A 56970-nucleotide genomic window follows, 5' to 3' on the forward strand; every position below is an offset into this window, starting at 1 on the left:
GCGCCCCCGCGGTCACCGTGCAGAACGCGGGCGGCACCGCCGTACTGGAGCGGCCCGAGGTCGTCACCCGGGCCGTGGCCGGCGCGCGCGACGTACCGGACGGGCCCGGCGCGCACGGCGGCGACGAGCAGGGCGACCTCTACGGCCGGATCGCGGTCTCGCTCACCGCGCTCGCCTTCCTCATCGCGTTCGGCGGTGTGCTCGCCCGCGCCCTGTCGGTGCAGCGGGCGCCGTGGGGCAACATGTACGAGTTCAACATCACCTTCTCCACGGTCGCGGTCGGCGTGTACCTCTCGCTGCTCGCGATGAAGAAGAACGTCCGCTGGATGGGCCTCTTCCTGACGACGACGGTCCTGCTGGACCTCGGTCTGGCCGTCACGGTCCTCTACACCGCCAGCGACCAGCTGGTGCCCGCCCTGCACTCGTACTGGCTGTACATCCACGTCTCCACGGCGATCTTCTGCGGCGCGGTCTTCTACGTGGGCGCGGTCGGCACGATCCTGTACCTCTTCAAGGACTCGTACGAGAACAAGCTCGTGAGCGGCGGCAGGCCGGGCCGGTTCGCGACCTCGGTGCTGGAGCGGCTGCCCTCCTCGGCGTCGCTCGACAAGTTCTCGTACCGCGTGAACGCCGCCGTCTTCCCGCTGTGGACGTTCACGATCATCGCCGGTGCCATCTGGGCGGGCGACGCGTGGGGCCGCTACTGGGGCTGGGACCCGAAGGAGACCTGGTCGTTCATCACCTGGGTCGTCTACGCCGGCTACCTGCACGCCCGCGCCACGGCCGGCTGGAAGGGCCGCAAGGCCGCGTACATCGCGCTCATCGCCTTCGCCTGCTGGCTGTTCAACTACTACGGCGTGAACATCTTCGTCTCCGGCAAGCACTCGTACGCCGACGTCGGCTGACACCCCGGCGGGACCGATTCCCCCGCTCCCCGTCTAGCCGACGCGCAGGGGTCGGCCCGCCAGGGCGTCCCGCGGCCAGTTCCGGGAGGCCCGGCGCAGGGGCTCGGCGTCCGTGGGGCGGAGCCTCGACAGGTGCTCCAGCTCGGACCGCAGCCGCTCGGCGACGACCGGGTCGGGCAGCGCCAGCGGGTCGGTCACCTGCCAGACCCCGTACAGGAGCCGGCGCACCCGCAGGTGCAGCGCGGTGTCGGCGTCGTCCGGCGGACGCGGTCCGGTGCCGGCGCGGCCGAGGGCGACCGGGACCCGGTCGTCGGTCCCGGTCCCGGTTTCGCTTCCGGAGTGGTACGGGGCCGATGCGAGGAAGGCCAGCGCGGACAGCCACCGCACCGCGGCACGGTGGTGGAAGGCGTCGCGCAGGTACGTGACGGCAGGTTCGGCGGCCCCGAGGGCGAGTCCGTGGTGGAGGCGGCGCAGGGCACGCCGCTCCGCACCGTCCCCGCTGTCCTCCGGGGTCTCCGGGGTCTCCGGGGCCGCCGGGACCGTCGGGGTGTCCGTGTAGTACGCGAGGAGCGTGCGGTGGGCGGCCCTCCAGGTGGCGTGGTCCGGTTCCCTGCGGTGCAGGTCGAGCAGGAGCAGCGCGCGCAGCAGCGGGTCGCCGACGAAGTGCCCGGGGACCGTGGGCACGCCCTCCCCGGCGAGCCGGGCCTCCAGGGCGAGGACCTCCGCCGCGCCGAACCGGGCGGGGAGGCGGGCCGCCGCCAGCGCGCACGCCGACTCGTGGTCGTGGGCCACGGTGAGCAGCGCCAGCTCGTCCCGCCGCCTGCCGGGCGCCAGACGGTCGAGCAGCTCGCGGTAGGCGGGGCGTCCGCCGTGCTCACCCCCGCCGTGCTCCGGCTGCGGTACAAGGCGGGCGGTGAGCAGGTCGCCGGGCGTCACGGCGCCCCGGGGCAGGTTCTGCCGGGCGGACTCGGCGAGCAGCGCGGTGCCGAGCGGGCTGCCGCCGGTCAGCCGGTGGGCGGCGCACGGCAGCCGGGACGGTACGGCCAGCCCGCGGCAGGCCGCCTCGACGACCCGCGGGGTGTCGTCGGGGGACAGGGGCGGCAGCGGCACGAGCAGTGCCCGTGAGGAGGCCGTGGCGCCGGGCTCCCATCCACTGGTGCGGGCGAGGCCGGAGAGGGTGGCGCGGGTCGCGTTGCGCAGCGCGGGGTGGCCGTGGCCGCGCAGCCCGGCGAAGAACGCCACCCGGTCGGCGATGCCGTCGGCGCGGTCCCGCAGGACGGCTCCGATCAGACCGGCGCCCGGCCCGCTCTGCGCGTTGTCGACGAGGACCACCGGGCGTCCGGGCCGGTGCCCGCGCGGCAGCGGGCCGCCGTACGCGTCGTCGAGGTCGGCCAGCAGGGCCCGTACGAGATGTCCCTCGGCGTGGGTGCGGGGGGCGCCGCCCGCCCTGAAGTGCCCGGAGAGCAGCAGGAGTCCGAGCTTGGGGTTGCCGCCGGCGTTCGGGTGGTCGCGGTACCAGGTGGCGGCCTTGCGCAGCCTGCGGTACGTCGGCGAGACCCCTTCGGAGAAGGCTTCCAGGGCCGCCTCGACGACGGGCTCGACGACCGGCCCGGTACCGGGCGGTGATCCGGTCGGGGATCCGAGCGGTGATCCGGGTGGTGATCCGGGTGACGGTCCGCCGGCCGGCCCTCCGGCCACCGGTCCGGTCAGCGCGCCGGTGAGCCGGGCCGCCATCCGGCCGACCCGGCGACTCCCCGACCCGCCGGGCCCTCCGGGTCCTCCGGGCCCGCCGAGTCCGGCGACCCACGAGCCCGTGTCGTTCAGCAGCAGGATGCGCTCGGCCTCCCGGCGGATGCGGGGGAGGTCCCGGTCGTTCCAGCCGCCCGCCGCCACGGCCAGCAGGCCCACCGCGAGCCGCGGGAACGGTATCCGCCCCGCGTCGGCCACGGGTTCCGCGAGCTGCTCGGCGATCGTCACCAGTGCCTGGGACACGGGGGACCAGACCTCCCGCGGCCGGTGCGCGGGCGGCCCGCCGAACAGATCCGCCTCGCAGTCGACGAGCGCGACGGGCGTGTGCCCCTCGTACGCCGCCCGCATCTCCTCCAGCAGCGCGCTCTTGCCGAGTCCGCGGGCACCGGTGAACACCACGAGGGGGAGGTCCCTCGCATGCTCGTACGGACTCGTCGCGCCGTGCTGGAACGGGCGCAGGCCGACGAGCCGTGGCGCGAGGCCGGGCGGCTCCGTGTCGAACAACGCCCCTCGGCCGAGCAGCCCTCTGCGCACCGCATCTCCCCCTGGGGCCCGTGGGTCCGGTTCTCGTGTTGAGGTGAGGTGTATCAATCGAGGGCCGCGCGGGGGCCGTTGTTCCGGAGTGGACCGCATCGTGTCGATCGCCTTGCGCAAATGTCCCGCCCGCCACCGGAGTCCGACCGCGGAACAGCCGGCCGGGGGCGCTCGCGATCCCCTTCACGCCCGGCGCCCCGACCCACACGCCCCCGTGGTCCCGGCGCACCGGCCGGGGGTGCCTCGACCGGTCTCAGACCAGCCGCAGATCGATCCAGAGCTCGCTCTCGCCCGGAATCACGTAACGGTCGGCCTCGACGTACCCGTGCGTCCGCGCGAACCGCAGCCCCTCGGTGCCGGCGGCCAGTACGACCGTCCCGATCGTCCGGGCACCGAGTTCACGGGCGGTCGTCAGCGCCCGTGCGTGCAGGAGTCCGCCGTAACCCCGGCGGCGGTGGGCGGGGAGCACGCGGACGATGACGGTGGCGGTCGCCTGTTCGCCCCGCGGTGGCCGTACCGTCCTGCACCCCACCAGCACGCCGTCCAGGTACGCCACCTCCAGGTGGTACCGCCGGGCGCGGTCCCGCACCTCGTCGGGGGACAGGGCGGCGGGCGTCAACCGGGTACGTGTCGTTGCCCGGCTCCTCCGTGGCCGTGCCCCGTCCCCGCACTCCGGCGGACACCGGTGGGATGCGGGGACGGGGCACGATGAAAGGCTTCGCAGATCTCACCGGCCCCCGGATGAACGAGGCCGTGTGGCCGGACGCTCGACCCGGTGGCCCCCGGTTCCAAGGTGCCGTCCTGGCCGGATGGCGGCCGGTGGGTGCGGTCAGGCGTCGCTGGTGCCGGTCGGTGCCGCCCCGCCGAGCACGGCGAGGGTCAGCACGTTGCCGGAGATGCCCCAGCCGCCGTCGGCGACCTCCTCGACCAGCACCATGGTGTTGTCGCGGGCGCGCTCGCCGTAGAGCTCGACGTACAGCTCGGTGGTGCGGGTGACGATCTCCTCCTTCTGCTTCGGGGTGAGGGTCTTCTCGGGGACCTTGAAGTTCGCGAAAGGCATGGCTGGTCGTTCCTTCTCTCAATGGGGTGTTACATGGAATGGCCGCGGGCGGTTCAGACGATTCCGCCGTTGGCGCGGACTACCTGTCCGTTGATCCAGTGGCCGGCCGGTGCGGCCAGGAACGCCACGACCTCGGCGATGTCGGTCGGGGTACCGAGGCGCTCCAGCGGAGACCGGGCGGCCAGGCGGGCGATGGTCTCCTCGTCCTTGCCGTCCAGGAACAGGTCGGTGGCCGTGGGGCCGGGCGCGACGGTGTTGGCGGTGACGTCCCGGCCCCGCAGCTCCCGGGCCAGGATCAGCGTCAGCGCCTCGACCGCGCCCTTGCCGGCGGCGTACGCGCCGTAACCCGGGAAGGCAAGCCCCACCACGGACGTGGAGAACGTCACGATCGCGCCGCCGGGGCGCACCCGGCGGGCGGCTTGCCGGACGACGACGAACGTGCCGCGGATGTTGGTGCGGTGCAGGTCGTCCAGGACGGCCAGGTCCAGCTCGGCGATCGGTGCCAGGTGCATCCGCCCGGCCGCGTGCACGACGACGTCGACGCCGCCGAACTCTGCTTCGGCCGTGTCGAACAGGGCTGCGACCGCGTGTTCGTCGGCGACGTCGGCGCGTACCGGGATCGCCCGGCCACCAGCGGTGGCGGCCTCCTGCACGGCTGCCTCGGCCTCGTCCCGGTTGTCGGCGTAGCCGACCACGACGGCGTACCCGTCGGCGGCCAGCCGGCCGACGGTCCGGCGGCCGATGCCGCGCGAGCCGCCGGTGACGATCGCGACACGGGGTGAGGCGGAGCGCCGGGTCGGGGCAGCGGTCCCGTCGAGGGTGATGGGGACAGGCATGGCTGACTCCTGGGGTGGATGGGGGTGGGGCCGCGGTCCTGCCGTTGCCCTGCTGCGTCCTCCACGATCGGCCGGTCCTCCCTCCCCAGCCAGGGCTGTGTCCACCCAGGGGATGCCACCCCCTGGCTGCGCTCCGGCGCACGAGTGACCATGGAGGGGTGAACCTTCCAGAACTCGGTGCCTTCCTCAGGACACGCCGCGACCGCATCCGTCCCGCCGAGGTCGGTCTCCCCCAAGGCCCACGCCGGCGCGTCCCCGGGCTGCGCCGCGAGGAAGTCGCGCAGCTGGCAGGGCTGTCAGCCGACTACTACACCGAGCTGGAACGCGGCGGCACGAAAAACAGGGTGCAGCCGTCGGCCCAGACCCTGGCCGCCCTCGCCCGAGCCCTGCGCCTGAACGGCGACGAGCGCGACCACCTGTTCCACCTGGCCGAACGGCCGGTCCCGCCGTCCGTACACGGACCATCGGCGCACGTGCAGCCCGCGCTCCTCGGACTCCTGGACCGGCTGTCCGGCACTCCCGCGCGCGTCATCACCGACCTGCACGAAACCCTGGTGGAGAACGACCTGGCCCTGACCCTGCTCGGCAGGTCCCCGGCACACCGCGGCCCGGCGGCGAGCTTCGTGTACCGCTGGTTCACCGACCCCCGGGCGCGCGAGATCTACCCGCCCGAGGACCACCCGCAGCACTCCCGGGTGTTCGTGGCCGACCTCCAGGCAGCGGCCGCCCGGCGCGGCCGGGACACGGAGGTGACGAAGATGGTCGCCGTGCTACGCCGCCACAGCCAGGAGTTCGCAGCACTCTGGGACACCCACGACGTCGCGGTGCGCCGCATGGACCACAAGAGGATCATCCACCCCATGCTCGGCGTCATCGAACTCGACTGCTACAACCTCCTCAGCGAGGACGGACGGCAACGCCTGCTGTGGTTCACCGCTCCGCCCGGAAGCCCGGGAGCCGAGCAGCTGGAACTGCTGTCCGTCGTAGGGACCCAGGAACTGGGCGTCACGGAGGGCATGGCACCGGAGAGGCCGTCCGTGGCGGAGTCCGGATCGCAGCGCTGACCCGCGCCGCGGAGGGAGGGACGCCCTCCCGGCAAGGCGTGGCGACCCCCACCCGCACAGAGACACGTTCTCCGGCCGGGGACTCGTCGTCCACGGACACAAGCGGCTCGGCCGCGGCGTCGAACTCGCCGTGCCCGCCGCGGGACCGAAGGCGAGCGGTGCCGGGCCGGAGTTCCTCACCCGCCACCGTCATGCGGATGAGGCGCGAACACAGCGAGCAGACCGCCACGGCGACGAACGTATGATCACCCCGCTGCTCTGCGGCTGGCGTCCGGGCTGGGACACCGGGGCCTAATCGGCCGTCGCGGGCAGGCGCAGGTGTGCCCGGTAGCCGCCGTCCGGTGTGGGGCCCGCCTCGAAGGAGCCGGCGAGGTTCTCGGCCCGTTCGCCGAGGCCGATCAGTCCGAGCCGGGAGCCGGGCAGTTCGAGGACGGCACGGGTCGGCGCGGTGTTGGTGACCGTCACGCCCAGCCCGTCGCCCCCGTGCCACAGGCGCACCGTCGCGGTGGCGCCCGGCGCGTGCTTGCGGACGTTGGTGAGGGCCTCCTGCACGGTCCGGTAGACCGCCCGCTGGACCGGCGCCCCGATGCCGGGCGGCAGTTCGCCCTCCAGCGTCACCTCGATGCCGCTCGTGTCGATCAGCTGCCGCAGGTCGGCCAGCGTCGGCTGCGGTGTCAGCTCGCCCGTGCGGACCCCGGAGGCGCGCAACAGCGTGACCATGTGCCGCAGTTCGTCCAGCGTGGTCACGCTGAGCCGGCGGATCGTCCGGGCGGCCTCGCGCGTCCCGGCGTCCCGCGCGCCGACCTGGAGGGCCCCGGCCCGTACGGCGATGAGGCTCACCTGGTGGGAGACGACGTCGTGCATCTCCCGCGCCAGCTGGGCGCGTTCGCGGGCCAGCACGCTCTGGGCGTGCAGCCGGCGTTCGTGCTCGCGGGCCTCCTCGACCTCGGCCAGCCGGGCCGCGACATCGCGCCGGACCTGCACCAGCTGGCCCAGGAAGACCGGCGCGGCGGCCGTCGCCAGCAGGTAGACGAAGTCGACGAACGTCCAGAAGCGGTCGTCCGTCGCGTAGTCCGACAGCGGCCACGGCAGCGCGGAGGCCACCGCCGACGCGGTGGCGCACACCGTCAGCAGCCGCCGGTCCCGGCTGCGTTCGGCCAGGGTGTAGAGGGCGGCGAGAGGCACCACCACGACCGACGAGAACAGCGCGGCGGGCAGCGACAGCAGGAAGACCGGGAGGGGGAGGCGCCGCCGCACGGCCAGCGCCGCGCAGGCGGCGGCCGAGAGGGCCGCCTCCACCGTGCCCTGCCCGTGATGGAGCTGGAGCCAGACGTCCACGGACGCGAACGCGACGAGCAGCGCGTCGGCCGGTCTCGGTCTCCCGGCCCGGCGTGGTGGCTCGGGCGGCCCGGCCGCCCGTGGCGCCCCCGCTCCTCGCGGGCCGCGGAACCGGCAGTCGCCTGACGAGCCTCACCGCTCGGCGTCCCCGCGCCGCCCGCCGCCCTGCCCGCCCAGCAGCCCCGCCCGCTGGGCGAGCAGCGCCGCCCGGACCCGGCTCCCCACCCGCAGCTTGGTGAGGATCGCGCTGACGTGGTCCTTCACCGTGCCCGCGCTGAGGTGCAGCCGCGCTCCGATGTCGGTGTTGGAGAGTCCTTCGGCGACCAGCACGAGCACCTCGCGCTCCCGTCCGCTGAGCAGGGCGACCCGCCGTACGCCCGGATCGTCGTCGTGGGCCGCTCCGGGCCCGGGGTGGCCGTGCAGCATCGACCGCGAGGCCTTCGGCGACAGCACCACCCCGCCTGCGGCGAGCGCCCGCACGAGCTGGGCCAGCTGCTCCGGCTCGGTGTCCTTGAGGATGAACCCGGCCGCGCCCGACCGCAGGGCCGTCACGATGTACTCGTCGGAGTCGAAGGTGGTCAGCATCGCGACCACGGGCGCCTCCGGCAGCGTCCGGATCCCGCGCAGCACGGTCAGCCCGTCCACGTCCGGCATCCGGATGTCCAGCAGCACCACGTCGGGCCGCAGGCGCCGTACCGCGGCGACCGCGTCCGCGCCGACGCAGGTGGCGACGACCTCGATGTCGTCGGCCGCGTCGAGGATCAGCTCGAAGCCGGACCGGACCAGCGCCTCGTCGTCCACCACCTGAACCCGGATCACGCGCCCCGCCCCCGCCCGCCCCGTGCCCGCTCGTCCCGCCCGCCCGCCGGTGCCGAGTCAAGCGTAGGCACACCGGTGCACACCGCCCCGCCGGAGACCGCCGGATCCGCCACCCGGCGGGGGCGGTCCGGCCGCCCGGCGGGGGATCGCCGGATGCCCGGCGGATGGGCTGTGACCTGCGCTCTTCCCAGGGTGGAAGCATGACGCAGAACGTCCCGGAGCGCATCACCCCCGCCGCTTCTCCTACCCGGCCGTCGAACCCGCCGCCGACCCGGCCACCGACCTCGGACGCGCACTCGGACGCAGGTCCGGCCCCGCACTCGGACGCAGGTCCGGCCCCGCACTCGGACGCAGGTCCGGACCCTCACCCGAGCCCTCACTCGAACCCGAGTCCGGATCCGCACTCGAACCCAGGTCCGGATCCGTTCCCGAACAAGGATCCGGACTCGCGCTCGAACGCAGGCCCGACCCCGGCCGGTCGGCTCGTCGGTGTCGATCTCGCCCGCGGTCTCGCCGTCTTCGGCATGTACGCGGCCCACGTCGGCCCCGACCCCTCCACCACCGGCGGAGCCACCGGATTCGTGATGGAGCTGGCCCACGGCCGCGCCTCCGCCCTCTTCGCCTTCCTGGCGGGCTTCTCGATCGTCCTCATGACCGGCCGCCGTACGCCGAAGACGGGCCGCGAAGGACGCCGGGCCGTCGCCAAGGTGCTGATCCGGGCCGTCGTCCTGCTCGCCCTCGGCACCTGGCTGACCTCCACCGACACCCCGGTCGAGGTGATCCTGGCGTACTACGGCCTCCTCTTCGTCATGGTCCTGCCCTTCCGCCGGCTGCGTCCCGCCCCCCTGGCCGCCCTCGCCGCCGGCACGGCCCTGCTGCTGCCCCAGCTCCTCCACCCCGTCGCCCGGTCGGCCGAGAACGGCACATGGTCCGACACCGTCCTGCGGTACGACCCGCTGGCCCGTGCCGGCGGCACCGACGGGTTCGTCGAGCTGCTGTTCACCGGCGGCTACCCGGTGCCGGCCTGGATCCCGTTCGTCCTCGCGGGCATGGCGACGGCGAGGCTCGACCTCGCGGCCACCGCCGTACGCGTCCGGCTCGCCGCCACCGGCGCCGGGCTGGCCGTACTCGGGTACGGCGGTTCGTGGGTGGCCCTGCACCTGGTCCCCGGGGTCCGCGACGCCCTCACCGCCGACATCCGGGAGGAGGGGTACGGATCCGGGTCGGCCCTGTCCCTGTGGTGGTCGGACACGGCCGGCTACCCGAGCGGCGACACCGCGGCCTGGCTCTGGGCGGCCTCCCCGCACAGCGAGACCACGCTCTCCGTCGTCGGCAACACGGGCGTGGCCCTCGCCGTACTGGCCGGCTGCGTCGCCGCGGTCGAGTGCCTGCCCCGCTTCCGCCGGCTCGCCGCACCGGTCACCGCGGTCGGCGCGATGTCCCTCACGGCGTACGTCTTCCATGTCGTCGGCATCCAGCTCCTCGGCATCGACGAGCTGCCCGGTTCCCCGCTGCGGGTGCTGGCCGGTTTCAGCGCGGCCGTCACACTGCTCGCCGTCGTCTGGTCCCGCTTCTTCCGTCGCGGTCCGCTGGAACACGTGCTCGGCGCCGTCACCGAGGTCGCGCGCTTCGTCAGGTAAGCGGAGCCGTGCCTCGCACTCCACATCCCGCACTCCACATCCCGTACACCACCGGATCCGGTACACCACCGGCCACCGGTTCGGGGTTTTGCCATTCCTTTGCAACCCGTCCCGCCGCTGCCTCGTCTCTCCGCCCGATTCCCGACACACCGCCCGCCCGGCCCCGCGCGGGCGGACCGACGAAAGAGAGCCCTTCATGCGCCGAACCGTCCTCAGCGCCCTGGCAATCGCGTGCACCGCCGTGCTGGCGAGCACGGTGCCCGCGGTCGCCGACACGTCCCCCACCCCCGTCCCCGCCACCGAGGCACCGAGCACCGCGCCGACGCAGGCACCGAGCGACGCGCCGACCGAGGCGCCGACCGAGGGAACCGAGCCGACCGTCGCACCGAGCAAGGCGCCGGACGCGAGCGAGGTCTCCGTCGTGCCGAGCGGCGCGCCCGACACCGGTGTGGCGTCGACGGACTCCGACGGCGGGGGTGCCCTGATCGGCGGGGGCGCCGCCGCGGCGTTCGCGACGGCCGGCGCCGCGTTCTACGTCGTGCGCCGCCGGCGGGCGACCGGAGCATGACCCCGCCCTCCAGGCGCGCCTTCGTCACCGCGGCGACGGCCTCCCTGCTCGTGGGCTGCGGTGGCGGGAGCACGCCGCCGTCCCCGGAACCCTCGGGCAGCGCGCCGGGGGAGTCGGGGGAGTCGGGGAGGACGGTGCGCGCCCTCGGGCGTTCGGTGCCGGTCGGGCTGCGGATCCCGGCCATCCGGGTCGACACCCGGGTCATGCGGCTGGGGCTGGACCCGGACGGCGCCATGCAGGTACCGCCGGTCGAGGCCGACGACCGGGCGGGCTGGTACCGGCACTCGCCGACGCCCGGCCAGGTCGGCCCATCGGTGATCGTCGGCCACGTCACCGTCGGCGCGTACGGGGACGGTGTCTTCCGTCACCTCGCACGGCTGCGGCGCGGCGACGCGATCGTGGCACGCCTGGAGAACGGCACGTCGGCCCGGTTCGCCGTCAGCGGTGTACGGACGGTCGCCCAGGCGGACTTCCCGACGGAGGACGTCTACGGGGACGTGGGCCGCCCCGAGCTGCGGCTCATCACGTGCGGCGGCCCGCGCAGCGGCGACGGGTACCGCGACAGCGTGATCGTCTTCGCCGCGCTGAGCGCGGGCAGCCCCTGATGCCGCAGATCCCGCAGATCCCGCAGATGCCGTAGATCCCGCAAGAACTGCGGATCCCGGGCCGACGCAACCGTACGCAGACGGAACCGTACGCCGACGGTCCGGGATCCTCTTCCACGAGCACGAGTCCCACCGGTCCGCCGACCGGTCGGCGCCACGACCTGGAGAACGTTGAAACGGTCCCGTGAGGAGGCAGCGTCCGAGCTGTTCGCCGCCCTCTATCCGCGCCTCGCCGGCTGGTGCCGGCGCCTGGTCGACGACGACGGGACGGCCCACGAGATCGCCTCGGAGGCGTTCACCCGGCTCTGGGCCCGCTGGACCTCCGTGGCGGAGCCGCGCGGCTTCCTCTACGTCACCGCGGCCAACCTCGTCCGGGACCACTGGCGCAAACTGGAGCGGGAACGCAGGGCGGTGCGCCGGGCGACGGTCGAGGCGGCCGTCCGCCCCGGGACCGAGCAGGCCGATCCGTCGGTGCGCCTGCTCGTGCAGTCGCTGCCGGAACGGCTGCGCGTCCCGATCCTGCTGCACTACTACGCCGACATGCCGATCAGAGAGGTGTCCGTGCTGACCGGGCGCAAGGAAGGGACCGTCAAGGCCGACCTCCACGCGGCCCGCGAACTGCTCCGTGCCCAGCTGAGGAGAAGCGTTGATCACACACTCTGACGACGGCCCGGACTTCGACCCCGACGACCCCCTCGCCGTGATCCTGCGGCCCCCCTCGGACCTCCTCGGCCCTCCGGCGGGCCGGTACGAGGCGATCCGCCGCGGTGCGGTCCGCCGGAAGCTGCTCCGGGCCGCGGCCGGGGCCGGTCTGCTGGGCGCGGTCACCGCCGCCGTGGCGCTGCCGGTCCTGCTGGCCCCGCCCGAGCGGCCCGCCTCCCCGACGGTCCCGCTCGCCCCGCCGTCCGTCAGCGGTCCGCCGTCCGTCAGCGGCCCGCCGACTCCGTCCGGTCCGCCGCCGTCGCCGTCATCCGGCCCTGTGGAGTCCCGGCCCGCCGACACGGGTCCGAGTGAGAGTTCCGGCACACAGGGGAGTCCCCCCGAGGTCGCCCCGGGCAACCCGCCGACGCGGGCGGCCACCTCCGCCCCGACCTCGGTACCGACACCGGTACCGACACCCCTCCAGCCGTCGGAGGCCGGAAGGACGCCAGGCGCCACCCCCGGAAGCGGATGACGGACGCGCGGAGGCCGCGGGTCCCTCAGGGCTTCGGCGGGGCGGCGTCCCCGGGGCCCTCGCCGCCGGTGTCGTCCGGGCTCCCGTCCGGGCTCCCGTCCGTTTTCTCGTCCTTGCCGTCGCCCGTACCGCTGTCCTTGCCGTCCCTCTTGCCGTCCCCCTTGTTCCCCTTACTCCCCTTGTCCTTCTTGTCCTTGCTGTCGTCCCTGAGGGACTTCAGGAAGTCGGGATTGTCGTCGGGCGCGACCCAGCCGCCCCGGCGGGCCGATGACGCGCCGCGCGGGGTGCGGGCGCGGCCGACGATCAGCCAGGAGACGGAGCCGACGAGCGGGAAGAGCAGCACGAGGATGGCCCAGAGGGGCTTCGGAATGTAGCGGACGTCCTTCTCATCGGTGGTGATGCAGTCGATGAACGCGTAGATGCTGAGTGCCAGCGGCACCAGGATCATCAGCACCCGAAGCATGCGGTGGTCCCCCTGCTGTTGCTGTGGAGAGTGCGTGCGGTGATGCCCACGGGCATCAGGACCGGCTGGGCGGCCCCCGTCATGAAGCCAGCGTAGCGAGTAGCCGATACTGGAACGCATGGCTTACGACGATCTTCGCTCCCTGCTCCGGGCCCTGGAGCGCGAGGGCGACCTCCAGCGCATCAAGGCCGAGGTGGACCCGCACCTGGAGGTGGGGGAGATCGTCGACCGCGTGCAGAAGGCGGGCGGCCCCGCGCTGCTCTTCGAGAACGTGCGCGGCTCGGCGATGCCGCTCGCGATGAACGTCTTCGGGACGGACCGCCGCCTGCTCAAGGCGCTCGGCCTGAAGTCGTACGCCGACATCAGCGACAAGATCGGCGGACTGCTGAAGCCCGAGCTGCCGCAGGGCTTCGTCGGGGTGCGCGAGGCGTTCGGGAAGCTCGGCGCCATGACGCACGTACCGCCGAAGAAGGTGAAGGACGCGCCGGTCCAGGAGGTGGTGCTCCGCGGCGACGACGTCGACCTGGACGCCCTGCCCGCGCTGTTCACCTGGCCGCAGGACGGCGGGTCCTTCTTCAACCTCGGGCTCACCCACACCAAGGACCCCGAGTCCGGTATCCGCAACCTCGGGCTCTACCGGCTCCAGCGCCACGACAAGCGCACCATCGGCATGCACTGGCAGATCCACAAGGACAGCCGCAACCACTACGCGGTGGCCGCGCGCCGCGGCGAACGGCTGCCGGTCGCCATCGCCTTCGGCTGCCCGCCGGCGGTGACGTACGCCTCCACCGCGCCCCTGCCCGGTGACATCGACGAGTACCTCTTCGCCGGGTTCCTCCAGGGCAAGCGGATCGAGATGGTCGACTGCAAGACGGTGCCCCTCCAGGTGCCGGCGCAGGCCGAGGTCGTCATCGAGGGCTGGCTGGAGCCGGGGGAGATGCTCCCGGAGGGCCCCTTCGGCGACCACACCGGCTTCTACACGCCGCAGGAGCCCTTCCCGGCCCTGACGATCGACTGCGTGACGATGCGCAAGCGCCCGCTCCTCCAGTCGATCGTGGTCGGCCGCCCGCCGACGGAGGACGGTCCGCTGGGCCGCGCGACGGAGAGGTTCTTCCTCCCCCTCCTCAAGATCATCGTGCCGGACATCGTGGACTACCACCTCCCCGAGGCGGGCGGTTTCCACAACTGCGCGATCGTCGCGATCGACAAGAAGTACCCGAAGCACGCCCAGAAGGTCATGCACGCCGTCTGGGGCGCCCACATGATGTCCCTGACCAAGCTGATCGTGGTCGTCGACGCCGACTGCGACGTCCACGACCTGCACGAGGTCGCGTGGCGCGCGCTGGGCAACACGGACTACTCCCGCGACCTCACCGTCGTCGAGGGGCCGGTCGACCACCTCGACCACGCCTCCTACCAGCAGTTCTGGGGCGGCAAGGCGGGCATCGACGCCACGAGGAAGTGGCCCGAGGAGGGCTACACGCGGGACGGGGGCTGGCCCGAGATGGTCCTGTCGGACCCGGAGACGGCGGCGAAGGTCGACCGCCGCTGGAAGGAGTACGGACTCTCGTGAGCAGCGCATCGGCGGCGGTTCCGCAGCCCCAGCCCCAGCCGCAGCCGCAGCAGGGCCGGACCAAGGCGTTCCTGCGGCTGGTCATGATCGAGCACTCCGTGTTCGCGCTGCCCTTCGCGTACATCGCGGCGCTGACGGCGATGTTCGAGCTGGACGGGAACATCCACTGGGGCCGGCTGCTCCTCGTCACCGTCGCGATGGTCGGGCTGCGCACCTTCGCGATGGCCGCGAACCGGATCATCGACCGGGAGATCGACGCCCGCAATCCGCGTACGGCCCACCGCGAGCTGGTCACCGGCGCGATGTCGGTGAAGCACGCCTGGACGGGCGCGCTGGTCGCCCTGGTGGTCTTCCTGGCGGCGGCGGCGCTCCTGAACCCCCTGTGCCTGGCCCTCGCCCCCGTCGCGGTGGTCCCGATGGTGGTCTACCCGTACGGCAAGCGGTTCACGAACTTCCCGCAGGCCATCCTCGCTCTCGCCCAGGCCATGGGCCCGATCGGCGGCTGGCTGGCGATCACGGGCGAGTGGTCCTGGGACGCGGTGGTACTCGGTCTCGCGGTCGGCATCTGGATCGGCGGCTTCGACCTGATCTACGCCTGCCAGGACGTGGAGACGGACCGCGAGGTCGGCGTGAAGTCGGTCCCGGCGCGCTTCGGCATCCCGGCGGCGATCTGGGGCGCCCGCGGCTGCCACGCGGTCACGACGGCCCTCTTCGTCTGGTTCGCGCTGGCCACGGACGCGGGCGTCCTCTTCTGGCTCGGCCTGCTGATCGTGGCGGCCGCGTTCGTCTACGAGCACACGATCGTCCGCCCGACCGACCTGACCCGCCTGAACCGAGCGTTCTTCCAGGTCAACGGCTTCATCGGCATAGCGTTGTTCGTGTGCGCGCTGCTGGACCTGCTGGTACGGGGGCTGACGGTCTAGCCGGCGGCGCCCGGCGGGGCCGCGCACTGGGGTCCCTCCTGCCGAGTGCCGCCGTGTGCGGCCCCGACCCGGAGGAAGCCGAGCCCGATGTACCTGAGCCGGACCGGTGTGCGGAACGTCGAGTCGTCCCACGGCCCCCGCGAGGTCGATCTGGATCTGACGCGCCCGGACGGGGGGGGCGTACGCGGGGCGGTCGTGATGTCGTCCCGTACGCCACCGAGCTGGGCGTCGGCTCGTCGCTGGGCGCGCCGACGCTCGGCACCGGGCGGCTGCCCGAGGACCCGAAGGCGCGCCACCGGTCCTGAGCCGGTACCGCCGCGCCGGTAGGCTCGGGGTGTGAACGCAGGAGAAACTCAGCGCCGGCCTTGGATCGTGGGGGTCTCCGGTGCGTCCGGAACGCCGTACGCCGCCGCCGTGCTGCGCGCCCTCCTCGCAGCCGGTGAGAGCGTCGACCTGGTCGTCTCCCGGGCCTCGCGGCTCACCCTGCTGGACGAGACCGGGATCGGCTTCCGGGACGCCCACTGGCGGGACGACCTGCGGGAGTGGCTGGCCCGGGGCGCCGACGGCAGGACCGGCACCTTCTCCGGGGACATCGAGGGGCGTCTCGACGACGTACGCCACTGGAGCGCGGGGGACCTGGCGGCGGGGCCGTCCTCCGGCTCGTACCCCTGCAAGGGCATGCTGATCGTGCCCGCCTCCACCGCCTGCGTGGCGGGGGTCGCGCTCGGCCTCTCCAAGGACCTGTTGCAGCGGGCCGCGAGCGTCACCCTCAAGGAGGGACGCAAGCTGGTCGTCGCCGTCCGGGAGACCCCGCTGAACGGACAGACCCTGCGGCACCTCGTCACGCTCGACGACGCGGGTGTGACCGTGCTGCCGGCCTCCCCGGCGTTCTACGCGGGGGCCACGCACATCCAGGACCTCGTGGACTTCGTCGCCGGACGCGTGCTGGACGCGGCGGGCGTCGGGCACACGCTCTACCGCCGCTGGGAGGGCGAACTGGGCGGCGGCTCCCGCAGCACCACCTGAGCACGACGCACAGCACGTACATCACCTCAGGAACACTTCAGCGGAAGGCTATCGATCGCATGGACGCGGTGGACAGGCAGCTCATCCAGGCCCTCAGGGAGAACGGCCGGGCCTCCTACGCGGAACTGGGACGCCTCGTCGGACTGTCGGGGCCCAGTGTCACCGACCGCATCAACCGCCTGGAGGCCGCCGGTGTCATCACCGGTTACCGCGCGACGGTCGACGCGGCCTCGCTCGGCCTCGGCGTCACCGCCCTCATCGGCATCTCGCTCTCCGACGCCGCCGACCACGAGGACGTGGCACGCCGGATGAAGGACCTGAACGAGATCGAGGACTGCTGGTTCATCGCCGGTGACGACTCCTTCATGCTCAAGGTGCGGGCGTCCGACGTGGACGGCCTGGAGCGGACCATCCGGCGGCTGTCCGGCACCAAGGGCGTCTCCCGGACCCGTACCACCATCGTGCTCTCCACGAAGTGGGAGAACCGGGTGGGCGAGCTGCCCGAGGAGGAGTAGCACGGGCGCGGGAGTACGGTTGAGCGGTTGACGCGAATCGGCACAGGTCGCGCAGGTCACGCAGGTCGCACAGGTCGCACAGGTCACAGGGAGAGGTACACGCATGGACGTCGGGCTCAAGCGCGAGCTGGAGGACAAGGTCCGGGCCGGTGAGCGGCTGACCCGTGAGGACGGCATCGCGCTCTACGAGTCGGACGACCTGGCCTGGCTGGGCGGGCTCGCCCACGAGGTGCGCACCCGCAAGAACGGCGACGTCGTCCACTTCAACGTCAACCGCCACCTCAACATGACGAACGTGTGCACCGCGTCGTGCGCCTACTGCTCGTTCCAGCGCAAGCCGGGCGAGAAGGACGCGTACACGATGCGCATCGAGGAGGCGGTGAAGCTCGCCAAGGCGATGGAGGGCGAGAACCTCACCGAGCTGCACATCGTCAACGGCCTGCACCCGAACCTGCCGTGGCGGTACTACCCGCGCTCGCTCAGCGAGCTGAAGAAGGCCCTCCCGAACGTCTCCCTGAAGGCGTTCACCGCCACCGAGATCCACCACTTCGAGACGATCAGCGGGCTGTCCGCCTCCGAGATCCTCGACGAGCTGATCGACGCGGGCCTGGAGTCCCTCACCGGCGGCGGCGCGGAGATCTTCGACTGGGAGGTGCGGCAGCACATCGTCGACCACCGCACCCACTGGGAGGACTGGTCGCGCATCCACCGCCTCGCGCACGAGAAGGGCCTGAAGACCCCGTGCACGATGCTGTACGGCCACATCGAGGAGCCCCGCCACCGGGTCGACCACGTCCTGCGGCTGCGTGAGCTGCAGGACGAGACCGGCGGCTTCCAGGTCTTCATCCCGCTGCGCTACCAGCACGACTTCGTGGACATGAAGGACGGCAAGGTCCGCAACCGCCTCCAGGCGCGTACCCAGATGGCGACGGGCGCGGAGGCCCTGAAGACCTTCGCGGTCTCGCGGCTGCTCTTCGACAACGTGCCGCACGTCAAGGTCTTCTGGGTCATGCACGGCGTCCAGACGGCCCAGCTCGCGCTGCAGCACGGGGCCGACGACATGGACGGCTCGGTCGTCGAGTACAAGATCACGCACGATGCCGACAACTACGGCACCCCGAACAAGCTGACCCGCGAGGACCTGCTGGACCTGATCCGCGACGCCGGTTTCCGCCCGGTCGAGCGGAACACGCGGTACGAGATCATCCGCGAGTACGAGCCCGCCGCCGCGGACCGGCGGGACACGCCGCAGCCGATGCGGGTCTGAACGGTCCAGTCCGCGTCCCGGCCCCGGCCCCGGCCCCAGCCTTGGCCTCAGCCTTGGCCCGGCCCCGCCGACGCTCCTACGGAGCGGACGGCGGGGCCGTTCGCGTTCGCAGGATTCCCTCCACGCCCCGGAGGAAGGTGTCGGAGACCAGTTCCGGGTCGAAGAGGCAGCCGGCCGCCATCGCGCCGTCCCTGAGCATGACGAAGTGCCGGGCGTCCGCGTCGGCGGACTCCTCGCCGGGCTCCCCACCCGTCCGGGCCAGCAGATCCGTGACGGTGTTCAGGAACCACTCCCGGTGGGCCAGGACGGCCCGGTGGACCGGGTGGGCGGGGTCGTGGTACTCGGCCACCGCGTTGAGGAAGGCGCATCCGCGGAAACCGGGGGACCGGATGCCCTCGGTGATGGCCCTGGCGACGGCCCGGACCCGGTCGGCCGCCGACCCGTCGCCCGCCAGGGCGGCGGCGACCTGCCCCCGGATCCCTTGGTCGGCCTGGTCCAGGTACGCGAGGACGAGTTCTTCCTTGCCCGAGAAGTGCCGGTACAGCGTGGCCCGGGTCACCTTCGCCTCCGCGGTGATCCGGTCGACGCCGACGGAGTGGATCCCCTCCGCGTAGAAGATCCTCGTCGCCGTCGTGAGCAGCCGCGCCCGCGCCTCCGACGTGCTGCCGCCCTCCGGCCTTCGACTCATGGCGCCAGCGTAGCAAAGCAATGAGGGAGAACGTTCGGTATTGACAAGGGCTGTCGGCTGCCCCTTGACTGTGCGCAACGAGACCGAACGTTCTCCTTCATTCGCATCGGCGCTTCCGCCGAAACCGAAAGGCACTCCTGTGGACACCTCCGTGAACACCCCCGCCGGCGATCCCGTGGTCCTGCGCAAGCTGTACTTCGTGCGCTTCGCGTTCGCCGCGGTGTGGGCCGCCCTGCTGTTCGCGACCGCCGGTGACACGCTGGGACCGGTGAGCGGCACGCTGCTGGTGGTCTACCCGTTGTTCGACGTGGCCGCCGCGGTCGTCGACGCCCGGTCCGCCAGGGCGAACGGCGGTACGGCTCCGGCCCTGCTCGCGAACATCGTGATCAGCTCGCTGGCGGCCGTCGGTCTGGCCGTCGCCGCCACGTCCGGCGTTCCGGCGGCCCTGCGGGTCTGGGGAGCCTGGGCCGTCCTCTCGGGGGTCGCGCAGCTCGTGGCGGGTGCCGTCCGCCGGAAACTGGGTGGCCAGTGGGCGATGATCATCAGCGGTGCCATCTCCACCTTCGCCGGCGCGTCGTTCCTCGCCCAGGCCGGCGCCGACGATCCCATGCTGAAGGGCCTCGCCGGCTACGCCTTCCTCGGCGGCGTCTTCTTCCTCGTCTCCGCTCTCCGGCTGGGGCGCACCCGTACCCGCACCCGCACCGGTGTTCGCGCCGGGGTGTGACACCGCAGTCGCTTGAGTCCCGCCCGAGGTAATAAGTAATCTGCACGCATGGCCCTTACGTTCACACTCGACCCCTCCGTCGATCCCGCCCTCCACGACGGCATCGTCACCCTGTGGGCCGACGTGTCCAACGCGGGTGGCTCCGTCGGCTTCGTGCCCCCCGTCTCCCGTGAGGAGATACGGCCGGAGCTCGTGAAGCACCTCGCCGCGATGGCCGAGGGGCGCACCCGGCTCCTGGTCGGCCGCGACGAGGACGGCTCCGTCGCGGCGACCGCCTTCCTCACCCTCAACACCCACCGTCTGATGAAGCACTGGCTGTGGCTCTACACGGTGATGGTCCACCCCGGGCACCAGGGCAGGGGCTACGGCCGTGACCTGCTCGCGGCTGCCGCCGACGCCGCCCGCGGTATCGAGGGCATCGAGGCGATACGCCTCACCTGCCGCGGCGGCGAGGGTTTGGAGCACTTCTACGCCTCGTGCGGTTACAAGGAGGTCGGTCGCGTCCCGGACGCGATCAGGGTGGCCCCGGGCGAGGACCGGGACGACATCACGATGCTGCTGCCGCTGGGCCGCCTCGACTGAGACCCGACCGGGATCCGTCCGGGATCCGTCCGGGAGTCGATCGTGATTCGACCGGGAGTCGATCAGGACTCGACTGGGGGAGGCGCCGAGCACCCCCCTACAAGATCGCGCCCCGCCCGTGCTTCACTGGACGGTGCCCTTGGGGAACGTCCGGAACGGGAAGAGTGGATTGAGATGCTCCGCTACACACTGATGCGCCTAGGGATCTTCGCGGGCTGCCTCGTGGTCGTCTGGGGCCTCGTCTACTCCGGTGTCGCCCCGCGCGGCCTCGGCGACTCGAACGGCATGTGGATCGTCATGCTCGCCCTGCTGGTCTCGGCACCCATCAGCTTCGTCGTCCTGCGCAAGGAGCGCGACCGCGCCTCGGTGCAGATCGTCGAGCGCGTCGACCGCGTGAAGTCCAGCCTGGAGGCCAACCGCAACCAGGAGGACGAGGCGGTGGACGCGGTGGCGGACGGGACGCCGCGGACCCGGAGCCAGCCGAGCCAGACCTCCTGAAGAGGGTCCGGACCAGACCTCCCGCAGAGGTTCCGGAGGAGTCACCGGACCGGTCACGGGCCGCACCCGGCTCCGGCGCGGCCGCCCGCGGACCCGCAGAACATACCCTTTCCCGTATGGGTGCAGTGAAGAACAAGCGGATGCCCCGTGCCGTACGCGAGCAGCAGATGCTGGACGCCGCCGTGCGGACCTTCGGGCAGCGGGGTTACCGGGCCGCGTCGATGGACGAGATCGCCGACCTGGCGGGCGTGTCCAAGCCGTTGGTCTACCTGTACCTGAACTCCAAGGAAGACCTCTTCACCGCCTGCATCCGGCGTGAGGCGGCCGCCCTGACCGCGGCCGTACGCGCCGGGGTCCGCCCGGACCTGCCCGCCGACCGCCAACTCTGGGAAGGGCTGCGGGCGTTCTTCACCCACACCGCGCAGAACCCGGACGGCTGGGCGGTGCTGCACCTCCAGGCGCGTACGCACGGGGAGCCCTTCGCCGCGGAGATCACCTCGATGCGCGAGGAGATCGTGGAGTTCGTCACCCAGCTGATCGCGGTCGCGGCGCGGGAGGCCCACCGGGACCCGTCGCTGCCCGGGCGTGAGGTCGCGGGTCTCGCGGAAGCCCTCGTCGGCGCCGCCGAGTCCCTCGCCGCCTGGGCCAACGTCACCCCCGGCGTCTCGGCCCGGCAGGCCGCCGCGACCCTGATGAACTTCGCCTGGGCGGGCCTGGGCGACCTGATGGCGGGACGGCCCTGGGAGGAGGCCCCAGAGGCACCGCGGGCACCAGAGGCACCGCGGGCACCGGGGGCTCCGGGGGCTCCGGAGGCGGCTGCGCGGCCCTGATCAGAGCAGCGGCAGTACCTCGCCCGCCAGGTGCAGCCGGCCGTCCGTGCCGCGCATCTCGAAACGGCCGCCCCTCGCCCCGTACGACACCGTCCCCGGCAGCAGCACCGGCGCCCTGAACTCCGCCCGCACCGCGGCGGCCCGCGGCACCCCGTGCTCGGCGAGGCAGCGGGCCACGGTCCACATGCCGTGCGCGACGGCCCGGGGGAAGCCGAACGGCCGGGCGGTGAGAGGGTGCAGATGGATCGGGTTGCGGTCCCCGGACGCGGCCCCGTACCGCCGCCCGGCATCCCCCGCGAGCTGCCACTCGGCGAGGACGGGCAGGGGTCCGGGCACCTCGGCGGCGGTCCGCCCGCCGGAGCCGGGGTCACCCGACACCGTGGGCGCGGTGCGATGGCGTGCGAGGTACCTGCTGCGCGACTCCCACACCAGGTCCCCGCCCGCTCGCACCTCGGTCACGACGACGGCCTCGGTTCCGCGCCGGTGGGGCACCAAGTCGTCCACGTACACCGTGAGTTCGTACGTACCGGTCGCCGTGAGCGGTCCGTGCCGCGTGACGGCGACGGACGTGTGCATCAGGCCGAGCAGCGGCAGCGGGAACGCCCGCGCGCTCATCAGCCGCATGGCCGCCGGGAAGCCGAGCACGTGCGGATAGGTCACGGGCAGCTCGTCCGCCCCCGTCCCGAACCCGCAGACCCGCTCGTACGCGGCGAGCCGGCCCAGGTCGACCCGGACCCCGGGCAGGACCAGCCGGGTCCGGGGCGCGGCGGCCCCCGCCCCGGGCCGCTTGAACGGCGAGAGGAGAGCTCCCCGGGCGAGCGACGGCCACAGGGACGGCGTACTGCTGACGCTCTGGCTGTTCATGGCATCCGTAAGGTCGTCCGTCACTGACTTTCCGCACCGACTTTCCGGCCCGGCCCGTGCGGCGCTCCCCCTCGGGACGGCAGGGCCACGTCTTTCAGGGGCGCGGGGGACTGCGCGACCAGCCCTCACGAATCCGCATCCTCCCCGCGGCCGCAGGCCGATTACCGGCGCCCCGGGCGGAGCGCTCACGCGCCCAGCAGGCTCTGCCCGCAGACCCGTACGACCTGCCCGTTGACCGCGCCGGACCCCGGACTCGCGAGCCACGCCGTCGTCTCGGCGACGTCCACCGGCAGCCCGCCCTGCGCGAGCGAGTTCATCCGCCGCCCCGCCTCGCGGATGAGCAGCGGCACCGCGGCCGTCATCCGCGTCTCGATGAAGCCGGGCGCGACGGCGTTCACCGTCACCCCGTACTCCGCCAGCGCGCGGGGCCCCAGGGACCGTACGAGCCCCACGATCCCCGCCTTCGACGCGGCGTAGTTCGTCTGGCCGGCGTTCCCCGCGATTCCGGCGATGGACGCGGTCGCCACGATGCGCCCGCCCACCCGGAGCGTGCCCCCGGACAGCAGCGCGTCGGTCGTGCGCAGCACGCTCGCCAGGTTGACCTCCAGCACCGGACTCCAGCGTTCGGCGGGCATGTTGACCAGCCGCCGGTCCCGGGTGATCCCCGCGTTGTGGACGAGGACGTCCAGCCCGCCGGGCAGCGCCTCGGCGATCCGTGCCCCCGCGTCGTCCGCCGTGATGTCCAGCGGCAGGGCGACCCCGCCGAGCCGGCCGGCGACGGCGGTCAGGGCGGCCCCGGCGGCGGGCACGTCCAGGCACACCACCCGTGCCCCGTCCCGCGCCAGGGCCGCGGCGACGGCCTCGCCGATCCCGCGCGCCGCCCCGGTGACCAGGGCGGTCCGCCCGGCGAGCGGCTTCGCCCAGTCGTCGGGCGCGGTCGTCGCACGGGCGCCTTCACCGGCACCGGCACCGGTACCGGCACCGCCGCCGACCTCGATCACCTGTCCGCTGACGTACGCCGACCCGGGCGAGAGCAGGAAGCGCAGCGTCGACTCGGCCGGGCGCGCGTCCGTGAGCCGTACGAGGTTCACGGTCCTGCCCCGCCCGATCTCCTTGCCGAGCGACCGCACGAACCCTTCGAGGCCCTGCTGCACGGCGGCCCGGTGGTGGTCGGCGGGGTCCGGGACCGTGCCGAGCACCACGATCCGCCCGCCCTCGGCGACCGTCCGCACGACGGGGTGGAGCGCCGCGTGCACCTCGGCGAGCGTCTCGACGTCCCGCACCCCGGTGGCGTCGAGGACGACGGCGACGGGGTGGTCCGTGCCCAGGCCCAGGTTCCGGTCCAGACCCAGGTCCCGGTCGAGTCCCAGCCCGGGGTCCAGGCCCAGGTCCAGTCCCGACCGGGCCAGGACGGGGGCCAGGTCCAGGGCGGACCTGCCCGCGGTGAGATGCAGCAACTGCCCGCGCAGGGTGGGTGCTTCGGGGCTCCACCGGCGCAGCCGCGCCGGCTGGGGCAGACCGAGCCGGCGGGTCAGGAAGCGGCCGGGCGCGGTGCCGGTCAGGCTCAGATAGCGGTCGGCCACGGTCCAGCTCCCGGTTCGGTCGGTCGCCGGACTCGCGACCGGCTTACTCTGAAGTAAGGTTACCGGAGGTAAGGCTACGTCACGGTGAGGAGCAGGTCGAGATGAGTCCCGTCGAACCCCGTGTGCCCCCCGTGCCCCGATCCCTCCGCGCGCCGGAGCCCCGCCCCGTCGCGGTGGTCGGCGGCGCGCGCATCCCCTTCGCCCGCTCCGACGGCCCGTACGCCACCGCCTCGAACCAGGAGATGCTGACCGCGGCGGTCGACGGCCTCGTGGACCGCTTCGGGCTCGAAGGGCCGGGCGCGGTGGGGGAACTGGTCGCGGGCGCCGTCCTCAAGCACAGCCGCGACTTCAACCTCGCGCGCGAGACGGTGCTCGGCTCCCGGCTCGACGCCCGCACACCCGCGTACGACATCCAGCAGGCGTGCGGCACCGGTCTGCAGGCCGTGATCGCGGCGGCCAACAAGATCACCCTCGGCCAGACCGATGCGGCCGTCGCGGGCGGCGCGGACACGGCCAGCGACGCCCCGCTCGGCGTCAACGACGCACTGCGGCGCATCCTGCTGGAGGCCCGGCGCGCCAGATCGGCGGGCGCCCGGCTGAAGGCGCTGGCCCGGGTCCGCCCCGGCCACCTCGTCCCGGAGATCCCGCGCAACGCCGAACCGCGCACCGGGCTGTCGATGGGCGAGCACGCGGCGGTCACCGCCCGCGCGTGGGGCGTGACCCGCGAGGCGCAGGACGAACTGGCGGCCACGAGCCACCGGCGGCTGGCCGCCGCCTACGAACGCGGTTTCTTCGAGGACCTGGTCGTGCCCTTCCGGGGCCTGGCGCGGGACCAGAACCTCCGCCCCGGCTCGACGGTCGACGAACTGGCCGCCCTGAAGCCGGTGTTCGGTGTCGAGGATCCCGATCCCACCATGACCGCAGGGAACTCGACGCCCCTGACCGACGGCGCCGCGGTCGTGCTGCTCGCGAGCGAGGAGTGGGCGGCGGAGCGCGGGCACGCTCCGCTCGCGTATCTGACGGCGTACGGGACGGCGGCCGTCGACTTCGTGGCGGGGGACGTGGCGGACAACGCAGCCGGAGGCGGAACGGACGGCGGGGCCGGAGGCGGAACGGACGGCGGGGCGGGCGGCGGGGACGGCCTGCTCATGGCACCGGCGTACGCGGTGCCGCGCATGCTGGAGCGGGCCGGTCTCGGCTTCGGCGACTTCGACTTCGTGGAGGTGCACGAGGCGTTCGCGTCCCAGGTCCTGGCCACCCTGGCGGCCTGGGAGAAGCAGGGCCTCGGGCAGGTGGACCGCGCCCGGCTGAACGTGGCGGGCTCCTCGCTGGCGACCGGCCATCCCTTCGCGGCGACCGGCGCGAGGATCGTGGCGACCCTGGCGAAGCTGCTGGCCGAACGGGAGGGACCCGGCCGCGGTCTGATCTCGGTCTGCGCGGCGGGCGGCCAGGGCGTGACGGCGATCCTCGAACGCCCGTGAGGCACGAGGAACGCCACCGAGGCACGCCGCCCGCCCTGCACCCGCACCCCCACCTGAGCCCGCACCCCCACCCCACCTGCACCTGAGCCCGCACCCCCACCGACCTCTCACCCTTCCCGCACGAGCCCCCCGCTTTCCCGGGTGAACCCCCTCCCGCACGGGGCCGTAAGGGGAGGAGGACGAAAGCAAGGAGCCGCCCGTGTCCCGTGATCCCGCGTCCCGCCCGTCGCCCCGCCTGCCCGAACCCGAGGTCAGCCGGCTGGACGGGGTCGTACGGGAGGTCTCGGTCCCCCCGCTGATCCTCCCCGTGACCCACGGCTCGCTCGCGGACATCCCCTTCGACAACGCCGGCCAGGTCCCCGACGACGTGGTGCTCAGCCGCAAGGACCCGGACGGCCGCTGGAGGGACGTCACGGCGGCCGGGTTCGCCGACCAGGTGCTCGCCGTCGCCAAGGGGCTGGTCGCGGAGGGCCTGAGGCCGGGCGACCGGCTCGCGATCATGGCCCGTACGTCGTACGAGTGGACGCTGCTGGACTTCGCCGCCTGGGCCGCGGGCCTCGTCACCGTCCCCGTCTACCCGACCTCGTCCGTCTTCCAGACCCGCTGGATCCTCCAGGACTCGGGCGCGGTCGCGATCGCCGTCGAGCACGTGTCGCAGGCCGCCGCGCTGGGCCCGGAACGCGACCGGCTGCCCGACGTCCGCCACATGTGGGTCTTCGAGAAGGGCCACACGGAACGCCTCGCCGAACTGGGCCGTGACGTACCGGACCAGGAGGTCGCCGTACGCCGGGGCGTGCTCGGTCCCGACTCGCTCGCGACGATCATGTACACCTCCGGCACCACGGGGCGCCCCAAGGGCTGCGCGCTGACCCACGGCAACTTCTTCGCCGAGGTCGACAACGCCGTCGAACTGCTCCACCCCGTCTTCAGGTCCACCTTCAAGGAGCCGGCGTCCACGCTCCTCTACCTCCCCCTCTCACACGTCTTCGGCCGGATGGTCGCCGTCGCCTGCCTGCGTGCCCGGGTGCGCCTGGGCCACGCGCCGAGCATCCGTACGCAGGAGTTGCTGGCCGACCTCGCGGGCTTCGGCCCGACCTTCCTGCTGGCCGTCCCGTACGTGCTGGAGAAGGTCTACAACACCGGCCGTGCGACCGCCGAGAAGATGGGCCGCGCCGCCTCCTTCGACCGGGCCGCCCGGGTGGCCCGCCGCTACGGCGAGGCGCTGGAGGCCCAGCAGCACGGCACGGGTCCGGGCCCGGGCGCGAAGCTCAGGGCGGCCCGCGCCGTCTACGACCCCCTCGTCTACCGCCGCATCCGCGCGGCCCTCGGCGGCAGGGTCCGCCAGGTGATCTGCGGCGGCTCCCCGCTCGGCCGCCGCCTCGCCTCCTTCTACGCGGGCGCCGGCATCCAGGTCTACGAGGGCTACGGCCTCACCGAGTCGACGGCCGCGGCGACCCTCACCTACCCGCACCGGCCCCGCCTCGGCACGGTCGGCTGGCCGCTGCCCGGCACCCGTGTGCGGATCGCCCAGGACGGCGAGGTGCTGCTGAGCGGGGACCAGGTCTTCCGCGGCTACTGGGACCCGCAGGCGGGCGGGGTGGTCCCGGCCGGCCAGGACGGCTGGTTCGCCACCGGGGACATCGGCGAGCTGGACGACGACGGCTATCTGACGATCACCGGCCGCAAGAGGGACATCCTGATCACCACCAGTGGCAAGAACATCGCCCCCGCGCCGCTGGAGGACTGGCTGCGCGCCCATCCCCTCGTCAGCCAGTGCGTCGTCGTCGGGGACGACCGCCCGTACGCCACCGCGCTGGTCACGCTGGACGGCGAGGGCATGTCCCACTGGTGCCGCATGACCGGCAGGGACCAGGTGCCGGTCGCCACGCTGGTCACCGACCCCGGCCTGCTCGCCGTGCTCCAGCGGGCGGTCGACGACGCCAACCGCCTCGTCTCGCGCGCCGAGTCCATCCGCCGCTTCACCGTGCTGCCCCTCACCCTCACGGAGGCGGCCGGGCACCTCACCCCCACGATGAAGCTCCGCAGGGCGGTGGTGACCCGGGAGTTCGCCCGGGAGATCGAGGAGATGTACGCCGGGAAAGGCAGGAGCCCCTCCACCTGACGGTGTCGGGGCTCCTTGGGTCGTGCTCCTAGGTTCCGGATCAAAGTATCGGGCTCGGGGAGCCCGGACTCAGCCGAAGGATCAGACGGGGGTGACGTTCTCCGCCTGGGGGCCCTTCGGGCCCTGGGTCACGTCGAAGGTAACCGCCTGGTTCTCTTCGAGAGAGCGGAATCCGCTCGCGTTGATCGCGGAGTAGTGGACGAAGACGTCCGGGCCGCCGCCTTCCTGGGCGATGAAACCAAAGCCCTTTTCGGCGTTGAACCACTTCACGGTTCCGGTAGCCATAAGCCCTCCTTGGGCCCAAAGGGTTGCCCTGCTCCAGAACCTGCAAGGTGTAAACAAAAGCTTGTAAACAACTGCATTCTTCTGAAAAAGACGAGAGCCCGCGGTCACATGCTCCGCAGGCTCTGTACTGCAAGGGAAACCAAACTGCAACTTGCGGAAGAGACTACCGACGAGGGCAGCCGAACGCAATAGAGGGCAAGATCACGTCACCCGCAGGTTTGACGGTGTCCCTCGAAGGGCTGACGTAGCGGTATCACTTGACGTCACGGGGGTTGACAGAACGGAACGGGAGCTTCACGGACCACTCCGGGACCCTGGGTCCTGCACCGTACCGCATGGGGGCTAGCCTCGCGATGTGGACAATTCTCCCGAGTCTCCCGAGGGGCGTCCCGACGCCCGCCGCCCCAGGCCGCGCGTCGGCCACATCCAGTTCCTGAACTGCCTGCCCCTGTACTGGGGACTCGCGAGAACGGGCACGCTGCTCGACTTCGAGCTCACGAAGGACACCCCGGAGAAGCTCAGCGAACAGCTCGTGCGGGGCGACCTCGACATCGGCCCGGTGACCCTGGTCGAGTTCCTCAGGCACACCGACGACCTGGTCGCCTTCCCCGACATCGCGGTCGGCTGCGACGGCCCGGTGATGTCCTGCGTCATCGTCTCCCAGGTCCCGCTGGACCGGCTGGACGGCGCCCGGGTCGCCCTCGGCTCGACCTCGCGCACGTCGGTGCGGCTCGCGCAGCTCCTCCTGTCGGAGCGGTACGGCGTCGAGCCGTCCTACTACACCTGCCCGCCCGACCTCAGCCTGATGATGCAGGAGGCCGACGCGGCGGTGCTGATCGGCGACGCCGCCCTGCGGGCCAACCTGCTCGACGGCCCGCGCTACGGCCTCCAGGTGCACGACCTCGGCGCCCTCTGGAAGGAGTGGACGGGCCTGCCCTTCGTCTTCGCGGTCTGGGCCGCCCGCCGCGACTACGCCGAGCGCGAGCCGGTCCTCACCCGCAAGGTCCACGAGGCGTTCCTCGCCTCCCGCGACCTGTCCCTGGAGGAGGTCGGCAAGGTCGCCGAGCAGGCGGCCCGCTGGGAGGCATTCGACGAGAGCGTCCTGGAGCGCTACTTCACGACGCTCGACTTCCGCTTCGGCGGGCCGCAGCTGGAGGCGGTCGCGGAGTTCGCACGGCGGGTGGGTCCCACGACCGGCTTCCCGGCGGACGTGAAGGTGGACCTGCTGGAACCCTGAGCACCGGGGCCCGGCCGGCCCGGGCCCGGTCCACCGCGACCGACGTCGAGCCGTCGAACGTGCTGCTGACCCTCGACGGCCCCCTCCTCGTCGACTTCGGCTACAACGGCTACGACGGCACGGTGACCGTGATCGTCTCCCCGTTCCCCAGGTGCAGCATCCCCTTGCCCGGCGTGACCGGGCCGCCGACCATGCTGCGGGTCGTGCGGATGCCGATCAGTTCACCGGCGCCGGAGTCCTGCGGAGAGAGCAGGAGCCCGCGGCGGCCCTTCTTGGCCTCGACCTGCCAGCCGGAGAAACCGCTGCCGACCTCCTCCTCGTCACCGCCGAGGACCAGCGCGAGCCCGCGGTCGGCGCCGCGCTGGACGAGCCGCTTCAGCTCGCGCTCGCAGTCCGCGTCCTCCAGGACCTCCCCGTCGTCCACGACGACCACGACGGGTTCCTCGGGGCTCGCCGACTCGACGGCCTCGTTGAAGTCGTCGCTCTCGATGTCGTCGTCGGTGAAGACCTTCAGCACCCCCTCCGTCCCCTCCAGTTCGCGCAACGGCGACGGGCGCGGGGCCGCGACGACGAGGCGTACGCCCTGGAGCAGGTACGAGCGGGCGAGGTTGAGCAGCGCCGTGCTGCGGCCGGACTTCGCCGGTCCGGCCACCACGAACGTCGGCACACCCTGCGAGAGGTCCGGGCCGAAGGCCATGATGTCGTCGCCGCCGATGCCCGCCAGACCCCACAGCCGGGACCGCGCGACTGCCGGGTCCCGCATCTCCCAGGCTTCCGCGAACCCGATCCGGGAGGGCAGCGAGTCCACCCTGAACGGCCGCCGCGCGCGCGGCACCCCGGTGTCACGGGCGGCGGCGCTCTCACCGATCGCGGCGAGCGCGGCGGCCTGCCCCTGACCGGTGACGTCGTCGGAGAGCAGCGCGAACTGCGTCTCGGTCCCCGACTCGTTCCTGAAGCCGCGGCCGGGCGGGATCTCCTCCGGGACCTTGCGCGCGTTGATGCCGAGCATCGTGAAGTCGGAGCGGTCGGCGAGCCGCAGACCGTACTTCTCCTCGGTGAGCGAGGCCATCCGGCCGAGCAGCACCTGCCGGTCGCCGGTGACGACGAGGTGGATGCCGACGCTCGCGCCCTCGCGCATCATCGTCTGCAGTTCGTCGGTCAGTTCACCGTGGTTGTACTCGCCGAGCGTCGGCAGCCAGCCCTCCCACCGGTCGAGCAGGACGACGAGGTGCGGCAGCCGCGCCTCGTCGGTGCCCTCTTCGGTGTCCTCCTCGGTGACGGACGCCCGCTGCTCGCCGATGTCCGCGAACCCCTTGTCGGACAGCAGGTCCTGGCGCCGGGTCAGCTCGCTCTTGAGGCGGGTGATCAGTCGTACGGCCCGCTCCGTCTGGTTGCGGGCGACGACGGCCCCGCAGTGCGGCAGCCGGGTGAGGGCGTTGAGGGCGCCGTTGCCGCAGTCGATGCCGTACAGGTGCACGTCCGCGCAGGAGTGCGTACGGGCGAGCGAGCCGGCCAGGGTCCGCAGGATCTGCGAACGGCCGCTGCGGGGCGCACCGCCCACGATGAGGTGCCCGAAGGAGGAGAAGTCGACGACGACGGGCCGCCGCGCCTGGTCGGCGGGGACGTCCTCGACGCCGAACGGGGCGGGCGGCAGCGTGCCCGGCGCCGACGCCGGGGCGTCGGCGCCCGGCACCGCGATCCCCGCCCCGATCCCGATCTCGTCGAGCAGCAGCGTCTCGGGGAGCGCAGGCAGCCACGGGCTGTGCTGGGCGGGGATGCCGAGCGCGCTGTTGGCGTCCCGGACGGCGTCGACGAGCACCTTGAGGTCGGTGATCTCTTCCTCCTCCCGCGCCTCGGCCCTGGGCTTGACCAGCGCGGTCCGGCCCAGGTCCGCCCAGTCCAGCGGCCCCGCCCAGGGCGCGAGCAGCCGCGGGTCGGCGGCGCCGGGCCGCCGCCCGCCGACCCGTCCCGACTGGAACGGCACGAGCGAGGCGTGCCCGAGCCGTACGTACGCGCGGCCGGGCGTGTTCTTGGAGATGTGCCCGGCCTCGGGCGAGTCGATGACGTCGCTCGACTCACCGCCGTCCGTCACGCGCAGCGCGATACGGAGGTTGGTGTTGGCCCGGATCTCGGGCGACACGACACCGCTCGGACGCTGGGTGGCTAGCAGCAGGTGGATGCCGAGCGAACGGCCCCGCTGGGCGATGTTGACGAGTCCCGTCACGAAGTCGGGCAGGTCGCGCACCATCGAGGCGAACTCGTCGATGACGATGAGGAGACGCGGCAGGGGCTTGTGGGACGGCTCGCGGCGTACGAGGTCCTGGTAGTCCTCGATGTCCTTGGCGTCGGCGGCGGCCAGGATGTGCTCGCGCCGGTGCAGTTCGGCGCCGAGGGACTCCAGGGCCCGCTCGACGAGGTGGGCGTCGAGGTCGGTGACCATGCCGACGGTGTGCGGCAGGTTGACGCAGTCCTTGAAGGCGGCGCCGCCCTTGTAGTCGACCAGCACGAACGTCATGTTCTCCGGCGTGTTGGCCACGGCGAGCGCCGCCACGATGGTCTGCAGCAGTTCCGACTTGCCGGAACCCGTCGTACCGGCGATCAGACCGTGCGGCCCGTCCCGCCGGATGTCGATGCCGAAGGGCCCGTCGTACGACTCACCGACGACGGCCGTCGTCGACTGCCCGCCCAGGCGCCAGCGCGCGGAGATCGCGTCACCGGTCGGCGGCTCCAGCTGGAGCACGTCGAGCAGCCGGCTGGAGGCGGGCAGCGCCGAGTCCTCCGTCTCGCCGCTGATGTCCCGGACGGGCGACAGGGCGCGGGAGAGGCGCGCACACCAGGCCGGCGACACGAAGTCCGGCCGTACGTCCGCGACCCGGGCGGTGCCCGTCTGCTCGACGCGCAGCCGAAGTTCGAGGGGCTTCTCCTCCTCGCCTGCCCGCTGTCCGTCGGCCTCGGCGGTGTGCCAGGCGTGGAAGGACGGGAAGGTGGGGAAGCCGCCGCCGGCGCCGGCCTGGTGGCCGCGGCCGGTGGCCGCGGCCGTCCCGGGGGCGGGGCGTGCCTGCGACGCGGGGCGCGCCTGCGACGCGGGCCTGGGCTTCGGCTCGGCGACGACGACGGCCTGGCACTCGCCGGGCAGGAACCGCTCCTCCGCGTCGAGGCAGATCGCGTACATGCTGACGGCGGGGCCCTCCCGCAGCAGCCGTACGACGCCCGGCAGGGAACGCAGCCGTCGCGAACCGTCCCAGACGACCACGATGTCGGGGTCGGTGAACCGGGTCTCGCGGCCGTTCTCCCCGGCCGCCTTCCGGCGGGCGTCGAGGAGCTGGGTCAGCTCGCCGATGCGGGCGGCGACGGTCTCGGCGTCCGTACCGATCAGGACATTGGTGTCCTGGCCGCCGGACGGCCGGGAGTGCGGCAGCCACCGGACCCAGTCCCAGGCCGGCCGGGCGGTGTTCTCGGTGAGGACGTAGAACTGCACGTCCAGCGGGCTGTGCAGCACGGCGCCCTGCGCCACGATCCACCGCCCGATCGCCCGCGCCGAGTCGCCGGGCCCCGCGACGCCGACGACTCCGCGCTCGGGCAGCGGTACGGCGACGGGGGCGTCCTCGATCGTCCAGGTGACCTCGCGCTTGTGGTCGTCCTGCTCGGGGTCGTCGAGCACGACCTCGGAGGGCAGCCGTCCCGTGCCGACCCTGATGAGCAGGTGGTCGGCGTCGGTGCGGCGCCGCTCCCAGAGCCGCGTACGGGGACCGGTGCCCATCGACAGCACGGTGGCCGGGTCGGGCACGGCCTGCCGCCGGTCGAGGCGCTCGTCGACGAGGGCGTCCTGCGCGTCCCTCTCGATCCGCTCCTTGTGCTCCTTGTACTCCTTGACCTGCTTCGCATGGGACTTGCGCCCGTGCTTCTTGTCCATGAAGTAGTTGCCGAACAGGATGACCGGGCTCAGCAACGCCATGATCAGGTAGTACCAGCGCCCGAAGATCATCACGGCGACGACGGCACCGACGAGCGGGGTGATCGCCATCAGCCAGGGCAGCGGCCGGGCCTCGAAGTCGCGCGGCTTGGCGGGCAGCCTGAACCGGGTCCGACGCTCGGGGGGCCGCAGCCGGGGCGGCCGGTTGTAGTCGAGTCCGGTCCCGTCCTCGGACCACTTGAGCGCGGCGTCGGGCGGGGAGTAGCGGTCGAGTTCGAGAAGGGTGTTGCCGACGGCGACCTGCGCACCGAGGGGCCACTCCTTCCCTTCCTTTCCTTCCTTCCCTTCGAGGGGTTCCCCGTCGAGGGTGACGACTTCCTCGTCCTGACTCCTGTCGCCGCCCTCGTGCACGACGACCTGGCAGGTTCCGTCGGTTGCAACTGACAACGTGAGCGCGCGCGGAGCGAGCTCGGGGTCGTCGACGCGGAGCGCGGAGGCGGGGCCGCTGCCGATGTCGTAGCGCCCGATGCCGAGTCGGTGCACGGAACCGGCGGCGGGCCCGCTCGCGACACGCAGCTCGACGAGCCCGGCCGGCTCGCCGGGCAGACAGCCGAGGGGGTCGTACAGGCTGACGACGGCGCCCTCGCGGAGGGGGGAGGTGGCGACGGTGGCGCCGGGGTCGAGGGGATGGCCGTCGACGTAGGCGACGGGCGCGCTGCCGCTGCCGGTACGGGCACCGCCGTCCGGCTGCTGCCCGATGGGGATGATCCGTGCCCCGCCGTCGTGACCGACGTGTGCGGCCAGCTCCCTGGTTATGTCCCCCACGGAGGACTCGGGATCCGCGTCGAGCACCACGTCGGCACCGGCGCCGCCGAGCGGATCGACGACGGTCAGAGTCAGGCGCACGATCGTCCTCCCCGTAAACCCCCTGATGACTGCTCAGGGCTGCCGAATACTGCCCCGTGACGATATCCGCTCGACCCTTCCCACAGGCAACGGTGTGTGTGCCGCTCGCCCCAAGGGTCTTGACGGAACCAGGGTGTGCGGGTGCAAGCGCCCTGCGTAAGCTGCATGCTCAGCGGACGATCGCATCATCCGCAACGGGAGCCACGGGGGTTGGCCCTGCGGCAAGTCGAGTTGCTACGGAGGACGCCACATGGCCGGCGGCAAAGACGCGGATATCACTTATGACGAGATGCACAAGGCGGCTACCAAGCTGACCGACGCCAAGGACAAGATCGACGAGAAGCTCGACTCCCTCGAACGCTACATCCAGGGCCTCGTCAAGGACGGCTACACCACCCGCAAGGGCTCACAGGCATTCGAGGACTCCTTCACGGAGTTCAAGAAGGGCGCGAAGGACACGATCGAGGGCCTGACGGGCATGGCCAAGTTCCTGACGAGCGCGGCGAAGGCGTACGAGGACCTGGACAACGAGCTCGCCAAGGGTGTCAAGGGCTGAGCGCTCCTTCTGGCACGCGAGTGCGGCGGAGCGGGGCACACGCGTGCCTCGCTCCGCCCGGCTCCTCAGAATTCGGCCCTACCGGGCTCGTCCGTCTGCCTGTGACGCACCAGGTACATGTGGAGATCACTGCGCTGCTCCTCCGCTATGAGGACCACGCCGGCGCCTGCACCGCGACTACGAACGGAAGCCAGAACATCTCCTCGCCTTCGTCGGCGTGGCGGCGCTTCTTATCGGATACCGCCGTCTGACCAGACGGTCAGTGCCTGATCCGATTCTGCTGAGGATCGAAGCAGACCAGTCCCATCGACTCCGCGAGTGCCGCTGCCCAGGCAGAGACTTCCTCAGCCCTGCTCCAACTCATAGGGAAGTAGACAATCGGGCCACCGGCCCCACCGATCAACGGTCCAGCCGACCAAGGAGAAGCGTCCTCCACGTCATCAGTCACGTCACCCCACCGCTTCACAAGCGCAGCAACGTAAGCCGTGATGCGCTCGCTCGGGGGATCGCACACCTCTGCCTCCAGGTAGCGGTCGAAGAGGTCTGTGAAGACTCGACCGGCGGTCCTGTCATCCGTCGGCCGCTCTCCTTCCCACACAGCCAAGTCATAACTCATGCCTGGACACTCTCATGTCGTGACACAGCATCGACAGCTGCCAAGCGCCAAAGGAAACGACGTTTACGTCAGAGGCCGGGAAGCCCGGGGTGCGGAGGAAATCTGGGCGCTCGGTCATAGGGAACATCGTCTTCGGCGTCGGTTTCAGCCGGATGTCGCTGGTACTGGTGTCATGGGAGTGGTTCGGGATGAGGAACCTGGCAAGGCTGTGAGTCCCCTGACTTCGCTTACGGAGGCATGGGCAGGTCGAGTTCAGTCGGCCCGTTCGTGCACGGCCCGGACAGATCCGAGAGGGCCAGGGATATTGTCCGTAGCCGTGCAACGGAGCGCGATACCTGACGGGACAGCGCTATGCCATGTTCGTGAGCCTGACGCTTCGAGCGAAGTCGTCGATGGCGTCGAAGGAGGATTCGAGGAGAGCAGGGTCGTCGTAGTGCCCCTTGAGGAGCAGGTCGATGTTGTGGTCCGGGTCGTTCCAGGCGTAGCTGACCGAGAGCATTTGATTGCCGTCAGCGGTCCAACTACGCAAACTGCGAAGACCTTCGCCGAATTGCGGAGAAGCGAACGGGACAGTTTCCACGCGTTGGCTGGCCGCAGCGGTCGAGGGGTCGGGTTCGGCCAACATGCTGAGGTGCAGCGGGCTGTGCTCTTCGTCGCAGTCGAACTGTTTGACGAAGAAGACGAGTGGCGCTGCTTGTGGCGGCATCGGGCCGAAGAGGAACGCCTGGTCGGCTACAACCCGATCGCGCAGCATGGCGGCCGATCCCTCCAGGAACTTCTTCATCTGCCGCTTTTCACGCCAGGTGAGTTTGCGCTGATGAAGCAAGGCACTGGCATCGAGTTGCAGGTCCAGCCACTGCGCGAACTCTGACCTGGAACCGTGCAGTGGCATGTGGAACCACAGGGCCGGATCGGCGTCGGTCTCGACAATCATCATGCATAGCTCCAGCGGAAGGTTGTCATCACGGCATCGAAGAGCTCGACAAGGGTCTGGGTGAACTCAGTGTCCATGTCAGAGGCGACCAGCGTGCTGAAGGAGAAGGTCAGCCACTGCGCGGGGGCGCTGTCCGGGATCGGAACGGTGTACTGCACTCGCCAGGACGGCACCTCCGCCCCGTTGTCGGGATCGGCAGGCACTTTCTGCAGGGTGCGTACAGCTGCCGTACCGTCCAATTCCCGTAGCGAGGCGTCCTCGGCGTCACGGGCGAGGTCCATGAGTACGACTTCGGGCTCGGTGTTTCTTCCCGTCGGCGCCGTCAGAGGTTCGGAGACGACGAAGGAGGCCGGGATGATCATTCCATGCATTCGCTCGGTGGGAAGGTAAAGGGTCAGGCCATCAGCGTTGCGGGCTTGTCGCGCGGCTCGTTTGAGTTCTTTCGTGAGCTGCAGCCGAGCCCTTGGAATATCATCTTTGGGGAATCCTGCTGGGAGCTGTGCGGCAGATTTTCTTACGATCCGCTGGATGGCGTCCCTCGTTCCGCTTTGGAGCGGAATGGCGTCCCATCCTGGTGGCGGGACGAGATTGAATCCGTTGGGCACAACAGCAGATTCGGAGGATGTCTCAGGATGTGGCACCGCGGTTCCGAATCTTTTCTGCGACCCAGGTCGCACCGACCAGCACGGTGAGCAATGGCGCTGCGATGATCCCGGGCCAGAAGGAGCTGAGAAGGCTTGGCAACAGAAGAGCCCAGCTCATCGCCAGGTCGCGCGTCAACAACGGTGGACGTCTGCTGGGCGTCGGATTCTGGATCAGGATCCATAGAAGATGGAGCAGACAACCGGTCAACAAGACCCAGTAGATCCAGTGCAAGGCTGTACGACCGTCGTCGGGGAGCAGTACAGCGATCCCGATCAGTGGAAAAATAGATACCAGTGCGCTGATAATGGTGACTCTCACCCTGAGATTGGCGCCCGTTCCCAACTGCTCTCTGAGCGACCCGGCCATTTATCCCACTTTCTTTACTATTGTCATCTTTCCGGACAGTGTCCGCCTGATCACCAATGAGTATCCGGGGCCGGTTTCCAGTCGTTCTCCTTCCAGTCGTTGTATCCCTCGTTGTAGGGCTTGTCTCCGGGGACCAGGCCTTCCTTGTCCAGCCAGCCGACGGAGTCACTCTTGCTAAGCGACTTGTCCATGACGTCAACGCCCATGCCAACGTACGCGGCGCCCATGGACGCCACATAGCCAACGTGTCCCTTCACGGAAGTCCCGCCGGACACGGCGCCGGGGAAGACCCCCTTGTTCGCGCGAAGTTGTCCGAACAACCCGGCTGCTTCGTCGTCGCCCAGGTGCGCCCACTTGGAGAGGGTGCTCACCGAGGTCGGCGTCTTGGCAACGCGACCGGCTTCTCCAGAGATCTTCTTCAGCGTGAACGTGCGCAAGTCCGAGAAGAACTTCCGGGAGACTTCGTCCTGGGCGCCTGCCATGGCTTTACCCAGGTCGTTAAGCATTCCCTTGTGGGACCTGAGGCCCGACTTCAGCGCCGCGGTCCGGGTGGCCTGGGCAGCCGTGCTGGTGGTCCTGTTCGCGCTTTTCAACGCATTGATGCCCCCTCGGCCGATGCCCATGAGGAGCAGACCACCGATGTCGAAGGCGAGGTCGGTCCAGGATGCGTCACCGGAGGCGACCAGTATGGATCTTGTCAAGATGGTCAGGACGGCGATTGCGAGGACGAGGAGGTTCAGGCCTGGAATCCAGATGGCGACGATGCCGGCGATGGTTGCGACCCATCCGAGCCCGTCGAGGACAGTCTTGATCCAGTCCGCATTGTCATGGAACCAACCCTTGACGTCGTCCCACCACGAGTCCTCGATGACATCATCGATCTCGTCTCTGATCTTTCCCGCGAAATGGTTGGCACGGCTGTCGCGGTCTCCGGTGATGGTGTGTAGCCGGTTCCGGTACGTCTGCAGCGGATCGTCGTCCGTTCCGCTTCTGGACGGTTGTGGAGTCTGCTTGTCGGCGGAGTCGACCGCCTTGGCTTTCTCGGCCGCGATCTCGTCCTGTTTCTCCTTGGCTTGACGCAGGACACGGTCAGCGTCGGACTGAAAATCCTCCAATTCGTTGGACCAAGTCGTCAGATGGCCGTGGACGCGATCGTAGCGACTGGCAACCTCACGCATGTGTTTCTCAAGGGTGCTGGAGTCCTCGCGCAGGCGTTTGGCGTATTTTCCCTTGAGTCGTTCTTCGTTACTGAGAGTCTGTAGGTTTTTGGCCTGGTTCCGGAGCTTCTGTGCGACCGACACCATGTGACGGACTTCGGCGCGGATCTCCTCGGGATCACCAGGTACCGGATCGGAATCGCAGAGTGGATGCCAGTCAATCGGACGACGCTTGGACGTGGCTGTAGTCACTTCTTCGGCTTCTTCTCGTTGGCTTTGCTTAGATCGTCGTCGAGGTCTTCGAATGCCTTCTTCGTGCCGCCCACGAGCTTTCCGACCGATTCGATGCCTTCGATGAGCTTTGTGCGGTAGTCGTCCCAGTTGTCGACGAAATCCCCCATGGCTTCAGCTATCGCACTGGATCCCCAGTGTTGCCTCATGTCATCGCGACGGTTTTCGATGTCCTTGAACGTCCGGCTGAGCTGGTCGAGCTTCCGCTCGGAGTCGGAGAGGAACTCGAAGTCGACTGTCAGGTCCGGGTCTGCCACTGCCGGCCCTCCTCGTGTCCGGGGGTTGATTTGACTGAGGTGAGCTGTCCCTCGCTGTTGGATCTGATGTCATCTCCGGCGTGGACCGGCGGGGGTGAGAGTACTGCCGTGCCAACGACGGCTGTGACGGGCGAAGCACGACGCTCCACGAAGGGCTCCCCATTGAGAAAAGATGCAGTCCGGAGCAAAGAGGGATATTTACGCTACGCACACCCTGTGAGTATTATTCTGACGCCGCTGTTTTCGACGCCAGCCTTCTTCCGGCGGCGAGGACTGGCCGAACCGCCCATGCCAAGAATTCCTTTCTTTTGCCAACGAATGCGTGAGTCGTTTCGTTGGCGGCCGACTCAGGGGAGGGCGTGCCGTACAGCGCGTTTCGCGGTCAGCGGTTGACCGACTGGATTTCCTCGACCGTGATGTCCTGGGTTGCTTCGATCGTGCCGTCCGGCATGCCGATCGGGCCGGCCTGGCCCGTGCCCGTCCAGCTGATCTCCCAGGTGAGAGCCGCCTTGAGGGGGATCGTTCCGCCGTTGGACGAGCGGTGGTAGACGATGCCGCAGGGCGGAGTCTCCTTGGCTTTCCCCTTGGCGTAGGGCTCGCCGATCCTGCCGTCGACGATGGGGCATCCGCCGTCGGCGGGGATCGTCGTGGCGTCCGTCGTGCCAGGGCTGAGCGTCAGAGACTTGGGCTTCGCCGTCGTGGTCGCCTGGATGTTGAAGCCGGGAACGTTGATGGCCGCCGTCGCCTGGACCTCGTCGAACACGGCTTCGTCGAGCCACGCCCAGGTCGGCAGGTTCACCTTGGTGATGGCCTCGGGGGCGAGAGACACCTTCGTGCCCGGCAGTTCCATGTGCTGGTAGGCCAGGGCCGCGAGCATCTCCGGGGTGATGGCCTGCTCGTACTGCGGTGGCGGGGCTTCGCCGTTGTCGACCCAGAAGGGCAGGTCGGAGCACGCTTTTCGCTTGAGGATGTCCGGCTCGGCGGGGTTCTCGACGGCGGCCCAGAACATCCCCTCGCCGTCCTTGTCGACGTTGTAGTCCTTGTAGCCGGGTGTGTCGGTCCAGCCGTAGTCGTCCTCGTAGTGGCGCTGCATCTCACCGATCGCCGCACCCGCGTGGCCGGTCATGCCGGGTTGGTTCTTGGCGGTCTCGATGTTCTTGGACATCTCCTTCTTGAAGTCCTTGGCACCGAGGTAGGGGGCGTACCAGCAGGGTGGCGGTGACCAGTTGACGTCGGCGGAGGAGATGTTGCCGGTGCTGCCGGTCTTGGTGACCGATCCGGAGTACTGGACGCGGGCGGCGGCGTAGATGCCGGCGCCGTCGCTGCCGCCTTGCTGTTCGCTGTTGGCGCCTTCGCCATTGCGTTTCGGCTCTGCCGCATGGGCCGGTGGCGCCAATATGAGGGCGCCGAGGGCCAGAGTCAGGGCTACCGTTCGGATGTTGAGGGGCATATGCCGCACTACGTTCACTGGCACTTCACCGCCTCCTCCTCGACGAACACCTTGGAGGCCTGCCACAACTTGTCGCTCGTGGGGAACTTGACCATGATGATCTTGAAGTGGTCGAAGTCCGCGATGCTGGGCTTGGTCGTGTGGACCTTCCCGGTCTTGACCTCTTTGCCGTAGAACTTGCTGGAGTCCACGCAGAACGCAATCTCCACCGAATTGCCGCCCGGGGCGGATCGGGTCGTGGCTTGGTAGTGGCGCCGGGTGCCGGTGGCCGTCCATCCATCGTCGACCCTTGAGCTGATCTGCGTCTCCGCGTAGTGGAGGCCATCACCTGTGGAGTACGCGGTCACGGCAGCGTCTTTGGTCGTTCCCTTGTTCACGCCCCGGTAGATAGCGCGGATGTAGTTCGCGGCGTCGTCCATCGCCGCCGCCTCGTTCTTCTTCTCCGGCTTGTCCCAGTCGAAGACCAGGTCCATGTCCTTGGGCAGGGACACGTCCACGCCGTCCGGCTTGTCCTTCGCCGCTCCCGCCGGCTCCGCCGACTTCTTCGGCTTCTCCGTGCCCTGTTCCGCGCCTGCGATCTTGTCGTTGTCACTGGACTTGTCGTCCTCGCCGCCGCACGCCGTCAGTAGCAGTGCTGCGGTCGTGGCGAGCGCGGCAGCAACGGGCAAAGAGCGGCGCTTCACAGTGAACCCCCGTGAGATTTAGATGTATTCAGGAGGCACGACGGTATCTGCGGGGCGGGCGGTTTCGCTACCGCGAACCCCCTTGTGCGGCCGGTCGGACATGGAGGAATCGGGGCAAGTCGGTGACGTAAGTGACTCGATCGTGTCTGGGGGTGCGGTGGTCCCGGACGGCCTTCGGGTCCCGGATGGCGGCGTGCGTCCGGGACCCGAAGGGCTTCGGTTCCGCCGGGCCGTGCCGGACTCAGGCGTCCGGCAGCGCGGGCACCTGCACGGCGGGTACGCCGACGTCTGCGGCAACGGACCGGCCCCTCCGCCGGCCCGGACTTCGACCTTGCTCCGTTCCCTGGTCACGGCGCCCTGTGCGTCGACCGTGTGGACCCGCAGCGTGAGGCCGGAACCCTCGGAGGGTGTGCCTGTGAGTTCCAGGGGAGCGCTCATGGGCGGGTGCTGGTCGGCGCACTCGGCGCACGCGTAGACGTTGAAGCCGGGACCCGTCGCCGCGTGCACCTCGTGGACCAGTACCGGGTGGTTCGTCAGGCGGTGGCAGCGGGCGCACATCCGTACGGCCGGGCGCGTCATCGGGCGGTCGCCGGGATGCCATGGACATGGTCCGGGCCGAGGTGGGGCGGTGGGACCGGGAAGAAGCGGAGGGGCGGGGGTGCTCCCAGGCGGCGTCGGCCCTGAGGGGTGGGGGTGCAGAGGCCCGGTACCCGGGCGAAGAGGCGGAGAGTGAGGTCCAGCGCGTTGACGCTCCTTGGAAGCGTTGGCCGTGCCCCGGGACGGTCGCCGCCGTCGCCGGGGTTTTTCGTGCCTTCAGAATTCATTGCTGCGCATGTCAGTGCACAGCGGTTTGTAGCTGTAGGGCTATTGGCGCAGCTCAGTGCTGTTTTGCGGTGGTTGTCATGGCGGCAGACACAGGCGATTCACCGATCGACCCGAACAAGATCGCGTACGTGTATATGCAGGTGGCTGACCACATTGCTGCCCGGATCGCGTCGGGTGAGCTTCGGCCGGGGGCGCGGTTGCCCGGGGAGCGGGACCTCGGAACGGAGTACGGAGTCGCCTACCTGACCGCCCGCCGGGCCATCCGCGAACTCCGTGAACGCGGACTCGTCCTCACCCTCCCCGCCAAGGGCACCTTCGTCGCGTACCCCGAGACCGGCGACGGTCAGGACCGGTAGACGGTAGGTGCCAGGCGGCCGGACGTCGCGGCGCCGTCGCCGCCCGAACTGTTCGCGTTCACCGCACGTGGGCACAAAACAGGCATGCCATGCTGTCTCTCCGCCCCGCACGACGTCCTGCGGTCCGCCGCGACCTGTGCCCCCGCCCTCCTCCGAGCCCTCCACTCCGCCGCCCGTCGCGGTACGGCGCAGGCGCGCCACCCCCGAGGACCCGACGGCCCTGACGCCGTGTCCGCCGTCAACCTGGAGCTGGTGACCCTCACGGAGGACCGGGCCGTCATCACCTGGCACACCGGTGCGGAAGGCAGCGACGACGGGTTCGGGCACATGGTTCCCGCGGTGACCGAGGGCGAGGTCGTCTACGGCACGCATCCCGCCCGGCTCAACCGCACCGCGGCCGAAGGCCGGCGGACCGCCCACCACTACGTGGAGCTGACCGGCCTGGAACCCGGCCAGACGTACTACTACCAGGCCCGTTCCCGGGGCACGGCGGCCACGCCCACTCCGCTGCACCTGGTGAAGGGGAACGCCGTGGGGACCTCCCTCCACGGATTCGGCACCCACGGCGGCCCGTACTCCTTCACCACGCCGCAACCGCCGCCCGGCCGCCACCTGCTGTCGGTCGCGCTCTGCAACGACCTGCATCTCGGTGAGACCACCGCCGGACTGGTGGCGGGCGTGCCGATGATGCGCGGCATCTCGCAGCGGCTCGGCCTCGCCCCGTACCCGGAGGTCATGGGCAGGGCACTGGTGGAGGAGGCGCACCGGCGCGGCGCCGACCGGCTGGTGGCCGCGGGGGACATATCCGCCGGCGGGGCACCGCGCGACCTGACGGAGGCCAGGCGGCTGCTGGACGGGTTCGGCACGTACGGGCAGGACTACTTCGTCGTCCGCGGCAACCACGACCGGCGGCGCGGGCAGGGTGAGGACAGCTTTCCGCACGCCTTTCCCGTAGCCGTCGGCGGCAGGCCAGGTGACGGACCGGGTGACGGACCGGGTGACGGACCGGGTGGCGGACCGGGCGACGGGGCCGCGTACTTCGTCCAAGACCTCGGTGGACTGCGGATCATCGGACTGGACACCTACGAGAAGAAGGGGAACGGCGCCAACTCGGGCGGCCTCTCCGACGAACAGCTCTCCTGGTTCCGGGCGCGGCTGCGGGACCACGCGGACCAGCCCACGATGGTCTTCGGGCACCATCCGCTGACCGTACGCAACTCGCCGTTCCCCGTGACGGGCGGGCAGCGCCTGAACCGCCGCCAGGCCCGTACGATCCTCGACGCGTACGCCGCCGCCCCCGGCGTCTTCCTCCACCACGCGGGCCACACCCACCGCAACAAGCGCACGGTCCTCCCGCAGGCGCGGCACGTCACGTTGCAGGAGGTGGGCGCGGTGAAGGAGTACCCCGGCGGTTTCTGTCTGCTGCGCGTACACACGGGCGGGTACGCCCTCAACTACTACAAGACCAGCAGCGGGCCGGCGCGGGAGTGGAGCGAGCGCAGCAGGCGCGTGGCGGCGGGCCTGTGGCCGCAGTACGCCCTGGGCCGCTCGGTCTGCGACCGCAACAGCGTCACGGTGCGCGACCTGTCCGGCATCGAGCCGGCGGGGGTGCGGCGGCCCGCGCTCGACGGCGCCGTCTGAAGCGATCCCCGGGAGAGGGGGGAGGGGGAGGGGGAGGGGGGAACGCGGGTGAGGGCGGACTGCCGGGGACGCGGGCGCAAGCGGCCTCGTAGGCTTGCGCGCAGCCGTCGCAACCACCGGAACCCGGGAGAGACCAACCGACATGGCCCGCTACATGGAAACCCTCACCATCGAGCGCGGTGGCTTCCGGATCAAGGTGCCCGAGTCGTGGTGGGAGTTCGACGTACGGCCCGAGTCGCGGGACGACTCGATCCGCCGCATGGTGGCCGAGCGCCTGCGCCAGCAGCCCGAGTTGATCGAGTACAAGGACACCTACACCGCCTTCCTGCAGAAGTCCGCGGCGGACGCCTGGAAGTCCGGCGCGCTGTACTGCGGCTGCATGGCCGAGAGTTTCGGCGGGGACGTCCCGATCACCGGGTCGGTCACCGTCTCGCTCGTCGGCGGGCGTACGAAGGACGGCGAACCCCTCTCCACCGACCCGCAGGTCATGGCGGGCCAGCTCGCCGTGCGGGAGGCCAAGAAGGAGGGCGACGCGTGGCGGAAGGTCACGACGGTCGACATCCCGGACGTCGGTTCTGCCGCGCGGACGTACGGCATCGAGGACATCCCCGTACCCGGCGACGCACTCAACCGCACCGTCCGCGCCGTACTCATGCAGACGTTCATCCCCGTTCCGGGCCAGGAGGGCAAGGTCGCCCTCGTCGCCGGGAGCAGCCAGGTGCTCGATCTCGCGGACTCGTTCTTCGACATCTTCGACGCGATCACGTCGACGTTCCGCTTCGTGGAGTAGGAGGGTGACGTAGGGCCGTATCCCCTGCAGCGGCCCTCGTTGCCCTGCCGTCCCCGCAACCTTTTCATCGAACACCCGTACCCATTAGCTTCACGTGTGTGCGTACGCGTGTGTGGTCGGCGGGGTCGGCGGGGTCGGTGTGGTGGGGGTTCGGGGTGGCGGGGGAGGATGCCGTCCTGTCGATGGTGGGCAAGACGGCTGAGGTGTTCCGGGGCGAGTTCTCGGGTGTGCCGAAGAATCTCAAAAAGCTGAAGAAGTCCTATGACCTGGCCGGGGATGCGCTCTGTCGATCCCGCCAGGATGGAAGGTCGGCGGTTTCGCCCCGTGGCACGTCACCGGCCCGCAGGAAGTCCGGTGCGGGTGCGGACAGGAGATGGATCGCCTCCTGACCATGGACAGCAGGGAATGGGACAGGGGAACTCGAAGCCGGGTTCCCCTCGAAGACCGCGACGCGGTCGACACGGAGGCGAACACCCCTACCCGGATCGTGGTGGGACGGGGCGGCTCCCTCCTGGTCTTCGTCTGCCCGTCGGCCTGGGCTCATCCGCACCGGATCGTTCTTCAGTAACAGGAGCGGTGAGGAGAGCGGGGAGGGAAGTGGTGAGGGAGAGCAATACGGTCGGCTTTCACCTCTTCGGTTGCTCCACGGGCGGACGTCACCCCCGCCGACGTGGCGAACAGCGGGCCGGCCGGGCTTCACCGGTACGGGGGAAGAGGCCCTCTCATCGCAAACCGACCCCCCCGTCACCGACAGCGACCCATGGCCGAAGATCGTCCCGTGCGTCGCACGGTTCTCGTGAGCGCGGTGTACGGAAGTGGTGGACGCACCGTGACCGTGCAGGTCAGGCAGGGGAGTTGGGTATTCGCTGGTGCACAGGGGATCGTCCCCGCGCGGACCTTTTCCCGGCCGGGAACCGAACGGCCCCGGTTGCGCGTGGACACCGTCGGGGCGTGTGAGGTCCACGGTCGCGGTCGCGTCTTGAGGGGCTTATGTGCTGCTGATACGGTGCGATGACTTGACACCCGTTCACGCCTGTTCCGGCCATGGCCGGTCGGGGGAGTGCGACCAGGCCGGACGGCGGCACGCCCGGTGAGGGTGAAGCGGTCGGAATGGCCGGAGTGGTCGGAGTGTGTCGGGTGTCCTGGACTACAGAGACCTTCTTGGGTGTACGGGGAGCGGTTGCGTGAAGATCCAAGAGCGTACGGGGGCGGGCCGCAACCGGTCCTCCGCGCCGGCTCAGCCGATGATGGGGGAGCGTCTTCCCACGCCTCCTCGCGAGCGCAAACCGGCGTTGGCCGCGCTCGCGGTGCTGCTGATCCTCGTGGGTGCGCTCGGGGCGACCATGCTGGTGCTCCGCGCCGGCGACCGTGTCGAGGTCGTCAAGGTGACCGCTGACATCCAGCCCGGTGAGTCCGTGGGCAAGAAGGTGGAGCCGGTCCTGGTGGCCGGCGACGCCGGGATCAACTACATCAAGTGGACCCAGCTCGAAGCCCTGAAGGAGCTCAAGGCCAAGTCCACGATCTACAGGGGCACCCTCGTCATCGGCGAGATGTTCGGCACCGAGAGCAGCCTCCCGGCCGGTAAGGCCGTCGTCGGCCTCTCCCTCAAGGAGGGGCAGTACCCGGCGGGCATCGAAGCGGGCGACCTCGTGGCCGCCTACCGGGTCGGCAACACGGGTTCCTCGAACTCCGGCTCGGGCTCGGGCTCAAGTTCCGGTTCCGGCTCGGACGACGGGACGGGCTCCGGCTCCGCGGGCGGCGCCGACGTGCCCATCGTCGAGAACGCCCGTGTCACCGACGTGCCGGACACCAGGAGCGACAGCACCATCGGCAGTACCAACAAGCGTGTCACCGTGACCGTCGACGAGAGCGCCGCCGCCGCGCTGGCCCGTGCCGCCGCGGCGAACCAGGTCGCCCTCGTCAAGGTCCCCGGCAACTAGCGGCGGAGAGTCACCCACACCATGGCCCTCATCGCCATCGCCGCGGACAAAGGCTCCCCCGGCGTCACCACGACGGCCGTCGCGCTCGCCGCGGTCTGGCCGCGCCGTACGCTGCTCGCCGAGACCGACCCGGCCGGCGGCGACCTCGTGTACCGCAGCGCCGCCGCGCACGGCGGACCGCTGAACCCCAACACCGGCATGCTCTCCATCGCCGCCACCGCCCGCCGCGGCCTCGTACCGGACCAACTGTGGGACCACGTACAGCCGTTGAGCGGCGGTCTCGAAGTGCTCGTCGGGCTCGGGAGCGCCGAGCAGGCGGCCGGGCTCGCGGGGCTGTGGCCCACCCTCGGCCGGGCCTTCGCGCAGCTCGCCGACTCCGAGCACGCGCCCGCCGACGTCATGGCGGACTGCGGCCGGATCAGCGGGGACACCCCGGCCGTCGAGATGTTCGCGCAGGCCGCGCTCGTCCTCCTCGTGGCGCGCACCGCGCCGGAGTCCATCGCGCGCGTACGCGACCGGGCCGCCGCGCTCACCACCAAGCTGCACGGCGGGCCGCGGGGCGCCGCCGCACCGGGCACGCCCTTCGTCGGGGTCGTCCTCATCGCCGACCCGGGCGACTCCGCCAAGATCGTCCGCCAGGTCGACGACATGCTGACGGCCGCGCGGACCGGTGCCCGCGTCGTCGGCACGATCGCCGAGGACCCCGCGGGCGCCGACCAGCTCGCGGGCCGCAGGCGCGGACGGCTCGACAAGTCGCTGCTCATCCGCTCGGCACGCAAGGTGACCGCGGACCTCCACCAGCAGTTCGGCGCGGCCTGGTCCGTACCGGCCGGCGGCCCGGACGGCGTTCCGCACGGCGCGCGCCCCGCCGGAGCCGGCCGATGACCGTCGTCGACCACCAGCTGGTCAAGCGGTTCCGGCAGGAGGCCGGTGACCGCATCGCCGAGCAGCGCCGCCTCGACCAGGTCTCCGGCGTCACCCCGATGACCAACGAGGACGAGCGGCAGTACGCGCGCGCCGTCATCGCCCAGATCCTGGAGGACCACGCCCGCACGGAGATCACCTCCGGCCGTACGCCGCTGGACGCCGAGACCGAGGAGCAGTACGCGGCCGCCGTGCACGCCGCGCTCTTCGGAGTGGGCAGGCTCCAGCCGCTCCTGGACGACCCCGAGGTCGAGAACATCGACATCAACGGGTACGACCAGGTCTTCGTCGGCTACGCGAACGGCGAGGAGGTCAGGGGCGATCCGGTCGCCGAGACCGACGAGGAGCTCATCGAGCTGATCCAGATCCTCGGCGCGTACTCGGGCCTGTCCTCCCGGCCCTTCGACTCCGCGAACCCGCAGCTCGACCTGCGGCTGCCGGACGGTTCGCGCCTGTCCGCCGTCATGGACGTGACCCGCAGGCCCGCGCTGTCCATCCGCCGCGCGCGCATGGGCAAGGTCTTCATGTCCGACCTCGTCGGCAACGGCACGCTCACACCGGAGGTCGGGCACTTCCTGGCCTGCGCGGTCCGGGCCCGCAAGAACATCATGATCGCGGGTGCCACCAACGCCGGCAAGACGACGCTCCTGCGCGCGCTCGCCAACGAGATACCGCCGCACGAACGCCTCATCACCGTCGAACGCGCCCTGGAACTGGGCCTGGACACCTTCGCCGACCTGCACCCGAACGTCGTGGCGTTCGAGGAGCGGCTGCCCAACTCCGAGGGCCAGGGCACCATCTCGATGGCGGAACTGGTGCGGCGGTCACTCCGTATGAACCCCTCGCGCGTCATCGTCGGCGAGGTCCTCGGCGACGAGATCGTGACCATGCTGAACGCGATGTCGCAGGGCAACGACGGCTCGCTCTCCACGATCCACGCCAACAGCTCCAGCGAGGTCTTCAACCGCATCTCCACGTACGCGCTCCAGGCCGCCGAGCGGCTGCCCATCGAGGCCAGCCAGATGCTCGTCGCGGGCGCGGTGAACTTCGTCGTCTTCATCCAGCGGCGCAACGACTACCAGACGGGCGGCCGGCTCCAGCGCATGGTCACCTCGATCCGCGAGGTCAACGGCGTCGACGGGCGCGTCCTGTCCAGCGAGGTGTTCGCCGAGACTCCGGACGGCCGGGTCGTGCCGCACGCGCCCATCGCCTGCCTCGAAGACCTGGTCCAGCACGGCTACCGCCTGCCCGGCGGCGGGAACTGGGGGTGAACCGACCATGACGCACCGACCAGGCATGACACCGGCCGCACTCGACTCACCGGCCGCACTCGACTCGCTGGCCGCACTCGACTCGCCCGGCTCGCTGGGCTCGATGGGCGGACTGTTCTCCACGACGGTCCTGTACGCGCTCGCGTGCGGTGTGGCGGTGGGCGGCGGCCTCGCCCTGCTCGCCGTCGCGGTCCGCGGCCTGCCCGCCAAGCCCGAGCACGAGAAGCGGAAGGCGAGCGAACGCGCCTTTGAACTCGCACGGTTCGCCGGGCGCCGCGGTTCGATCGCCGCCGGCGCCGGCATCGTCGTCCTGCTGCTCACCCGGTGGGCCGTCGCCGGTCTCGCGACCGCCGTCCTCGTCTTCTTCTGGGACAAGCTCTTCGGCGGCGCCTCCGAGGAGAAGGCCGCCATGCGCCGTGTGGAGGCCCTCGCGTCCTGGACGGAATCGCTGCGCGACACCATCGCGGGCGCGGTCGGCCTGGAGCAGGCCATCCCCGCCTCCGCCCGCGCCGCGGCGCCCGTCCTGCGCCCGCACCTCGACGCGCTCGTCGACCGGCTGCGCTCGCGCACGCCGCTGCCCGACGCCCTCCAGCAGCTCGCCGACGAGATCGACGACGCGTCCGCCGACATCATCGTGGCCGCGCTGATCCTCAACGCGCGCCTGCGCGGCCCGGGGTTGCGCCAGGTCCTGGGCGCGCTCGCCAAGTCGGCCCGTGAGGAGGTCGACATGCGCCAGCGCGTCATGGCCCAGCGCGCCTCGACCCGCCGCTCGGTGCAGATCGTCGTCGCCGTGTCGATCGCCTTCGTGCTCGGCCTGTCCGTCTTCAACCGGGAGTTCGTCGAGCCGTACGGGACGGCCGTCGGACAGCTCGTGCTCGCCTGCGTCTGCGGCCTGTTCGCCCTCGGCTTCTGGTGGCTGCGCAAGCTGTCGGTCATCGAGACGCCGGAGCGGTTCCTGGTGCGGGACGAGGCGGCGGTCCGGTTCGTCCGCCCCCGCACGCCGTCGATGTCCCGGCCGCGGTCGCCTGCCCAGGCGCAGTCGCCCTCCCCGGCGCAGCAGCCGCCGTCGCAGGCGCAGCCGCCGCCCTCGCAGTCGCTGCCGGATGAGGGGGTACGCCGATGAGTTCGACCCTGACCCTGCCCGTCCTGGTCGGCGCCGTGCTGGGCCTCGGCGTCTACGCCCTGGTCCGGGCCCTGGTGCCGACCAGGCGCAGCGCGGTCTCCCAGGTCGCCCGCATCGACGCGATGCGGGCGCGGGGGGCGGCGTACGAGTCCGCGCACCGCCCCTCCGACGACGGAGGGCGGCTCGGCGGCGTACGGGCCCGGGTGGGCCGGCGCGTCGCCGAGTTCTACCTGCAGCAGGGCTGGGAACAGCACTCGCTGCGGGCGGACCTGTCGGTGCTCGACCGGAGCTGGGAGAACTTCCTCGCGACGAAGGCGCTGCTGGGGGTCGCGGGACTGTTCTTCGGGCCGTTCCTGTTCGCGGTGGTCTGGACGCTCGGCTTCAACGACAGCCCCGCCGTCCCGGTCTGGCTCGCCCTGCTCTGCGCGCTCGTCTTCTTCTTCCTGCCCGACCTGGAGGTCCGGCGGGACGCGGCCGAGAAGCGGCGGGACCTGCGGCGCGTGATCGGCGCGTACCTGGACCTGGTGTCGATGAGCCTGGCGGGCGGCCGCGGTCTCCCGGAGGCCCTGATGGCGGCCGCCGAGGTCTCCGACGGCTGGGCCACGCAGCGCATCCGCAACGCGCTCGCGGACGCCCGGATCACCGGCATCAGCCAGTGGCAGGCGCTCGGTTCGCTGGGGGAGGAGATCGGGGTCGACGAGCTGAAGGACCTGTCGGCCTCCCTGGCGCTCGTCGCGGACGACGGCGCGAAGGTGCGCGAGTCGCTCGCCTCCCGCGCCGAGACGATGCGGCACCGCGAACTCGCCGAGATCGAGGGCAGCGCCGGTGAGAAGTCGCAGTCGATGCTCGTGGCGCAGCTGCTGCTCTGCGCCGGTTTCCTGGTCTTCCTGATCTTCCCGGCGGCGATGCGCGTGTTCCAGGTCTGAGCCCGACAACCGACAACTGCTTCTGCGAACTGCCCTGAACTGCCCTGAACTGTCCTGAACTGCCCTGACCTGAACTGTCTCGAGAGGACGACTCACCATGAACGGACGGAACTGCAGCACCGGGATCCCGGGGGTGGACTTCCTGATCACCTTCCTCCAGGGGAGGGTGCAGCGCGCCCGCTCCGGCGAACTCGACCGCGGTGCGTCCGCGGTGGAGTGGGTCATCATCTCGGCGGTCGTCGTGGCGATCGTCGGCGTGGTCGCCGCGATCATCAACGCCGCGCTCAGCGACGGCGCCAACAAGGTCGGCGACTGCATCAAGGGCGCGGACGCGGGCAGCACCTGCTGATCCGGTCCCTGTCACCTGTCGGCAGATTCCGAAGCCGTCCTTTCCCTCTCTCGCGCACGGGGGTGCCGGTGAGCGTACGACGCTGGGTACGCCGCAGGGCGGAGGCCGCCTCCGCCCGCGGCGACTCCGGCATGACCGCGATCGAGTTCGTGCTGCTCACGCCCGTCCTCTTCTTCATGATCTTCGCGACGGTGCAGTTCGCGCTGTACTTCTTCGCCGACCACGTGGCCCAGGCGGCGGCCCAGGCCGGTGCCCGCGAGGCCCGCGCCACGGCCGACGAGTCCCCGGGCACATGGCGCGGCGAGGCGCGGGACGTCGTGGACAGCTACATCGCGCAGCTGGGACCGCAGTTGGTGCTCGGACCGGACGTGAAGCTGGTCCAGCCGGACCAGAACACGGTCGGGGTGGAGATCACGGCGAAGGTGCCGTCGGTGTTCCCGGGACTGGACCTGACCGTGCACGCGCGGTCGGTGGGGCCCGTGGAACGGTTCGTCGAGGAGGGCGAGAACTAGATGCGCCCAGGTGTACGTGACGCCGTGCGTGTGTGTATGCGTGTGCGTGACGCCGTGCGTGTGCGTGACGCCGTGCGCGCGGCGGGCGACCGGGGGCTGTCCACGGTCGAGGTGGTGATCCTCGCCCCGGTGATGATCCTCTTCATCCTGGTGCTGGTGGCCTTCGGGCAACTCGTGGACGGACGCGGGGCGATCGACGGGGCCGCCCGGGACGCGGCCCGCTCCGGCTCGCTGCAACGGGACGAGGGGTCGGCGATGGCGGAGGCGCAGAAGGCCGCGGACGCCGACCTGGCGGACGTCTGCTCCGGCCCGGTGACGGTGAACAAGACGAGTGCGGGCTTCGAGGACGCCGACCTCTTCACCGTGGAGGTCAGCTGCCGGGTACGGGGCCTGGCGATCCTCGGCCTGGACGTGCCGACCCGTCTGACCGCGTCGTTCACGTCACCGCTGGACCCCTTCAAGAGGAAGGCGTGACGGCGGACGTGACAGAGCGCACGAAGAACAGGAAGAGCCTGCGCGGCGGGGTGGACGCGCGCCGCCTGCGGCTCGACGACCGGGGGTCCGGCGCCGGCGCGGTGATCATCTTCGCGCTGGTGTTCCTGTCCCTGTCGGCCTTCGTCATCGACGGCGGACTGTCCATCTCCAAGCGCGAGCGTGCCGCCGACATCGCGGAACAGGCCGCCCGTTACGCCGCCCAGGACGTGGACCTCGAAGAGCTGTACCAGAACGAGGGCGGCGGCGCCCCGATCCTCTTCGAGAACTGCGGTGCCCGGGTGAAGGCGTTCGCCCAGGAGATGGGCATGACCGACGCAGACATAGCCGCCACGAACTGCGTCGCCGCGAACGCCGACCAGGTGGAGGTGGAGGTCCGGCTGACCTACTCCCCGGTCTTCACGGGCATGTTCTACGGCGGCGACGTGACGGTCCGGGGCCGGGCGGTGGCGGAGAACGAGGTGGGCTGACGAGGGTGGATCGGCGGGGTCTGCCGGCGGGGCGGTCTACTCGCCGCCCTTGTCCTCGCCCTTCACGCCCTCGGAGACCTGCTTCGCCAGGTCGTCGTCCAGCTTCTTGAACTCCCGGACGATCGCCTCGGACATCTGGGCCAGCGCGTCGAGCTGCTGGTTGATGTCCTCGCGGCCGTCCTCCCAGTTGGACTCGAAGTCCGCCAGCTTGTCGTAGACGCCGCCGTCGCCGATGTCGTCCCGGTAGGACTCGAAGAGCTTCTTGGTGTGGTTCATGCGCGTCTTGATGTCGCGCAGCCGGGAGCCGTAGTCCTCCAGGTCGCTCAACGGGAGCGCGAGGTCGGGTCTTCCGCCCATGCCGGGTCCCCCTCCTGATGGTCGGCGGCTTCTGCGTACGCGAGTCTACGACCGGGGCGGGCGGGCCGCCCCGAACCGGCTCTCCCGACTTCCCCGCCCTTCGACACGCTCCATAAGATCTCAGTAGGCTCAGGACACCCCCGCCCCCGCTCCAGTCACCTCCTTCCCCACACGACATCAGGACATCCGCCATGGCGCGACGTACCACTCCCAACTCGCCGGGAAGCCCGCCGGGATCGCCGGGGGCACCGGGACCGCAGGGCCCGCCGGTTCCGCGGAACCGGACGCCGCAGCCCCTGCCCCGGCGCCGGCGCACGGTGGGGGACTTCGTCAAGGCGTTCCTCGCCCTCGTCGCGCTGCTCCTGCTGCTCGTCGGCGTGCCCGGGGCGCTCGCCACCCAGATCGGCTGGCCGCTGCCCTCCGGGGCGCCGAAGGTGGAGTGGCTCCAGCAGGAGATCACCGTCGGCACGTTCGTCAACGTGCTGACCGTGGTCGTCTGGTTCGCCTGGGCCCAGTTCACCGCCTGCGTGCTCGTCGAGGTGAAGGCCGCGCTGTCGGGTGTCGGACTGCCGAACCGGGTGCCCGGCGCCGGCCCGAGCCAGCTGCTCGCGCGCCAGCTCGTCGCCGCGCTGCTGCTGGTCGGTGCGACCGCGGCGAGCTTCACGCCCGGTCTGTCGCAGCTCGGCCAGCAGCTGGAGGGGAACCAGCGGCCGACCGCCGCCGCGGCGCAGCAGACCCCGGGCGGGCTGCTGGCGCAGCAGCAGGAACAGGCCGCCGCGAGCGCCGCCGCCCTGGCCGGGCAGGCCGCCGACGCCGCCGCGCACGCCCAGGGCGGGAGCGGGGCCCACGCGTCCGGGGACGCCACGAAGTTCTACCGGATCCAGCCCCCGGAGGGCCGCCACCACGACTCCCTCTGGGAGGTCGCGGAGCGCCACCTCGGCGACGGGCGCCGGTACAAGGAGATCTACCGGCTCAACAAGGACCGTACGCAGCCCGACGGTTCGAAGCTCTCCGAGGCCAGCCTGATCAGACCGGGCTGGATCATGGAGATGCCCGGCGACGCCCGCGGCGGCGAACTCGTCGAGATGCCCGACGAGACCCCGGAGGTCTCGCCGGAGGTCCAGCGGCAGATCTCCGACTACGCGAGGACCGGCGACGCCCACCAGCAGGGCGGCGGACGGCAGGACGGGGGACGGCAGGACGGGGGACGGCAGGGTGACGGGTCCGGGTCCCCGGACCGCGACACCGCCCACATCAGCCTTCCCGCGCAGCGGCCCGCCCCCGATCAGGGCCACCAGCAGAACCAGGGCCAGCGGGAGCACGCCGCGCCCCCGGCCGGTGAAGGCAGCGGGTTCGGGCTGCCCGAGGCGCTCCTCGGCGCGCCCCTCCTCGCCGCCGGGCTCCTCGCCGCCCTCGGCCGGCGCCGCCGCCAGGCGCTGTGGCAGTCCGCGCTCGGCGCGGTCGGCGGGCGCCGCGGCACGGAGCCGCCCACGCCCACCGGCGCCGCCGCCGACGCGCAGGACGCGCTCCTGGTGGGGGCCGACCCCGAGGGCGTACGGCTGCTGGACCGGTCGCTGCGCGGGCTCGCCGCGTCGCTCGCGGGCGAGTCGCGTCCGCTGCCGACCGTGTACGCGGCCTGGCTGAGCGGCAACGGCGACCTGCACCTCCAGCTGGCCCAGCCCGCGGGCAGGCCGCCCGCGCCCTGGCAGCTCGGGCAGGACCAGACGTTCTGGATGCTGGCCCGCGCCGACGCCGAGCGGTACGCGGACGTGGACACGGCCGCCCCCTACCCCGGCCTGGTCAGCCTCGGCACGATGGACGACTCGCGGCTGCTGCTCAACCTGGAGTCCGTGCCCGGCATCGTCTCGCTGAGCGGCCGCGAGCAGGACCGGGCCGGTGTCTTCGCCTCCGTCGCCGCCGAACTGGCCACCAACGGCTGGTCCGACCGCATGACGATCACCCTGGTCGGCTTCGGCGAGGACCTGACGCCGCTCGCGCCCAACCGGCTGCGCCACCTCGACGGCATCGAGGCGCTCGTGGAGACCATGGAGGCCGAGACGCGGCAGCGGCGCGGCGCGCTCGGCGCCGCGGGGCAGGACTCGGTCCTCACCGGGCGCACCGGCCCGGCCCGGCACACCCGCTGGGCCCCGCACCTCGTGCTGCTGGCCGCCGAGCCGTCCGCCGAGGACGCCGTCAAGCTCGCCGAACTCGCCGCCGACGCGAGCAGGCTCGGCATCGGCTACCTCGTCGGCACCGGCTCGGGCGACCTGCCCGGCGCCGCCTGGGAGATGGAGGTCACCAGCGAGGGCAAGCTCCTCGCGCCGCTCCTCGGCCTCGAACTCGACGCGCAGCTCCTGCCGGTGTCCCAGCAGCGGGCCGTCGTCGAGCTGTTCACCGACGCCGACCCCGGGCGCGACGACGACGGCCGTCCGGCCACCGCCCCGCCGTTCCTCGTCGACATCAGCGAGCAGGGGCGCCCCGCGGTGTACGCGCGGCTCGTCGGCCCGTACGAGATCATCGGCCTGGAGACACCGGACGGCGAGCGCAGCCCGCTGCTGCACGAGGCGCTCGCGCTGCTGCTCCTGCACCGCGAGGGGGTGCACCCGCGGGTGCTGTCCTCCGCGCTGTGGCCGCGCGGTGTCACGGACGACGTCCGGGACGCGCTCGTCGAGCGGCTGCGCACCTGGCTCGGCACCGACCCGGACGGCACACCGCGGCTCGCCCCCGACGCGACCGGGCGGCTCAAGCTCGCCAAGTCCGTCGTCTCCGACCTGGACGTGCTGCGCTCGCTCTACCACGAGGCCACCCAGGGCCGGGGGGCCGGCAGCCGTGCGGTGCGCGGCCGGCTGCTGACCGACGCGCTGGTCCTCGTCCGGGGGCCGCTGCTGGCCGAGCGGCCCGCCGGGCGCTACGGCTGGCTGACCCACGAGATCATCGACGCCCGGCTCCCGCTGCTGGTCGCGGACATCGGCCTCGCCCTGTCCGCGTTCCACCTGGAGAAGGACCGGGCGGAGAAGGCGATGGAGGCGCTCGACGCGGCACTGGGCTCCGCGCCGGGCGACGAGCGGCTGTGGCACGAACTGCTGCGGGCCACGCACGCCACCGGCGACACCGACCGGCTGAGGCGCCGGGCGGCGGACCTGGTCTCGCGCAGCGGGGCGCGCGGGCTGCCGCCCCGCACCGAGGCACTGCTGGACGAACTGCTGCCGACCTGGCGCAGCGGCGTCCCCGCCGCGGGATGAGCGGCTTCCAGCCCGTCGACCAGCTGATCGTCGTCGGCGCCGTCCTCTGGGGCGGCGTCGCCGGTCTGCTGGTGCCCCGCGCCGCGTACCGCTTCTCGGTGGCCCCCGAGGAGCCGTGGGCGGACCGGTGTCCCGAGGGCCATCCGGTGGGCGGCTGGATCGGTCCGGCCCGCTGCGCGGACTGCGGCGGGCGGGCGTACGGCCCCGGCGCGCTCCCCGTCTCCCTCGTCACCGCTCTCGTCTGCGGCGCCCTCGCCGCGGCGACCGGGACCCGGCCCGAGCTGGCGGTCTGGCTGCTGCTCGCCCCGCCCGGAGTGCTGCTCGCCGTCGTGGACTTCCGGGTGCAGCGTCTGCCGGACGTGCTGACGCTGCCCCTGGCCGCCGCCGCACCCGCCCTGCTCGCGGGCGCCGCGGCGGCCCCCGAGCACGCCGGGCACTGGCTGACCGCGCTGTACGGGGGCCTGGCCCTCGGTGCCGGCTACTTCGTCCTCTTCCTGGTCAACCCCGACGGCATGGGCTTCGGGGACGTGAAGCTGGCCCTCGGCCTCGGCGCGGTCCTCGGCTGGTACGGCTGGGGAGCCGTGCTGCTGGGCACCTTCGCGGGGTTCCTGTACGGCGGCCTGTACGGGGCGGTGCTCGTCGTCGCCCGCCGGGCCGGGCGCAGGACGTCGATCCCCTTCGGCCCGTTCCTGATCGCCGGAGCCCTCACGGGCCTGCTCATCGGGGCCTGTGCGGCCTGACGTCGGGTGCGGGGAGGCGCTGGCGTACGCTGGATCAGTCTGTCCACACCCCCATGAAAGGGACCGCTCCGGTGACCGAGAAGGCCGACCTACAGTCCGTCCTCGACCGTGCCGCCGAGGGTGGGCGGATCACCCCCGAAGAGGCGCTCGCCCTCTACCGCGACGCCCCGCTGCACGCGCTCGGCTCCGCCGCGGACGCCGTACGCCGCCGCCGGTACGCCGGTACGGAGCACATCGCGACGTACATCATCGAGCGGAACATCAACTACACGAACGTCTGCGTCA

The 56970-nt window shown here is 71.4% G+C and carries 56 protein-coding genes (2 of these 56 cut by a window edge); 35 read left to right on the top strand and 21 right to left on the bottom strand.

What is annotated here, in order from left to right:
- Window positions 1-905, top strand: the 3' portion of a protein-coding gene (gene ccsB / locus KM933_RS17670) for a c-type cytochrome biogenesis protein CcsB (protein WP_221353233.1). 232 nt of this gene lie to the left of the window's left edge; 905 of the gene's 1137 nt are visible here — the last part of the coding sequence; its start codon lies off the left edge, out of view; it ends in the stop codon at window positions 903-905.
- 33 nt (window positions 906-938) lie between these two features.
- Here ccsB and KM933_RS17675 read toward each other — a convergent pair whose 3' ends face one another.
- The 4 genes from KM933_RS17675 to KM933_RS17690 all read right to left on the bottom strand — a co-directional run bounded on the left by KM933_RS17675 (window position 939) and on the right by KM933_RS17690 (window position 5084).
- The gene (locus KM933_RS17675) at window positions 939-3188 is read right to left on the bottom strand and encodes a hypothetical protein (protein WP_221353235.1); all 2250 of its coding nucleotides are present in this window, start codon (window positions 3186-3188) and stop codon (window positions 939-941) included.
- A 253-nt stretch (window positions 3189-3441) separates the two neighbouring features.
- Complete coding sequence (locus tag KM933_RS17680; protein ID WP_221353237.1) at window positions 3442-3807, bottom strand: GNAT family N-acetyltransferase; 366 nt, start codon at window positions 3805-3807, stop codon at window positions 3442-3444.
- Between the two features lie 210 nt (window positions 3808-4017).
- Entirely contained in the window at window positions 4018-4248 is a 231-nt protein-coding gene (locus tag KM933_RS17685) for a tautomerase family protein (RefSeq protein ID WP_221353239.1), read from the bottom strand.
- A 53-nt stretch (window positions 4249-4301) separates the two neighbouring features.
- A complete protein-coding gene (locus KM933_RS17690; protein WP_221353242.1) occupies window positions 4302-5084 on the bottom strand; it encodes an SDR family oxidoreductase in 783 nt (260 codons plus the stop codon).
- A gap of 158 nt (window positions 5085-5242) precedes the next feature.
- On the opposite strand from KM933_RS17690, the gene KM933_RS17695 reads away from it, so the two are divergent.
- Window positions 5243-6148, top strand: a complete 906-nt coding sequence (locus KM933_RS17695; RefSeq protein ID WP_221353244.1) for a helix-turn-helix transcriptional regulator — start codon at window positions 5243-5245, stop codon at window positions 6146-6148.
- Between the two features lie 291 nt (window positions 6149-6439).
- Here the strand turns inward: KM933_RS17695 and KM933_RS17700 are convergent, their stop codons facing one another.
- Window positions 6440-7507 (bottom strand): sensor histidine kinase, encoded by a 1068-nt coding sequence (locus tag KM933_RS17700; RefSeq protein WP_221353390.1) that lies wholly within the window; start codon window positions 7505-7507, stop codon window positions 6440-6442.
- A gap of 111 nt (window positions 7508-7618) precedes the next feature.
- Entirely contained in the window at window positions 7619-8305 is a 687-nt protein-coding gene (locus KM933_RS17705) for a response regulator (RefSeq protein WP_221353246.1), read from the bottom strand.
- 524 nt (window positions 8306-8829) lie between these two features.
- Here KM933_RS17705 and KM933_RS17710 point away from each other — a divergent pair.
- The 5 genes from KM933_RS17710 to KM933_RS17730 all read left to right on the top strand — a co-directional run bounded on the left by KM933_RS17710 (window position 8830) and on the right by KM933_RS17730 (window position 12292).
- A complete protein-coding gene (locus KM933_RS17710; protein ID WP_430727334.1) occupies window positions 8830-9945 on the top strand; it encodes a DUF418 domain-containing protein in 1116 nt (371 codons plus the stop codon).
- Window positions 9946-10141: 196 nt separating this feature from the next.
- Window positions 10142-10513 (top strand): Tat pathway signal sequence domain protein, encoded by a 372-nt coding sequence (locus KM933_RS17715; protein WP_221353250.1) that lies wholly within the window; start codon window positions 10142-10144, stop codon window positions 10511-10513.
- Window positions 10510-11118 carry a class F sortase gene (locus tag KM933_RS17720; RefSeq protein WP_221353252.1) on the top strand — a complete coding sequence of 203 codons (609 nt, stop codon included), beginning with the start codon at window positions 10510-10512 and terminating at the stop codon, window positions 11116-11118. The genes KM933_RS17715 and KM933_RS17720 overlap by 4 nt, the downstream gene beginning before the upstream one ends.
- Window positions 11119-11289: 171 nt before the next feature.
- A complete protein-coding gene (locus KM933_RS17725) occupies window positions 11290-11781 on the top strand; it encodes an RNA polymerase sigma factor (RefSeq protein ID WP_221353254.1) in 492 nt (163 codons plus the stop codon).
- Window positions 11765-12292, top strand: a complete 528-nt coding sequence (locus KM933_RS17730; protein ID WP_221353256.1) for a hypothetical protein — start codon at window positions 11765-11767, stop codon at window positions 12290-12292. The genes KM933_RS17725 and KM933_RS17730 overlap by 17 nt, the downstream gene beginning before the upstream one ends.
- Window positions 12293-12317: 25 nt before the next feature.
- Here KM933_RS17730 and KM933_RS17735 read toward each other — a convergent pair whose 3' ends face one another.
- A complete protein-coding gene (locus KM933_RS17735; protein ID WP_221353258.1) occupies window positions 12318-12755 on the bottom strand; it encodes a PLD nuclease N-terminal domain-containing protein in 438 nt (145 codons plus the stop codon).
- 118 nt (window positions 12756-12873) lie between these two features.
- On the opposite strand from KM933_RS17735, the gene KM933_RS17740 reads away from it, so the two are divergent.
- The 5 genes from KM933_RS17740 (at window position 12874) to mqnE (ending at window position 18059) form a co-directional block, all read left to right on the top strand.
- Entirely contained in the window at window positions 12874-14328 is a 1455-nt protein-coding gene (locus KM933_RS17740; protein WP_221353260.1) for a menaquinone biosynthesis decarboxylase, read from the top strand.
- Window positions 14325-15251, top strand: coding sequence for a menaquinone biosynthesis prenyltransferase MqnP (mqnP, locus tag KM933_RS17745; protein WP_221353262.1), 927 nt, complete (start codon window positions 14325-14327; stop codon window positions 15249-15251). The genes KM933_RS17740 and mqnP overlap by 4 nt, the downstream gene beginning before the upstream one ends.
- A 336-nt stretch (window positions 15252-15587) precedes the next feature.
- Complete coding sequence (locus tag KM933_RS17750; protein ID WP_221353265.1) at window positions 15588-16277, top strand: UbiX family flavin prenyltransferase; 690 nt, start codon at window positions 15588-15590, stop codon at window positions 16275-16277.
- A gap of 59 nt (window positions 16278-16336) precedes the next feature.
- Entirely contained in the window at window positions 16337-16792 is a 456-nt protein-coding gene (locus KM933_RS17755) for an Lrp/AsnC family transcriptional regulator (RefSeq protein ID WP_149512072.1), read from the top strand.
- Between the two features lie 103 nt (window positions 16793-16895).
- On the top strand, window positions 16896-18059 hold the full coding sequence (gene mqnE, locus KM933_RS17760; RefSeq protein ID WP_221353267.1) for an aminofutalosine synthase MqnE: 1164 nt from the start codon (window positions 16896-16898) through the stop codon (window positions 18057-18059).
- A 76-nt stretch (window positions 18060-18135) separates the two neighbouring features.
- Here the strand turns inward: mqnE and KM933_RS17765 are convergent, their stop codons facing one another.
- Window positions 18136-18747, bottom strand: a complete 612-nt coding sequence (locus KM933_RS17765) for a TetR/AcrR family transcriptional regulator (RefSeq protein ID WP_221353269.1) — start codon at window positions 18745-18747, stop codon at window positions 18136-18138.
- Between the two features lie 139 nt (window positions 18748-18886).
- Between KM933_RS17765 and KM933_RS17770 the strand changes: the two genes are divergently transcribed.
- The 4 genes from KM933_RS17770 to KM933_RS17785 all read left to right on the top strand — a co-directional run bounded on the left by KM933_RS17770 (window position 18887) and on the right by KM933_RS17785 (window position 21381).
- Entirely contained in the window at window positions 18887-19471 is a 585-nt protein-coding gene (locus KM933_RS17770; RefSeq protein ID WP_221353271.1) for a hypothetical protein, read from the top strand.
- 48 nt (window positions 19472-19519) lie between these two features.
- A complete protein-coding gene (locus KM933_RS17775; RefSeq protein ID WP_221353272.1) occupies window positions 19520-20053 on the top strand; it encodes a GNAT family N-acetyltransferase in 534 nt (177 codons plus the stop codon).
- A 174-nt stretch (window positions 20054-20227) separates the two neighbouring features.
- Entirely contained in the window at window positions 20228-20551 is a 324-nt protein-coding gene (locus KM933_RS17780; RefSeq protein WP_221353274.1) for a DUF4229 domain-containing protein, read from the top strand.
- A 116-nt stretch (window positions 20552-20667) separates the two neighbouring features.
- On the top strand, window positions 20668-21381 hold the full coding sequence (locus tag KM933_RS17785) for a TetR/AcrR family transcriptional regulator (RefSeq protein WP_221353277.1): 714 nt from the start codon (window positions 20668-20670) through the stop codon (window positions 21379-21381).
- Here KM933_RS17785 and KM933_RS17790 read toward each other — a convergent pair whose 3' ends face one another.
- Complete coding sequence (locus KM933_RS17790) at window positions 21382-22245, bottom strand: MaoC family dehydratase (protein WP_221353279.1); 864 nt, start codon at window positions 22243-22245, stop codon at window positions 21382-21384.
- A 185-nt stretch (window positions 22246-22430) separates the two neighbouring features.
- Window positions 22431-23828 (bottom strand): 3-oxoacyl-ACP reductase, encoded by a 1398-nt coding sequence (locus KM933_RS17795; protein ID WP_221353281.1) that lies wholly within the window; start codon window positions 23826-23828, stop codon window positions 22431-22433.
- A gap of 101 nt (window positions 23829-23929) precedes the next feature.
- Here KM933_RS17795 and KM933_RS17800 point away from each other — a divergent pair, with 101 nt between their 5' ends.
- Window positions 23930-25309: an acetyl-CoA C-acetyltransferase gene (locus tag KM933_RS17800; RefSeq protein WP_221353283.1), complete on the top strand. Its 1380-nt coding sequence runs from the start codon at window positions 23930-23932 to the stop codon at window positions 25307-25309.
- 199 nt (window positions 25310-25508) lie between these two features.
- Complete coding sequence (locus tag KM933_RS17805; RefSeq protein WP_221353285.1) at window positions 25509-27431, top strand: AMP-dependent synthetase/ligase; 1923 nt, start codon at window positions 25509-25511, stop codon at window positions 27429-27431.
- A gap of 81 nt (window positions 27432-27512) precedes the next feature.
- On the opposite strand, the gene KM933_RS17810 is transcribed toward KM933_RS17805, so the two are convergent.
- Window positions 27513-27716 (bottom strand): cold-shock protein, encoded by a 204-nt coding sequence (locus KM933_RS17810; protein ID WP_033319512.1) that lies wholly within the window; start codon window positions 27714-27716, stop codon window positions 27513-27515.
- Window positions 27717-28071: 355 nt separating this feature from the next.
- On the opposite strand from KM933_RS17810, the gene KM933_RS17815 reads away from it, so the two are divergent.
- Window positions 28072-28953: a menaquinone biosynthetic enzyme MqnA/MqnD family protein gene (locus KM933_RS17815; protein WP_221353287.1), complete on the top strand. Its 882-nt coding sequence runs from the start codon at window positions 28072-28074 to the stop codon at window positions 28951-28953.
- 109 nt (window positions 28954-29062) lie between these two features.
- Here the strand turns inward: KM933_RS17815 and KM933_RS17820 are convergent, their stop codons facing one another.
- Window positions 29063-33772, bottom strand: coding sequence for an FtsK/SpoIIIE domain-containing protein (locus KM933_RS17820; protein ID WP_221353289.1), 4710 nt, complete (start codon window positions 33770-33772; stop codon window positions 29063-29065).
- Window positions 33773-34022: 250 nt separating this feature from the next.
- Here KM933_RS17820 and KM933_RS17825 point away from each other — a divergent pair, with 250 nt between their 5' ends.
- A complete protein-coding gene (locus tag KM933_RS17825; protein WP_173894580.1) occupies window positions 34023-34328 on the top strand; it encodes a WXG100 family type VII secretion target in 306 nt (101 codons plus the stop codon).
- Window positions 34329-34587: 259 nt separating this feature from the next.
- Here KM933_RS17825 and KM933_RS17835 read toward each other — a convergent pair whose 3' ends face one another.
- From KM933_RS17835 to KM933_RS17870, 8 genes are all read right to left on the bottom strand, one after another.
- The gene (locus KM933_RS17835; protein WP_221353291.1) at window positions 34588-34944 is read right to left on the bottom strand and encodes a hypothetical protein; all 357 of its coding nucleotides are present in this window, start codon (window positions 34942-34944) and stop codon (window positions 34588-34590) included.
- Between the two features lie 349 nt (window positions 34945-35293).
- A complete protein-coding gene (locus KM933_RS17840) occupies window positions 35294-35881 on the bottom strand; it encodes a hypothetical protein (protein ID WP_221353293.1) in 588 nt (195 codons plus the stop codon).
- On the bottom strand, window positions 35878-36483 hold the full coding sequence (locus tag KM933_RS17845) for a hypothetical protein (protein WP_221353295.1): 606 nt from the start codon (window positions 36481-36483) through the stop codon (window positions 35878-35880). The genes KM933_RS17840 and KM933_RS17845 overlap by 4 nt, the downstream gene beginning before the upstream one ends.
- Before the next feature lie 22 nt (window positions 36484-36505).
- Entirely contained in the window at window positions 36506-36889 is a 384-nt protein-coding gene (locus KM933_RS17850; protein ID WP_221353297.1) for a hypothetical protein, read from the bottom strand.
- Between the two features lie 50 nt (window positions 36890-36939).
- Window positions 36940-38298: a coiled-coil domain-containing protein gene (locus tag KM933_RS17855; RefSeq protein WP_308013438.1), complete on the bottom strand. Its 1359-nt coding sequence runs from the start codon at window positions 38296-38298 to the stop codon at window positions 36940-36942.
- The gene (locus tag KM933_RS17860; RefSeq protein ID WP_221353299.1) at window positions 38295-38594 is read right to left on the bottom strand and encodes a hypothetical protein; all 300 of its coding nucleotides are present in this window, start codon (window positions 38592-38594) and stop codon (window positions 38295-38297) included. The genes KM933_RS17855 and KM933_RS17860 overlap by 4 nt, the downstream gene beginning before the upstream one ends.
- A 382-nt stretch (window positions 38595-38976) precedes the next feature.
- Complete coding sequence (locus tag KM933_RS17865) at window positions 38977-40044, bottom strand: hypothetical protein (RefSeq protein WP_221353301.1); 1068 nt, start codon at window positions 40042-40044, stop codon at window positions 38977-38979.
- Window positions 40045-40058: 14 nt separating this feature from the next.
- On the bottom strand, window positions 40059-40727 hold the full coding sequence (locus KM933_RS17870) for a hypothetical protein (RefSeq protein WP_221353302.1): 669 nt from the start codon (window positions 40725-40727) through the stop codon (window positions 40059-40061).
- A 902-nt stretch (window positions 40728-41629) separates the two neighbouring features.
- Here KM933_RS17870 and KM933_RS17875 point away from each other — a divergent pair.
- From KM933_RS17875 to KM933_RS17930, 12 genes are all read left to right on the top strand, one after another.
- Window positions 41630-41908, top strand: a complete 279-nt coding sequence (locus tag KM933_RS17875) for a winged helix-turn-helix domain-containing protein (RefSeq protein ID WP_221353304.1) — start codon at window positions 41630-41632, stop codon at window positions 41906-41908.
- A 228-nt stretch (window positions 41909-42136) separates the two neighbouring features.
- Complete coding sequence (locus KM933_RS17880; protein ID WP_308013439.1) at window positions 42137-43549, top strand: purple acid phosphatase family protein; 1413 nt, start codon at window positions 42137-42139, stop codon at window positions 43547-43549.
- Between the two features lie 142 nt (window positions 43550-43691).
- The gene (locus KM933_RS17885; protein WP_221353308.1) at window positions 43692-44339 is read left to right on the top strand and encodes a hypothetical protein; all 648 of its coding nucleotides are present in this window, start codon (window positions 43692-43694) and stop codon (window positions 44337-44339) included.
- A gap of 1184 nt (window positions 44340-45523) precedes the next feature.
- Window positions 45524-46279 (top strand): hypothetical protein, encoded by a 756-nt coding sequence (locus tag KM933_RS17890; RefSeq protein WP_221353310.1) that lies wholly within the window; start codon window positions 45524-45526, stop codon window positions 46277-46279.
- A 21-nt stretch (window positions 46280-46300) separates the two neighbouring features.
- A complete protein-coding gene (locus KM933_RS17895) occupies window positions 46301-47164 on the top strand; it encodes a hypothetical protein (protein WP_221353312.1) in 864 nt (287 codons plus the stop codon).
- Window positions 47161-48474, top strand: coding sequence for a TadA family conjugal transfer-associated ATPase (locus tag KM933_RS17900; protein WP_221353314.1), 1314 nt, complete (start codon window positions 47161-47163; stop codon window positions 48472-48474). Before KM933_RS17895 ends, KM933_RS17900 begins: the two co-directional genes overlap by 4 nt.
- 103 nt (window positions 48475-48577) lie before the next feature.
- Window positions 48578-49597, top strand: coding sequence for a type II secretion system F family protein (locus KM933_RS17905; protein WP_221353394.1), 1020 nt, complete (start codon window positions 48578-48580; stop codon window positions 49595-49597).
- Window positions 49594-50523: a type II secretion system F family protein gene (locus KM933_RS17910; RefSeq protein WP_221353316.1), complete on the top strand. Its 930-nt coding sequence runs from the start codon at window positions 49594-49596 to the stop codon at window positions 50521-50523. Before KM933_RS17905 ends, KM933_RS17910 begins: the two co-directional genes overlap by 4 nt.
- Window positions 50524-50620: 97 nt before the next feature.
- Entirely contained in the window at window positions 50621-50872 is a 252-nt protein-coding gene (locus tag KM933_RS17915; RefSeq protein ID WP_221353318.1) for a hypothetical protein, read from the top strand.
- A 62-nt stretch (window positions 50873-50934) separates the two neighbouring features.
- On the top strand, window positions 50935-51384 hold the full coding sequence (locus KM933_RS17920) for a TadE family protein (RefSeq protein WP_221353320.1): 450 nt from the start codon (window positions 50935-50937) through the stop codon (window positions 51382-51384).
- A gap of 36 nt (window positions 51385-51420) precedes the next feature.
- Window positions 51421-51858 carry a TadE/TadG family type IV pilus assembly protein gene (locus KM933_RS17925; protein ID WP_221353322.1) on the top strand — a complete coding sequence of 146 codons (438 nt, stop codon included), beginning with the start codon at window positions 51421-51423 and terminating at the stop codon, window positions 51856-51858.
- An 8-nt stretch (window positions 51859-51866) separates the two neighbouring features.
- Window positions 51867-52346, top strand: a complete 480-nt coding sequence (locus KM933_RS17930) for a TadE/TadG family type IV pilus assembly protein (RefSeq protein ID WP_430727335.1) — start codon at window positions 51867-51869, stop codon at window positions 52344-52346.
- A gap of 36 nt (window positions 52347-52382) precedes the next feature.
- On the opposite strand, the gene KM933_RS17935 is transcribed toward KM933_RS17930, so the two are convergent.
- Window positions 52383-52703, bottom strand: coding sequence for a hypothetical protein (locus KM933_RS17935; RefSeq protein ID WP_221353324.1), 321 nt, complete (start codon window positions 52701-52703; stop codon window positions 52383-52385).
- Window positions 52704-52894: 191 nt separating this feature from the next.
- Here KM933_RS17935 and KM933_RS17940 point away from each other — a divergent pair, with 191 nt between their 5' ends.
- The 3 genes from KM933_RS17940 to mqnC all read left to right on the top strand — a co-directional run.
- Entirely contained in the window at window positions 52895-55945 is a 3051-nt protein-coding gene (locus KM933_RS17940; RefSeq protein ID WP_221353327.1) for a bacterial transcriptional activator domain-containing protein, read from the top strand.
- The gene (locus tag KM933_RS17945) at window positions 55942-56685 is read left to right on the top strand and encodes a prepilin peptidase (protein ID WP_221353329.1); all 744 of its coding nucleotides are present in this window, start codon (window positions 55942-55944) and stop codon (window positions 56683-56685) included. The genes KM933_RS17940 and KM933_RS17945 overlap by 4 nt, the downstream gene beginning before the upstream one ends.
- A gap of 71 nt (window positions 56686-56756) precedes the next feature.
- Window positions 56757-56970, top strand: partial view of a cyclic dehypoxanthinyl futalosine synthase gene (gene mqnC / locus KM933_RS17950; RefSeq protein ID WP_221353331.1) — the 5' end (the start) only. Its footprint extends 986 nt past the window's final position; the window shows 214 of its 1200 coding nt (coding positions 1-214); the start codon lies at window positions 56757-56759; its stop codon lies beyond the right edge, outside the window.

Source organism: Streptomyces beigongshangae (assembly GCF_019710745.1).
GTDB classification, from domain to species: Bacteria; Actinomycetota; Actinomycetes; order Streptomycetales; family Streptomycetaceae; genus Streptomyces; species Streptomyces beigongshangae.

Bases quoted from the DNA above. Each gene is read 5' to 3' on its own strand.
- KM933_RS17735 (WP_221353258.1), bottom strand. From the start codon at position 12,755: ATGCTTCGGGTGCTGATGATCCTGGTGCCGCTGGCACTCAGCATCTAC.
- KM933_RS17710 (WP_430727334.1), top strand. From the start codon at position 8,830: ATGTACGCGGCCCACGTCGGCCCCGACCCCTCCACCACCGGCGGAGCC.
- KM933_RS17800 (WP_221353283.1), top strand. From the start codon at position 23,930: ATGAGTCCCGTCGAACCCCGTGTGCCCCCCGTGCCCCGATCCCTCCGC.
- KM933_RS17785 (WP_221353277.1), top strand. From the start codon at position 20,668: ATGGGTGCAGTGAAGAACAAGCGGATGCCCCGTGCCGTACGCGAGCAG.
- KM933_RS17690 (WP_221353242.1), bottom strand. From the start codon at position 5,084: ATGCCTGTCCCCATCACCCTCGACGGGACCGCTGCCCCGACCCGGCGC.
- KM933_RS17755 (WP_149512072.1), top strand. From the start codon at position 16,337: ATGGACGCGGTGGACAGGCAGCTCATCCAGGCCCTCAGGGAGAACGGC.
- KM933_RS17720 (WP_221353252.1), top strand. From the start codon at position 10,510: ATGACCCCGCCCTCCAGGCGCGCCTTCGTCACCGCGGCGACGGCCTCC.
- KM933_RS17685 (WP_221353239.1), bottom strand. From the start codon at position 4,248: ATGCCTTTCGCGAACTTCAAGGTCCCCGAGAAGACCCTCACCCCGAAG.
- KM933_RS17715 (WP_221353250.1), top strand. From the start codon at position 10,142: ATGCGCCGAACCGTCCTCAGCGCCCTGGCAATCGCGTGCACCGCCGTG.
- KM933_RS17910 (WP_221353316.1), top strand. From the start codon at position 49,594: ATGAGTTCGACCCTGACCCTGCCCGTCCTGGTCGGCGCCGTGCTGGGC.
- KM933_RS17775 (WP_221353272.1), top strand. From the start codon at position 19,520: ATGGCCCTTACGTTCACACTCGACCCCTCCGTCGATCCCGCCCTCCAC.
- KM933_RS17765 (WP_221353269.1), bottom strand. From the start codon at position 18,747: ATGAGTCGAAGGCCGGAGGGCGGCAGCACGTCGGAGGCGCGGGCGCGG.
- KM933_RS17940 (WP_221353327.1), top strand. From the start codon at position 52,895: ATGGCGCGACGTACCACTCCCAACTCGCCGGGAAGCCCGCCGGGATCG.
- KM933_RS17865 (WP_221353301.1), bottom strand. From the start codon at position 40,044: ATGCCCCTCAACATCCGAACGGTAGCCCTGACTCTGGCCCTCGGCGCC.
- KM933_RS17905 (WP_221353394.1), top strand. From the start codon at position 48,578: ATGGGCGGACTGTTCTCCACGACGGTCCTGTACGCGCTCGCGTGCGGT.
- KM933_RS17835 (WP_221353291.1), bottom strand. From the start codon at position 34,944: ATGAGTTATGACTTGGCTGTGTGGGAAGGAGAGCGGCCGACGGATGAC.
- KM933_RS17925 (WP_221353322.1), top strand. From the start codon at position 51,421: ATGCGTGTGCGTGACGCCGTGCGTGTGCGTGACGCCGTGCGCGCGGCG.
- KM933_RS17900 (WP_221353314.1), top strand. From the start codon at position 47,161: ATGACCGTCGTCGACCACCAGCTGGTCAAGCGGTTCCGGCAGGAGGCC.
- KM933_RS17935 (WP_221353324.1), bottom strand. From the start codon at position 52,703: ATGGGCGGAAGACCCGACCTCGCGCTCCCGTTGAGCGACCTGGAGGAC.
- KM933_RS17915 (WP_221353318.1), top strand. From the start codon at position 50,621: ATGAACGGACGGAACTGCAGCACCGGGATCCCGGGGGTGGACTTCCTG.
- KM933_RS17780 (WP_221353274.1), top strand. From the start codon at position 20,228: ATGCTCCGCTACACACTGATGCGCCTAGGGATCTTCGCGGGCTGCCTC.
- KM933_RS17825 (WP_173894580.1), top strand. From the start codon at position 34,023: ATGGCCGGCGGCAAAGACGCGGATATCACTTATGACGAGATGCACAAG.
- KM933_RS17810 (WP_033319512.1), bottom strand. From the start codon at position 27,716: ATGGCTACCGGAACCGTGAAGTGGTTCAACGCCGAAAAGGGCTTTGGT.
- KM933_RS17790 (WP_221353279.1), bottom strand. From the start codon at position 22,245: ATGAACAGCCAGAGCGTCAGCAGTACGCCGTCCCTGTGGCCGTCGCTC.
- KM933_RS17885 (WP_221353308.1), top strand. From the start codon at position 43,692: ATGGCCCGCTACATGGAAACCCTCACCATCGAGCGCGGTGGCTTCCGG.
- KM933_RS17945 (WP_221353329.1), top strand. From the start codon at position 55,942: ATGAGCGGCTTCCAGCCCGTCGACCAGCTGATCGTCGTCGGCGCCGTC.
- KM933_RS17875 (WP_221353304.1), top strand. From the start codon at position 41,630: ATGGCGGCAGACACAGGCGATTCACCGATCGACCCGAACAAGATCGCG.
- KM933_RS17840 (WP_221353293.1), bottom strand. From the start codon at position 35,881: ATGATGATTGTCGAGACCGACGCCGATCCGGCCCTGTGGTTCCACATG.
- KM933_RS17740 (WP_221353260.1), top strand. From the start codon at position 12,874: ATGGCTTACGACGATCTTCGCTCCCTGCTCCGGGCCCTGGAGCGCGAG.
- KM933_RS17895 (WP_221353312.1), top strand. From the start codon at position 46,301: ATGGCCCTCATCGCCATCGCCGCGGACAAAGGCTCCCCCGGCGTCACC.
- KM933_RS17850 (WP_221353297.1), bottom strand. From the start codon at position 36,889: ATGGCCGGGTCGCTCAGAGAGCAGTTGGGAACGGGCGCCAATCTCAGG.
- mqnE (WP_221353267.1), top strand. From the start codon at position 16,896: ATGGACGTCGGGCTCAAGCGCGAGCTGGAGGACAAGGTCCGGGCCGGT.